This is a genomic window from Actinoplanes sp. G11-F43 (assembly GCF_050589265.1).
Classification (GTDB): domain Bacteria; phylum Actinomycetota; class Actinomycetes; order Mycobacteriales; family Micromonosporaceae; genus Actinoplanes.
Genome location: NZ_JBNZCE010000014.1, coordinates 57,672 through 114,009, shown reverse-complemented (window position 1 = coordinate 114,009; position 56,338 = coordinate 57,672). Strand labels below are relative to the sequence as shown.

Below are 56,338 nucleotides of genomic sequence, written 5' to 3'. Positions count from 1 at the left end.
ACGGTCCGCTGAGGAAGTCGGCGACGACCTCCTCGTCCGGTTCGGGCGCCACCGGGGCGAGCCGGCTCCCGGCCGGCCCGAACTGCAACGCCGAAAGGGACTTGTGCGGGGGACGTAGGCAACAGTCCGCCCGGGCCGGGCCGGCCAGGAACGTCGCCCCCGCGACCAGAACGGCGCCGGTCACCAGCAGCCGCACCTTCCTGTTCATCCCACCACTCCTTCCGCGATCGACCTCATCCCGCACAGGGGATCACGGGCGACCACGCGGGGGTGGGCGAATCCGCCGGACATCGGCCGTTCAGGCCCGCCGAACCAGCCACACGGCCGGTCAGGAGTCGCTGACGTGACTCCAGAACTCGTACTCGACGCCGATGCTCTTCAGGAAGCGGCTCTCGCCCAGCGTGATGATCGCCTGGGCGTTCGCCGTCATCAGATCGAGCACGTCGGCGCCCGGATCGCCGCCCAGCGCGGCGACGATCCGGGGCACGTCGGCCGGGCGGACGGTCATGGCGTACTCGTACTCGCCTTCGAACATGTTGCCCGGATCAAGGTCCTGGCCCTGGATGCGCAGCGTGCCGTCCGGCTCGTGGACGACGTCCACGAACAGCTTGTTCGCACTCCAGATGGTCACGCTGCGCCGTTCCATGGACCCCCGCTTACACCGGTGCCTTATCGATGGGGAACTGTACCTCGGTGATCAGTTCCTCGGGACCGGCGACGGCCCGCGGATCGTTCAGGTAGACCTCCCGCGGAGCCCCGTGCGTGCCGATCCCGTGCTCCTCGATCCAGCCGGTGACCACGTGATACGCCGGACCGATCTCCTGGTACGGACCCCGGTGCACGGTCGACGCCACCGTCCCGCCGGGCAGCTCCCGGTACTGCACCGGGCCGGCCGGCAGCACCGTCCCGGACGGCACCGGGAAGCAGACCTCCACCTCACCCTCGGCCCCCTCGTCGATGATGTCGTGGTAGACGACGAACGGCGCGCCCACCGGGGCGATCCGGGCCTGGCCGAGCGCGCCGGCGATGGTGCCGAACGCCTGCTCGACGACGCCACCGATGGTCCCCCGGCCGGCGTGCAGTCGCAGCGCGGCCACCGGACTGTCGGCGATCTCCTTGACCGTCACCTCGTACGGCATGATGTTTCCTCCTCGATCGATGAGACGTTCGAGGAACCGCAGCATCCGCTCCTGCTCGGCCAACCGCTCCCGCAACCGTTCCCGGTGCGCGGACAGCCGCTTCCCGGTCAGCTCCGGATCGTCGCCGGCCAGCAGGTCACGAATCTCCGCGACCGGCATGTCGATCAGGCGCAGTGCCCGGATCGCCTCGGCCCGGCCGGCCTGGCCCCGCCGGTAGTAGCGGTAGCCCGAGTCCGGGTCCACCCGGGCCGGCGCCAGCAGTCCCTGCTCGTCATAGAAGCGCAGGGCCTTGACCGACAGCCGGCTCATCCGGGAGAAGCGCCCGATCGGGATCAGGTCGTCCACGGTTCCTCCTTCACCAACGAGGTTCGGGTCTCCCCTGACAGGAGAGTCAAGTCATTCTCGGTGACACCTCCGCGGTCACCCCGTCCAGGCCGCCCGACGACACCGTGTGGTGGCGTACCAGCGGGGAATCCGGCACCGGCGTGATCTCCCGCCAGGCGGACCAGGACCGGATGGGCGCCGCGTCGGCGCCGCCGGTCAGCTCCCAGGCCGGCACGCGGCACGGCCCGCGGGGATCGCGTGGTACGCCGGGAAGTCCGGCGACAGGTCGCTCCCGGTGACCGCGAGCAGACGGCCCCGGTGGTCCCGCGCCGCCGGAAACCGAGAACCATCCGTCACGAACGCGGAACGCGGAACCCGGACGGTCGGGGGCAGTGGTTCGGCCGCCCGGGTCCCACGCAGCGCCAACGCTACAAAAAGGCCGCCGACACCGGCGGGTGAAAAACCGGGTCACCCGCCCGACGGCGTGATCCTCCCGTCGGCCAGCCGCAGCCGCCGGCCCACCCCGATCTCGGCCAGGAACCGTTCGTCGTGGCTGACCACCACGAACGCACCCTGGTACGCGGTCAGCGCGCTCTCCAGCTGCCCGGCACTGACCAGGTCCAGATTGTTCGTCGGCTCGTCCAGCAGCAGCAGCTGCGGAGCCGGCTCAGCGAACAGGACACACGCCAGAGTGGCCCGCAGCCGCTCGCCACCGGACAGCACCGACACCGGCAGATGCGCCCGCTGGCCCCGGAACAGGAACCGGGCCAGCAGATTCATCCGCTCGGCATCCGGCAGCGCCGGGGCGAACGACGCCAGATTGTCCGCCACACTCCGGGCCGGGTCGAGCAGATCGAGGCGCTGGGACAGATACGCGGTCCGGCCCACCGCCCTGGTCGCCACCCCGGAGTCCGGCGCCTGATCGCCGCTGAGCAGCCGCAGCAGCGTCGACTTGCCCGCCCCGTTCGGCCCGGTCAGCGCGATCCGCTCCGGCCCGCGGATGCTCAAGTCGACACCGTCCAGGATCACCCGGCCGCCGTAACCCGCGGTCAGCCCCTCCCCGTGGAAGACGGTCCGGCCCTGCGGGACATGGGTGCCCGGCAGCTCGATCACGATCCGGTCGTCCTGCCGGGCGGCCCGGCTGGCCTGGTCGTAGCGGGCCTGCGCCTGCCCGACCCGGTCACCGTGCACGTCGGCGGACCGGGCCGCGGACACCTCGGCGCCCCGTTTCAGGTTGCCGGCGTGGATCCGGGACAGGCCGGCGCTGGCCAGGTTGCGGGAGGCGGTCGAGGCGCGCCGGGCGGCCCGCTCGCGGGCCTGCTGGGCCTCCCGCTTCTGCCGTTTCAGGTCCTGTTCGGCGCTGCGGACCTGACGGTCCAGAGTCTCCCGGTCCGCCTCCACCGACTCCTCGTAGGCCGAGAAGTTCCCACCGAACCAGGTGATCTCACCGTGATCCAGCTCGGCGATCCGGTCCATCTCGTCGAGCAGCTCGCGGTCGTGACTGACGATCAGCAGCGTGCCCGGCCACGAACGGACCACGCCGGTCAGCCGCTCCCGGGCATCCCGGTCGAGGTTGTTGGTGGGCTCGTCGAGCAGCAGCACATCCGGCCGTTTCAGCAGCTCGGCAGCCAGTCCGAGGGAGATGACCTGGCCGCCGCTGAGGGTGCCGAGCCGCCGGTCGAGGGTCACCTCGGCCAGGCCCAGCCGGTCCAGTTCGGCGCGGGTGCGCTCCTCGATGTCCCAGTCGTTGCCGACGGTGGCGAAATGTTCCTCGGCCGGATCACCGGCCTCGATGGCGTGCAGGGCCGCGATCACCCGGTCGACCCCGAGGACTTCGGCGACCGTCCGGTCACCGGCGAACGGCAGATGCTGCGGCAGATAACCCGGGACACCCCGCACGGTGATCGTGCCCCCGGCCGGCGTCAGCACCCCGGCCACGAGTTTCAGCAGCGTCGACTTACCGGCGCCGTTGACGGCGACCAGCCCGGTGCGCCCCTCGGGCACGGTGAACGACAGCCGGTCGAAGACCGGGGTGTCATCCGGCCAGGAGAAGGAGAGCTCGGAAACGGAGAAAGACATGAAGACCCCAGGGAGCGAATCGGTCTCCGGGCTCACGCCGGCACAGCCGGCGGCTCATCGGAGACGACAACAGACGGACACGTTTCAGGGCACGACAAAGACAGCCGTCACGTGGACGGCCGGGGCGGGGTCTTCACCCTGCGATGTCGTCGTCCCCTGCCATGTCTCTCTCCGATCTGAGGATCACTGCGCGCCAACGATAGCCCACACCCCGCAGACGGCCGAACCGTTTTATCACCGGCAGTCCACCGCCGAACGGATTTCTCACCGGCAGTCCCGCCGCCGACCGTCAGACCGGGTCTCTCCCCAGCCACCGGTCTCACGCGGACACCCGCAGCCTCGATCTCGGCGGATTGACCACCGTTTCGAGTCCCGCTCTCGGCCGCCCGGCCCATTCTCAGTCAAATCCCCGCCGCGGGTGTCCACACCTCCGCCCCCGGCTGGCCGATCTTGGCGGATCCACCACCGTTTCGAGTCTTCTTCTGGGCCGCCGGCCCCTCCGCGGTCAATTCCCCGCGCGAATGTCCGCCTTCCAGCTCCACCCTGGCCGATCTTGGTGGATTTACCACCGTTTCGGGTGGTAAATCCACCAAGATTTCAGATGGGCGGATAGCCCGCACGAAGGATTGACCGCAACGATCAGACGGGAAGAAACAAGACTCTTTGGACGGCCGACCCTCCAGGTTCGCGCCCGAATAGTCCCCCGGCGAGGGATTGAACTCGCCCCGGCGAGGGACTGATGCAAGCGCGGCACAAAAGGCTTTTTGCACTGATAAATCATTCCAGGTCGGACGGAATCGAACACGCGCGCCTGATGGACATGTCTAGTTCGCCGGGCAACCCAGAACTCTCAGCAGTGAGCCGGTCAACTGGTCGGCGGCCTCCTCCACGGACCAGCCGAGAGTCCCGGACAAGTCGACCACCACCCGCTCGTCGAAGATCGTCACCCACATCAGCACCGCGAACCGGACATCCTGCTCCGGCACCGCCCCAGCGGCGATCGCCGCCTCCACCCGCCGGTCCAGCCGTTCGTAGAGGCCGCTGACGAACGAGTCCGAACGACGGGCCAGCACACCACGCGGTGATCGGACATGGACGGCGGCGGCGCCCCAACGGGAGGCCCGGTTCACCCACTCGCGGCAGACCGCGCGGATGTCCGCGATCGGATCCGGTCCTGGGGGCAGATCGTCGAACGCGTCGACGAGGTCGCCGATCATCCCGTTCAGGAAGGCGTCGACGGCGCTCGCGGTGTCGGAGAAGTTCCGGTAGGCGGTGGCCGTCGAGATGCCGGCCAATTCGGCCGCGTCGGCCAGGGCGAATCCGGGGCCCCGCTCGGCGAGCAGCTCACCCACCGCGGCCAGCAGTGCCGCCCGCCGCAGCCGCGCGTCCCCACGTCGCGGCCGTCCCTGATCCCGTGTCTCCGCCGCCGGCATGCCGCCATGCTAGAGCCCACGCCACCGTGCCGACTTCCGGTCCAATCCACGCCACAACTCACCACGCGCACCACAACCAACACCACCGTGCCGACTTCCGGCCCAAACCACGCCACAACTCGGCACGCGCACCACAACCAACACCACCGTGCCGACATGCGGTCCAAACCACGCCACAACTCGGCACGCGCACCACAACCCACACCACCGTGCCGACATGCGGTCTGAACCGCGCCACAACTTGGCACGCGGATCGGGAACGGCGCTGGCGTGCCGAGTTGTGGTCTGGAACGCGCCGGAAGACGGCACGCGATGGGCGGTGACCGGCGCATTCGCCCGGTGGTCGCGTCACGGTCGTGACAACGCGGTTTCTCGCGGGGACGAAGCGGGGCTTTTCACGACCGTACCCACAAAGGGGTTGAACTAGCAGTAACCCGACGGGCACTCGCCGCTGGCCAGCAACTCGTACTGCCGGCAGGAAGGGCAGATCTTGGGTTCGGGGCGGGCCGCGGGCTTCGCCTTCGCCGGCGCGGCGGCCTTGCGGGGGGCCGCCTGCCCGGTGCTGGTGGCGCGGGCCCGGGGAGCGGCGGCGGCCCGGGGTGCGGCCTGCACCTCGACGGCCTTGACCGCGGCGTCGAGCAGCGCGTCGTAGTTGATGTCGATCCAGTCGGCGTCGAGGGACACCAGGCCGGCGGGGTCGTCCGGATCCTTGAGGTAGGAGCCCTCGACCGTCTCCAGGAACGCCGCCGCGCTCGCCGGGTCCACCGCGACGTCGACACCGCCGGGATGGATGTTGACCGCGAGCCGTTTGCCGCCCTTAGGGCGGACCTGGAGGCTGCGGCCGACCGGCTTGACGTCGACGTTGGCCCGGCCACGAAGCTCCAGCAGGAGACGTGCCACTGCCGGGGCCGCCCCGACGGGATCCATCCCGTAGGTGTCCATCAATCCTCCACCGCGCATGAGTACCGCCGACGACGATACCGCTCCCGCCGGTCCCGCCGGACGGGGGCCGAGATCACCGGGAACTTTCCCCGTGCCGTAACGGGCCGGAAAACGAACTCCCGCAGACTGGGAACTGAGAAATCATTCTCAGTTACCTCGGGAGGCAGGTTCATGTCCACAAGACGAGCCCGCGTCGCGGTGATCGGAGCCGGCTCGGTCGGTACGGTGGTCGCGGCGGCTGCGGTCGATGCGGGGCACGACGTCGTGGTGTGTGCGCGGCGCCGGCTGGACAGGCTGGTCGTCGAGCGTGCCGGCAGCGTCCGGGAGATCGACGTGCCGGTGCTGACCGACCCCTCCGAGGCGACCGAGGCCGACTGGGTGCTGCTGGCCACCAAGGCGCAGGACGCGGCGGGTGCGGCCGCCTGGTTCGGGCCGCTGACCGGGCCGAACACCACGGTCGTGGTGCTGCAGAACGGTGTGGATCACGCCGAGCGCGTCGAGCCGCTGGTGCCACGTGGGACCCGGGTGCTGCCCGCGCTGGTCTACGTGGCGGCCGAGTCGCTGGGCCCGGGGCACGTGCTGCACCGGATGGGCGCCCGGATCACGGTGCCGGGCGGGTCGCCGTCGAGGGAGACGGCGCGGGCGGCCTTCACCGAGACGGTCGCCGCCTCCGGGGCCAAGGACGGCTTCGCCGCCCTGTTCAACGACTCCTGGCTGTCCGTCGAACGGGTCGCCGACTTCCCCACCGCCGCGTGGCGCAAGCTGCTCACCAACGTCGGCGCCAACCCGGTGACCTCGCTCACCATGAAGCGGATGTCGGTGATCCAGCACGACCCGGCGGTCCGGGACCTGACCCGCGCGCTGCTGGGCGAGGCGATCGCGGTCGGCCGGGCGGCCGGCGCGGCGCTCACCGAGGCCGACGTCGAACACACGCTGGAGATCTACGACGGGTTCGCCGGCGACGACGGGACCTCGATGTTGTACGACCGGCTGGCCGGCCGGGCCACCGAGCACGAGCTGATCACCGGGGCGGTGGTGCGCCTCGGTGAACAGCACGGTGTGCCGGTGCCGCTGAACCGGGCGATCCTCGCTCTGATGCACGGGGTCAATCACCAGTGACCGGTCCTACGCCAGGTTCACCGAGAGCCTGGCGGGGATCGGCCCGGCGGTGACCAGGTGGATCTCGCCGGTCCGGACGTTCCAGCTGATCAACCCCTCCAGATCGGTCTGGACCAGCACGGTCTGCTGGTCGATCCAGTACAGCGGGGTGCAGCACATCTTGACCCGCCGGCCGATCACCCCCATGTCGAGCAGCCGCCGGACCGAACCGGTCGCGGTGTCGACGACGACCACCATCTCGGCACCGCTCATCATCGACGAGCTGTCCCCCCACGCCGCCGAGACGGTCAGGCCGTCACCGTTGGGGATGCCCGCGCCGTACCACCCGGTGACGCGGAACTCCGGGGGCACGACACCGTCGACGGGCATCTCCACCAGCGGTCCCGGGGTGCCCAGCTCCCACGTCCGCAGGGTCAGCCGGCCCTCGTCGCCGAGCAGCTCCGGAATCGGGCCGGCCGCGACCCGGCTGCCGGTGCTGCGCCAGGCGGAGATCGAGGCCGGCTCGCGGCTGGTGGCGCCGGTCGCCCAGTTCACCCTGGTCAGCCCGGCGCCGCCGCCCTCGACCAGGACCACGTCGTCGCCCCACCACATCACCTGCTCGTTCAGGCCGGGCACGGCGATCCGGTGGGCCTTCGCGGTGGTCAGATCGATCACCACGACGGCCTCCGGCTGTGGCAGGGCGACGCGGCGCCCGTCCGGTGAGAGGGAGGCGGCGCGCAGCGGGTCCGCCTCGTTTCCCCCCACATCGTGGGTACGGGTGAGGTCCCCGATGTCGACCCGCACCCACTGACCGGTGACGTCGAGCACGTGCAGGGGCAGCATCGGGTTGCCCTCGGCCTCCCAGTCGTGCTCCTGGGCGACCATGACGGCCCGGCTCACCGGATGCCCGGACAGCACCGGCGCGTCCGCGGGGATCCGCCAGCTCTGCGGCAGCGGCGCGATCGCCCGTGGGACGAGCGATCGCGGCATCCCGTCGACGCCGGGCGCCACCGACTCGGCCGGGGGCACCGGGATGACATGGCGCTCGCCACCGCCACCGATGCTGAACGGCACCGTCACCGCCACCACGGCGACCACCGTGGTGAGCACCGCCGCCACGCGACGTCTCCGCCGGACCGCCGCGGCCCTGATCCAGGACGCCTCGGCCAGGGACGGCGGTGCGACGCTCGCGGCCGTCTCCTCCATCAGCTCGGTGAGCCGGTCGGTCGTCATCGTCAGCCCCTCTCCGCCATCTCGCCGATCTCCGGCATCAGCTCCCGCAGCTTGCGCAGACCGGCACTGGCCTGGCTCTTCACCGTCCCGACCGTGACACCGAGGATCTCCGCGGTACGCGCCTCGGTCAGGTCGTCGAAGTAGCGCAACACCAGCACCGCCCGCTGCCGTGGTGGCAGCCGGCGCAGGGCGTCCGCGAAGACCAGCCGGCTCGGCACGTCCTCTCGGCCCGCCGCCTCGGTCTCCGGCGGACTGCCCCGCGGGGTCTCCCGGTGGAACCGTCGCCACCAGGAGACCGCGTCGCGGTACATCACCGTCCGCAGGAACGCCTCGGGATCGCCCTCGCGCACCCGCTCCCAGCGCAGCGCGAGCTTGACCAGGGCACCCTGCAGCAGGTCCTCGGCCAGGTGGTGATCGCCGCAGACCAGGAACGCCGAACGCAGCAGCCGGTGCTGGCGGGCCTGCACGAAGGCGGCGAAGTCACTGTCCACGCTCTCTGAACGCATGGACACCCCGAAATGGTTGGGCGGTCACCAGGACATGTCGACCTGGCGTTCGAAGACGCGGAACCCGCCCCGGGCGAACGCCGCCGCCATCGGCGTGTTGCCGACGTCGGTGGACGCCCGGATGCGCGGCACGTCCGGGCCTGCCAGCACCCGGACGCCCTCGGCCAGGATGTCGTCGATGTGTCCGCGGCCACGATGGGCCGGAACCACCGCGAGGTAGGCGATGATCGGGTGGTAGCCGTTGTGTGCCGGGATGACGAAACCGGCCGCCTCACCGTCCGGCAGCACCGCGACCCGCCACCAGTCCCGTGGGCTGGCATAACGCTCCAGCTCCGAACGGTACTGCTCCTCGGCGGCCGCCCGTGGGCTCATCCGGGTCAGATCCTGGCGGCTGTACGCGTCCAGCGTGCCCTCCAGCACCTCCGCCATCAGGCCGATCAGCTCGCCGGCGTCGTGGGGTGGGCGGAAGGTGAGCCGGCCGGACGGCTCCGCGACCGGGGTGCCCGGCTCCCAGGTCAGGCGCAGGCGCTCGACGAACAGTTTCGCCCCGCACTGCTCCAGCACGGTCATCCAGGTGTCGGACTCGGAACGCCGCCAATCCGGTGGGAGGAACCGGGAGTACTCCGGGGCCGGTGCCGGCCGGGCCGCCTCGATCAGCCGGCGGCCGTCGTCGAGGTGATCGGGATCGACGTCGAACACGTCCATCACCATCGGATGCTCGTCGCCGGGGCGCGACCACCAGCCGGCCCGGGCGGTCACCCGGTCGCCGCGCTGGGCCAGCCAGAGCCACTCGGGGCGGCGGCGGCCGGCGGCCAGGTCGTCGAGGATCTGGGTGTTCAGGACATACGGGAAGGAGTTGAAGGCGTCCAGGTCGCCGGGCATGACGGCGGGACGGATGGTCAGGGCTGTCAAGGTCTCATCCCATCAGGTGCGGCCGTCGCCCGGCAACGGATTTTCCGGCCCGGTCATGTCGCCGCCCACCCGCTCCTCGGAACCGTCGTCGGTGACCTCGGCGGCCCACTTCTCCGCGTCGTCGGCCGGGTGGAACCCGATCGCCCGGCCGCCCGCATCCGACCACCAGCGCCGGGTGTTGGCGGACACCCCCCAGACCAGCCGGTGGCCGGTGGCCGTCAGCGACGCCTCGACCAGCCGGGCCATGTCGTCCGGGGACAGCCAGACGGACAGGTCGCGGACGGTGGCCGGGCGGTCGGCGCACCTGCCGATCCGCAGGCACACGACATGCGTGCCGTGGCGGTCGTGGTGGAGCCGGCCGAGTGCCTCCATCGCCGCCTTGCTCCAGCCGTAGTAGCTGTCCGGGCGGGCCGGCACGTCGTCCGGCAGATCCGGTTCCCTCCGGTACATCCCGGCGGCGTGGTTGCTGGAGGCCAGGATCACCCGGGGGACACCCGCCCGGTACGCGGCGGCCAGCACCTGCTCGGTTCCCCGGACGTTGGCGGTGAGAAGGCTCTCGAACGAGTCCTCACCCGCGATCCCGCCCAGGTGCAGGATCGCGTCGGCACCGCGGGCGGCCCGCTCGACCGCCGCACCGTCGGTGACGTCGAGCCGGTCGACGCCGTCGCCGCCGCGCAGATCGGAGAGCCGCAGATCGTGACCGCTCAGCCGGGTCCGCAGCATCCGCCCGATCCGGCCGTCAGCGCCTGTCATCAGAATCACCGCCATGTCCCGGGACTGCCCTCTTTCCCGCCGCTCACACCTCGCCAGGCCGTTCTCGCCCCGGCCCACCGGGGAGGACGAGCAGCCGCGAGGCGCCCGGCCGGCCCGGGAAACGGCAGCGGCCCGGCCATCCCATGGCCGGGCCGCTGTTCGTGCGTGGTGGGTCAGTTGCGCCAGGTGTCGTTCAGGGTCACCGAACCGCTCGCCGGGACGGTGGCCGTCCGGTTGGCGCCGGACTCCCAGGTCACGCTGCCGTCGGTGTTCTTGCGGAGGTACTTGTACTCGAAGGCGGTGCCGGCCGGCAGGGACACCGTGCCCTTCCACACCGGGTAGGACGCCGAGGACAGTGCCACCGCACCGGCCGGCGCCCAGTTGCCCAGGGCCGCCTGGTTGCCGATCACGAAGATGTTCTGGCCGAACGTGGTGGTCGCGGTGACGTTGAACCCGGCGCCGGCCGCGGCCGGGGTGGACGGCGACGGGGTCGGTGACGTGGTCGGCGTGGTGCCACTGGCGCCGGCGTAGATGGCGATCGCGTCCCCGGCCCCGATGGTCGCGGTGAACTGGCCGGACGCGTTGACCGTGTAGGTGGTGCCGGTGCAGCCGCCGGTGGCGGTCGGGTCACCGTGCTGGACGTCGCAGTACGTCCCGGCCGGCAGGGAGGTCTGGAACGTACGGGTCAGGCTGCTGCCCTCGTGGTTGATCGCCACATAGCCCTTGCTGCCGCGGCCGAACGCGATCTGGTCGCCCCCGTTGCTCCACCAGTTGGTGACGGCGGTGCCGGAGACCGCGTTACGGAACTTGACCATGTTGCCGATCTGCCGCCACGCGTGCTGGCACTTCCAGCCGTCGGTGTAGCAGGCGTTCACCGCGCCGTTGTTGGGCGGGCCCTGGTCGTGGTTGCTGAACTCGTAGCCGGAGTTGACGTCCGGCGCGCCGTACGGCCAGGCCAGGGTGAAGACCTGAGCGAGGGTGTACGCCGACCCGTTCTTGTAGCTGAGGGTGTCCCCGCCGCGCTCGGTGTCGTGGTTGTCGACGAACACCGACGCCTGGTTGCTGGGCAGGTAGCCCCAGGAGGTGCCGAAGTTGGACAGGTAGGCGAGGTTCTCGTTGAGGAACACCCGCTTGAGGTCACGGGCGAAGCGGAACTCCTGCACGTCGCCGGTTCCGGTGTACTCGGTCGGCTGGACGGCCTCCCCGGCGCCGAAGATCACCTCCTGCTTCCAGTAGGCGCCGGTGTTGGACAGCTTCGCCTTGATCCCGGCCAGGTCGGCGGCGGACATGTGCTTGGCGGCGTCGATGCGGAACCCGTCGACCCCCAGGGAGGCGAGGTCGTCGATGTATCCGGCGATCTTTCCCCGTACGTAATCGCTTCCGGTGTTGAGGTCGGAGAGATTGACGAGTTCACAATCCTGGACGTTGCCGCGGTTGGTGTAGTCGTTGATCGCGGTGCGGCAGCTGTGGAAGTCGGCGTTCGAGTACAGCCCGGGATAGTTGTACTTGGTGTACGAGGTGCCGCCGGTGCCCGTGCCGGATCCGGCGCTCATGTGGTTGATGACGGTGTCGGCGATGACCTTGACGCCGGCCCCGTGACACGTGTCGATCATGTTCTTGAACGCGGTCCGGTCACCCAGCCGGCTCGCGATCTTGTAGGACACCGGCTGGTACGAGGTCCACCACTGCGGGCCCTGGATGTGCTCCTGCGGCGGGGAGACCTGCACGTATCCGTATCCGAGCGGGCCCAGTGTGGTGGTGCACTCGCGGGCGATCGAGGCGAACGACCACTCGAACATGACGGCCGTGACGTCCTTACCACCGGGCGGGGCGGCGTACGCGTCGGGGCCGGTGGCGATCTGGGCGACTCCGAAGCCGCCGATGCCGAGGGCGAGAGTGGTGGCGGCCAGGATGCGGGTCAGGCGGTTGCGCCTGCGGGGACTGTCCACATCAACCTCCGAGAGGGGGAATGAAAGCGCTTGCAGCAACAGGCGTGAAACTTTCTGCAAATCTTTGCGGCAAAGATAGATAGTGACGACTTGCCCCGTCAAGACATCAGCCGGAAACAAAACAGCCGCCCCGTCCTGAGGACGGGGCGGCTGCCGGTGCGATACGTCAGAGACCGTTCTCCGACAGGAAGGCCTTCGCCACCACGGCGATGTCCTTCTTGTCCACCTGCACCTGGGCCAGGTAGGCGGTCAGGTTCTCGGTGGTCAGCTTGGCCGACACCGCGTCCAGCGCACCGGTGACGGTCGCGTTGTTGGCCTCGCTGCGGATCAGCGGGAGCACGTTCTGCGAGGAGTACAGGTTCTTCGGGTCCTCCAGGACCACGAACTTGTTGGTGACGATCGACGAGTCGGTGGAGTAGATGTTCGCCACCTGGATGTCACCGTCCTTGAGCGCGTTGATGGTCAGCGGGCCACCGGCGTCCAGGGCCTTGAACTCCTTGAACTTCACCCCGTACACCTCCTCCAGGCCCTTGAGACCCTGGTGGCGCTCGGCGAACTCGGGACCGGCGCCGACCACCAGCGTGGGCGCGACCGCCTTCAGGTCCTCGATGCTCTTCAGGTTGTTCTTGGCGGCGGTCTCCGCGGTCACCGACAGGGTGTCCTTGTCCTCCGCGGCCGACTGGGTCAGCACCTCGGTGCCGGCCGGCAGCACCTTCTTCAGCTCGGCGAGCACGTCCTCGGAGCTGCTCACGCTCTCCGGCACACCGCCCGGCGAGAGGGCGGCCAGCAGGGCGCCGTTGTACTCGGGCAGCAGCGAGATCGAGCCGTCCTGCAACGCCTTGAGGTAGATCTCCCGGGCGCCGATGTTGAACTTGCGGGTCACCGTGACACCCTTGGCCTCCAGGGCCTGCGAGTAGATCTCGGCGAGCAGCTGGTTCTCCGGGAAGTTCGCGGATCCGACAGTGATCGAGCCCCCGCCGCCGGGAGCCGCGGGCTCCTCGGCGAGCGGATCACTGTCGGCGCCGCAGGCGGTGAGCGACAGTGACAGGGCGAGACCGGCGAGCGCGGCGGTTATGCGTTTCATGACTGACCTTTCAGGCCTGGTGACACGATCCAGCGCTGGATCAGTGCGAGGAACAGATCGACGAGCACGGCCAGGACGGCGACGACGATGGCGCCGGCCAGTACGCGGGAGTAGTCGTTGACGGCCAGGCCGTCGATGAGCAGGCGGCCGAGTCCACTGAGACCGACCGCGGCGGCCACCGTGGCGGTGGCGACGACCTGGAGCGCGGCGTTGCGGAAGCCGCTCATCATCACCGGCAGCGCCATCGGCAGCTCGACCCGGGTGAGCACCTGCCACGGGCGCATGCCCATCCCCCGGGCGGCGTCGACGACGCGGTGGTCCAGGTTCCGCATGCCGGCGTACGACGATGTCAGGATCGGTGGGATGACCAGCACGGTCAGCGCGATCAGCACCGGCAGCAGCCCGAGTCCGAGCAGGGTGACCATCAGCATCAGCAGGCCCAGGGTGGGCAGTGAGCGTCCGGCGTTGCCGGCGTTGATGGCGATGAACGAGCCCTTGCCGGTGTGCCCGATGTACATCCCGACCGGCAGGGCGATCACCGCGCCGAACAGCAGGGCGAGCGCCACGTAGCCGAGGTGGGCCAGGACCAGCAGCGGGATGCTGCCGGTGGCGCTCAGATCCCAGTGGGCCGGGTCGAACAGGTAGGAGAGGTTCATGCGGCACGCGTCCACGGGGTGACGGCCCGCTGCACGAGCACGATGATCAGGTCGGCGATCCCGGCGAGCAGCACCGACAGGATGATCCCGATCAGGATCGGCTCCATGTAGAAGAGCTGGAACCCGCGGGTGAACAGCTGCCCGAGGCCGCCGATGCCGATCAGCGAGCCGACGCTGACCAGGCTGATGTTGGAGACGGTGGCGACCCGCAGCCCGGCCAGGATGACCGGCAGCGCGATCGGCAGCTCCACCTCGATCAGGCGGCGGGTCCGGCGATAGCCCATCGCGGTCGCGGCCTGCGCCACCACCGGGTCGACCGACCGCAGGCCGTCGGCGACGGTGCGGGCCAGCAGCGCGATCGTGTAGACGGTCAGCGCGACCACGATGTTGATCGGGGACAGCACCTTGGTGCCCAGGACGACCGGCAGGAACACGAACAGGGCCAGTGACGGGATCGAGTAGAGGATGCCGAACGTGTTGATCAGCGGGTGGTACAGCCGGGGGAACCGGACCGCCAGATAACCGAGCGGCAGCGCGATCGCGAACCCGAACAGGACCGGCAGCAGGGCGAGGTACAGGTGCTCCTGCAAGGCCGCCCAGACGATCGCGGAGTTGTTGTTCAGGTACTCGATCATGGGCGGCGGCTCGCCAGATAATCGGCCAGGTCGTGATGGCTGACCAGGCCGTCGGCGGCGCCGTCCGGGCCGACCCGCACCGCGATCCCGACCGGGGAGCTGATCACCAGGTCGGTGACGGTGCGCAGCGAGTCCTCCTTGGTGAAGACGCCGTTGGTGGGCCGCAGCCCGCCGTCCGACGGCCAGCCGAGCGGGTGGCCTTCCGCGGACAGCGAGAGCCCCTCCACCGGCTTGACCGGCAGTTCCGCGGCATCATCGAAGGACAGTCCCCGCAAACCACGATCTTTTCCGACAAATCCGGAAACGAAGTCGTCTGCCGGATTCGTCACCAGATCTCGGGGCGTGCCGAACTGCGCCAGATGACCGCCCTCCCGCAGCACCGCCACCCGGTCACCCAGCTTCAGCGCCTCGTCGATGTCGTGGGTGACCATCACGATCGTCTTGCCCAGCTCCTGCTGGAGCCGCAGGAACTCGTCGTGCAGCTGCAGTCGCACGACCGGGTCGACCGCACTGAACGGCTCGTCCATCAGCATGATCGGCGGATCGGCGGCCAGCGCCCGGGCCACCCCGACCCGCTGCTGCTGCCCACCGGAGAGCTGCGCCGGGTAGCGCTTGGCGAACTGCTCGGGCAGCCCCACCCGCTCCAGCAGCGCCAGGGCCTTCACCCGGGCCGCCCGCCGGGTCTCCCCCACCAGCACCGGCACGGTGGCCACGTTGTCCAGCACGGTCCGGTGCGGGAACAGGCCGGCATGCTGGATCACGTAGCCGATCCCGCGCCGCAGCAGCGCCTCGTCCTTGCTGGTGACGTCCTCACCGTCGATCAGGATGCGCCCCGAGGTCGGCTCGATCATCCGGTTGATCATCCGGAGGGACGTGGTCTTCCCACAGCCGGAGGGACCGACCAGAACCGTCATCTTCCCGGTGGGCAACTCCATGCTCAGACGGTCCACCGCAGTACTGCCGCCGGGATAGACCTTGACGACGTCCTCGAATGTGATCATGGTACTCCTGGTTGATCTTCCGAATACTACTATTCATACTCGCGAAGTAGTGAATAACATGTCAACAGCTCGATACATGTGGAGACTCGCATGCAGGTCCGGCTCGATGGCGCCTCTCTGACGATCCCAGACCTCGCCGCGATCGCATCCGGAGCAGCCGGCATCACCCTCGACCCGCTCGCCCTGATGCTCGTCGAGGAACGGCACGCCATCCTCGGCGAGGCCCGCGCCCGCGGCGCCGTCTACGGCGCCAACACCGGAGTCGGCGCCAACCGGCACGAGCAGGCCGACCCCGAAGAGCATGCCCTGCGACTGTTGCGCAGCCATTGCGCCGGAGTCGGCCCCGAAGAGGACGACGTCACCGCGCGAGCCACCATGGCCGTACGGCTCAATCAGATTCTGGCAGGTGGCTCCGGCATCTCGCGCAGCGTCGCGGAAGCCCTGGCCACCGCCCTGTCCGACGGCGCGGTGCCGACCATCCACCGGTGGGGCGGCATCGGCACCGCCGACCTCTCGCCGCTGGCCGAACTCGCGCTCACCCTGGCCGGCGTGCGCCCCTGGCGGCACGGCACCGGGCCGGACGTGGTGATCAGCCCCACCGACGCCCTCCCGATGATCAGCTCCAGCGCGCTCACCGTGGCCACGTCCGCGCTCGCCCTCGACCGGGTGCACCGCCACCTGCGCGCCTCGACCGTGGTCGCCGCGCTGTCGTTCCTGGCCCTGCGCGGCAACGCCGAGGCGTACGACCCGGCCAGTCACGCTGGGCGCGCCCACCCGCACCAGATCGCCGTGGCCGCCACCCTCTACGCCATGGTGTCCGATTCTGGTCCCTCGCCGCGGATCCAGGACCCGTTCGGCCTGCGGGTGGTTCCCCAGGTGACCGCGCCCGCCCTGCAAGCCGCCGAGACCCTCACCGCGATCGTCACCGCCGAGATCAACGCCGCCGCCGAGAACCCGCTGGTCACCGCGGACGGCGTCCGTCATCACGGCCAGTTCCACACGGCCACCCTGGCGGCCGGGCTGGACGCGGTCCGCAGCGCGCTCCTGCCGGTCCTGTCGCTGTCCGCGGCCCGCCTCGGCCTGCTGATGCGGCCCGACATGACCGGTCTGCGCGCGTTCCTGGCGGCCGGCCCGCCGGGCAGCTCCGGCCTGATGATCACCGAATACGTGGTCCAGGACCTGCTCGCCGAACTGCGCACCGCGGTCCAGCCCACCGTCTCCGGCACACTGTCGATCTCGCTGGGCATGGAGGAACACGCCAGCTTCGCCACCCAGGGCGCACGCTCGCTGCGGGTGATGACCGAATTCGCCCCCACGATGATCGCCGCCGAACTGCTCGCCGCGGTCCGCGCGCTGCGCCTGGCCCCGGACCGGCTCACCGGCGGCGTCGCCCGGGAGGCCTTCCGACTCGCCGACCGCACCCTCGAAGAGGACCTTTCGGACCGGCCACTGGACACCGACTTGCGGATCGCGGCCGGCCTGCTGCCGTCCCTGGCCGGCCTTCTCTGATCCGGTACGCCCCCGCGAAGCCCCGTGGCAGTCCCCGCGAGGCGCCGCCCGGTCCGGGCCCCGGCGCGACCGCCGGGCTGATGCGGCGCTCACCGGCACTCGTGCTCGGGTATCGACGTCAGATCCCCGCCGAGATGCCCGGCGTCGACATGTCCGGCACGGTCGACTCGTTCACCGTCGACACCGTCGATACCGTCGACATGTCGGCCACCGGCGACAGGCCGCGGAGCGAACCGTTCCCCGGGCGACACCGGCTCACGGGCATAGTCGGCCTTCATTCAGCTGATCTTTCAACAGGCCCGCAACCCTCGCAATCCGAATCACCGCGGCACAGCAGTGACATGTGACGATGATCGCGATCTCCGGCCGATCAGGAACCGGCCGGGTCACGCCCCAGGCGCAGCAGGATCTCGTCCAGCGGACCGGCCCCGGCCGGCACCGCCCGGCCCGGCCCGAACGGCGACCCCGGCGCGAGACGACCCGGCCCGTCCGGCACCGCCCGGACGATCTCCAGCGTGGCCGCGAGCACATCGTCATCCAGCCGGTAGGCCGCGCCGATGGTCCGCGCCACGTCCCACCCGTGCACGGCGTAGTCGACCAGATGCATCCCGATGGCCAGCCGGGCGGGCAGCGCACCGCCCGCTTCAGGCAGATGGAACGTTCGTTCCAGCACAGCCTCGCCCTCGCCGGCGAACGTCTCCAGCACCTCCCCGGCGGCCAGCACATACTCCCGCACCGCGTCCGCCCCGGCCCGCTCCTCCACCCAGGCGCCCGGATCATCACCATGCCCCCGGGCCGCCGCCGCGAACCCACGATGCTGCGCGGTCATGTGACCGAGCAGATCCCCCAGATCCCACCCGGCACACGGCGTCGCCAGCCCCAGATCAGCGACCGAAACCCGCTCGACGACGGCCACACCGGCCCGGACAGCGGCGGCGTCGGCCGCCCGAAGATCCTCGGTAACAATAAGCATCCGCCTACGATGTGCTCCCGCTTACGATATGTCAACCCACCACGAGGTGGTAGGAGTAACCGGGTGAACCGCGACGACCTGGCCGTGCTGACGTTCCGCCTGAGCAGGCGCCTGCTGGCCATCGAGCAGCCGATCCTGGACCGCCACGGCGTGCCGATGTGGTCGTATGCGGTCCTGACCGCCCTGAGCGAGGGCCCCACCCGCTCCCAGGCATCCCTGGCCACGGCCATCGGCGCCGACAAGACCCGCCTGATCCCGGTACTCGACGACCTCCAGCGACGCGGCCTGATCAGCCGCGAACCGGACCCCACCGACCGCCGGGTCCGCCTCCTGTCCTTGACCGAATCCGGTCAGCGAATCCACGGCACCATCCACACCGAGATCCGCGCCGCCGAGAACGCCCTGCTCAGCGACCTCCCCCAAGCCGACCGAGAGGCATTCGTCCGCTCCCTGATCCGCCTGTCCCCGCGTTAGAGAAACCTTCGGGGGCACGCCGAGCGCCCCCTCCCCCCCTCCCCCCTCCCCCCACCCCCTCCGCCTCCGCCTCCGCCTCCGCCATGATCATCTGATCGTTCGCGGTCATTCACCCCCAAAGGCCACCAACTCGCCCGAGATCTTGAAGGATTTACCACCCGAAAGAGCCTTGCCCCCGGCCGCCTGATCACTTGCGGTCAATCCCTCGCGCGGGCGACCCGCTCAGCAGAGACCTTGGCGGATTTACCACCGGAAACGGTGGCAAATCCTCCAAGATCGGCCGGGCTGGGGCAGAGGGCCGGACATTCGCACGAAAGTTTGACCGCGAGCGGAGCCGGCCACCGAGAAGAGAGCCCATAAAGGTATCGAGTCAGTCAATATCGGATATTCCGGGTTCCCGCTTGCATGATTGACCGCAAGAAGTCCGGCGGCCGAGAAGACGCGAAACGGTGGAAAACTACCAAGGCTGCGGCGGGAAGGGTGTCGGGCGAGACGAAGTCGATGCCGAGGTCGATGCCGAAGTGGAGGCCGAGGTCGAGAAGAGTTCCGTGTGCCGACTTCCGGTGCGTTCCGCACCGGAAGTCGGCACACGAGGTGACCGGGACCCGCCCTCGGCGGCCACCGAACGAACCGACGTCGCGCGACGGGGTCGCCGCACTCGCCCGTGGGTCGCCGCATCCGCCCGGCGGTCGCCGCATCCGCCCGGCGGTCGCCGGACTCGGCCGGGGGTCGCATCCGCCCGGCGGTCGCCGCACCCGACCGGGGGGCGCCGCACCCGACCGGGGGGCGCCGCACCCGACCGACGGTCACCGCACCCGACCGACGGTCACCGCACCCGACCGGGGGGCGCCGCACCCGACCGACGGTCACCGCATCCGGCCGGGAGCGCCGCATCCGGCCGGGAGCGCCGCATCCGGCCGGGAGCGCCGCATTCGCCCGGCGGGCGCCGGGCGGTCGGGAGTGGCGCCGGCGTCGCGTGGACGACGTCGAGCGGCCCGATTTCTGTGGAGCCGCCGGGCGTACATCCAAAAAGGCCTGGAACCGGACCGCTTATCCTGGGCGGATCCGACCGGAAGACCGGAGCCCGCGAGAATGAAGTACGCCAGGAAACCGCGCGCCGAGCAGGTGGAGAGCACGCGCGGACTGATTCTGGACACCGCCGAGCGCCTGTTCGCCGAGCACGGTGTGATCGCGGTGTCGAACCGGCAGATCAGTGAGGCCGCCGGCCAGGGCAACAACGCGGCGGTCGGCTACCACTTCGGGTCGAAGAACGATCTGGTGCGGGCGATCGTGCACCGGCATGCCGAGCCGATGACCGGGATTCGCAGGCGGCTGCTGGACGAGTTCGGTGGCAGTGAACGGGTGCGGGACTGGGTGGTGTGTGTGGTCCGGCCGATCACCGAGCATCTCGCCGATCTGGGGAATCCGAGCTGGTACGCCCGTTTCGCCGCGCAATTGCTGACCGAGCCGAATCTGCGGGATCTGACCGCGGCCGAGGTCGGTGACCTGCCGAGTCTGCATTCGGTGTTCGGTGGCCTGGCCCGGGTGTTGCCGGGGATCCCGCCGGAGGTGCGGGTCGAGCGCAACGACATGGCGCACACGCTGATTCTGCATTTCTGTGCGCGCCGTGAGCGGACGCTTCCGCTCGGTGTCGACGCCCGCCCGATGTGGAGAATGACCGAATCGAGCCTGATAGACGCATTGGAGGGGCTCTATCGCGCTCCGGTCGGAGGAAATCGGCTGAACACACCGGCTACTTAGGACCCCGGGGCCACCCATCGTTCAAGCAGTTGCTTTAAATTGGGCACTTGATCGCCGGACGTACCCCGCGAAAGGGCCCCATCATGTCCCCCTCCATCCCCCACACGCCCCATCGCTTCAGTGCGGCGGAGCTCGACGCCCTGCGCGCCCGGTACCGGACCGAACGTGATCGCCGGATCCGCCCGGACGGCGCCGCCCAGTACCGGAGGGCGGCCGGCGAGTTCGGGTATTACGCGACGGATCCGTACACCGAACGTCTCGAACGGGAGCCGGTCCGGGACCGGGTCGAGGCGACCGTGATCGGCGGCGGGTTCGGCGGCCTGCTGAGCGGGGCCAAGCTGCGCGACGCCGGGGTGACCAGCCTGCGGATGATCGACGAGGCGGGGGATTTCGGCGGCACCTGGTACTGGAACCGCTACCCGGGCATCCACTGCGACATCGAGGCGACCGTCTACATGCCGCTGCTGGAGGAGGTCGGATACGTCCCGAAGTGGCGGTATGCCCCGGGCGAGGAGATCCGGCAGCACTGCGTCAACATCGCCAAGCGGTACCAGCTCTACGACGACACCCTGTTCCACACCAAGGTCACCGGCCTGACCTGGGACGACGAGGCCGCCGAGTGGCACGTGACGACGGACCGGGGTGACGAGTTCACCTCCCGCTACGTGATCATCTCGTCGGGCACGCTGACCCAGCCGAAGCTGCCCGGCATCCCCGGTGTCGAGGGCTACCGGGGGCACACCTTCCATACCAGCCGCTGGGACTACGGCTACACCGGCGGTGACCAGTCCGGCAACCTGACCGGGCTGGCCGGCAAGAAGGTCGCCGTGGTCGGCACCGGCGCCACCGGCATCCAGGTGATCCCGCACGTGGCCGAGGCCGCCGAGCGGCTGTACGTCTTCCAGCGCACCCCGTCGTCGGTGGACGTGCGCGGCAACCGCCCGACCGACCAGTCGGTGCTGGACTCGGTGGGTCCGGGCTGGCAGCGGGAGCGGATGGAGAACTTCCTCAACCTGGTCACCGGCGGGCACGTGGACGTCGACATGATCGCCGACGGCTGGACCGGGACGGCGAAACTCCAGCGGCAGATGCTCACCGGCACGGTCGACCCGACGATCTCCGAGGAGGAGCGGGCGTACCACGACGAGATCGCCGACTTCCGCAAGATGGACGAGATCCGGGCCCGGGTCGCGTCGATCGTGGAGGATCCGGAGACGGCGGCGAGACTGCAGCCCTGGTACCGCTACATGTGCAAGCGCCCCACCTTCAGCGACTTCTACCTGCCGACCTTCAACCGGGACAACGTCACCCTGGTCGACACCGCCGACACCGGTGGCATCACCCGGATGACGGCCACCGGCATCGTGGTCGGCGAGCAGGAGTACGAGGTCGACTGCGTCATCTTCGCCACCGGGTTCGAGGTCGGCATCTCCGGGGTGCTGTCCGGGACGCTGCCGGTCACCGGGCGGGGCGGGCTGCCGCTGCTCGGCCACTGGGCGCGCGGCCCGCGCACCCTGCACGGCTTCTACTCGCACGGCTTCCCGAACCTGTTCCACCTGGGTTCGATGCAGAACGCGGCGGCCGTCAACTTCGTCCACGTGTTGCAGGAGCAGGCCACCCACATCGGCGCGGTGGTGGCCGAGGCGAACAGCCGCGGCGCCAAACGGATCGAGCCGACCGCCGAAGCCGAGCAGGCGTGGTGCGACACGATCTCGGAGACCGCGCCGAAACAGTTCGCGTTCCAGTCCGAGTGCACGCCCGGCTACTACAACGGCGAGGGCAATCCGCGCCAGGTGAGTTTCTCGTTCGGCCCCGGCCCGGTGGTCTTCCACGAGCTGCTGCGCAACTGGCGCGCCGACAGCATCGACGAGGTCCTGTCGTAACGGTGGGGCTCGACTACACCTGCACCGTCTTCGTGCCGCACGCCGAGACCGGCCGCTTCCTGTCGGAGGTGGCCGCCCTCGGCAAGCCGGATCCCCGCTCCACGACGACGGCCCGGCTGCCGGACGGCGGGTCCGCGCGGGTGGGGCGCCGCTGTGCCTGTTCGACGGCGAGGTCGGCGACCAGATCATCGTGACGGCGGGCGAGCGGCGGGTGTCGGCCGAGGTGCCCGGGCCGATCCTGCTGTGGCGCGGCGATGATCCGGGCCGGGAGGACCTGCGCGAGCCGGCCGCCCGGCTGACCGGCGTCCACACCGGGTCGCCCGGCGTGGTCATCGGCCCGAAGAGCCCGGACTTCGCCGTGTTCACCGCGGCGCTGGCCCGGGAATCCCGGATGCCGGCCGCCCTATGGCTGCGGGCTCCGGCGTAGCACCCGGCCGAGCAGCACGGCAGCGACGACAACGACGGCGAACGCGGCGGTGACCCAGCCGATGCCGGCCGTGTCCAGCCAGGTCGTCACGGTGCCCTGGAGGCCGGTGACCGCGCCGACGATCGGGTCCCGCGGGTTGCCGTCGCCGGACATCAGGCGCAGCTCGTACCAGCCGTAGTAGGTCACATACCCGCCCGCCACCAGCAGGAACACGCCGCTCAGGCGGGAGATCCAGGGCAGCACCGCACGCGCCCGCCGGACCGTCGCCTCCCGGGCCAGCGCCGCCGTCATCGCGAGAAGACCCACGATCAAACCCATGCCGATTGCGTACGCCAGGAAGGCCCCGATCCCGGTCAGCACCTCGCCCTCGCCGGAGACCAGGCCGGTCACCGCCAGGAACGGTGCGATCGTGCAGGACAGCGAGGCGACCGCGTACGAGGCGCCGTACCCGTACAACCCGAAGATCGACTGCGACGGTGACCCGGCGGCCAACCGGGGCAGCCGGACGGTCAGCTCCCGCCCGGACAGCAACCAGCCGCCCGACAGCACCAGCACCACCCCGATCACCACCGCCGACCAGGGCAGATAACGCTGGATCGGCGCGGTGGTGACACTCAGCACCAGGCCGATCGTCCCGAAGACGGTGACGAATCCGGCGGTCATCGCCGCCGACAGGCGCAGCGCCCGCCACACCCCGCCCGGCCCGGCGACCAGGATCGCCAGGAACGAGGGCAGCAGCGCGAAGCCGCACGGGTTGAACGCCGCCAGCAGGCCGGCCGCCAGCGCGAAGGTGATCGTGTCCATCGCCGGGGCATACGGTCCGGCCGTGCGGTCAGTTCAACGGCAGGCTCATGTGTACGCGGTATCCGCCGTCTTCGGTCGGCCCCGACTCGAGAGTCCCGTTCAGCAGGCAGGCCCGCTCGTGCAGCCCGACCAGTCCCTGACCGGCGCCCGGCAACGGCAGCGCGGGCCGCCCCGGCGGGGTGTTGGTGACGGTCACCCCCGCGTACGGCCCGTCCTGCCACAACTCGACGGCAGCCGACGCACCGGGGGCGTGTTTGCGCACGTTGGTGAGGGCCTCCTGCACCGTCCGGTAGATGGCCCGCTGGCCCGGCGTCCCCACCGGAAGCGCCGGAACCCCGGTCAGTTTCGCCTCGATCCCACTGGCGGCGACCAGTTGCTGCAGGTCGGCGAGGGTGGGCTGCGGGGTCGGCTCGGTGGGGCCGGACGCCCGCAGCAGGGTGACCATGGTCCGCAGCTCGTCCAGGGTGCCCACACTCAAGGTCCGGATGGTGCGCGCGGCCTCCCGGGTCGCCGGATCCGGCCCGGCCACCTGCAGCGCTCCGGCCTGCACCGCGATCAGGCTGACCTGGTGCGACACCACGTCGTGCATCTCCCGGGCGAGCTGGGCCCGCTCCCGGGCGAGCATGGCCTGGGCGTGCAGCACCCGCTCGTGCTCCTTGGCCTCCTGAATCTCCTCGATCCGCTGCGACAGCTCCCGGCGGGTCAGCACCAGTTGCCCGAGCAGCACCGGTACGGCCGCGGTGGCCAGCCCGTAGGCCAGATAGACAGCGGTGTCGGAGGGCTTCACGGCCTCGTCGTCGAACGGTGAGGGAGCGGCCGAGGCGAGCGCGAACAGCACCGCACACACTCCCAGCACCCGCCGGTCCCGAGACCGCGTGGCCAGCACGTAGAGCGCCACGAACGGAGCGACGAGCGCCGCTTCCAGCAGAGCGGCCGGCAGAGTCAACGCGAACACGGCACGGGGAAACCGATGCCGCAACGGCAGAACCACGCACCCGAGCACACCGAGCGCGATACTGACCGGCGCGTCACTCCACATGTGGACGAAGGTGTCGAGCGCAGCCGCCCCGATCAGCCCCGCCTCGACAAGAACCGTCCGATACCTCACCGGGCGATCGTCTCCCCGGCCGACGGCCCCGCCCCGGGAAATGCCTCACGAGCCGGGTCCGCCGCCGAAACCACGAAGTCCCCGCGCACCGGGCGCACCGCCGAAACACCGGAACGATCATCAGCCCGGTCCCCCGCCCGCACGGCTGAACCGTTGCGAACCGGACACACGGTTGAACCGTTGCGAACCGGACACACGGTTGAACCGTTGCGAACCGGACTCGCCGGGGCCAGCAGCGCGGCCTGGACCCGGGTGGAGACGCGCAGTGTGGCCAGCAGGGCGCTCACCTGTTCGCGCACCTCGGCGGCCGGGATCTCCCGGCGCTCGGCGATCTCGGCGTTGGTGAGGCCGGCCGCGATCAGGTCGAGCAGTTCCCGGTCCCGGTCGCCGAGCGCGCCGAGCCGGTCCGGATCGGTCCGGGGCAGGCTGCCCCGGAGCGTGCGGGCCGCGGTCGGCGACAGCACCACCCCACCCGCGGCCAGGGTGCGGACCAGCTGTGCCAGATGCTCCGGGTCGGTGTCCTTCAGCAGGAACCCGGCCGCCCCCGAATGCAGAGCGGTCAGCACATACTCATCGGCGTCGAACGTGGTCAGCATCGCCACCACCGGCCGCTCCGGCAGCCCCGCCGCAATCGGCGGTTCCGCCGCCACCGGCAGCCCCGGCAGTTCCGCCACCACCGGCAGTTCCGCCACCACCGGCGGTTCCGGCAGCGACCGGATCTGCCGGAGCACGGTGAGCCCGTCGACGTCCGGCATCCGGATGTCGAGCAGCACCACGTGCGGCCGCCGTGCCCGGATCACCGAGACCGCGTCCGTCCCACTGACGGCGGCGACGACCTCGATGTCCGGTGCCAGGTTCAGGATCAACGTGAACGCCGAACGCACCAGCGCCTCGTCGTCGACCACCACCACCCGGATCACGCTGGACCACCCTCGCCGAAGGATCACACTTCGTGATCGACCCTAGATCGCCGGGCGGGGCGTGCTCCTCCTCCTACCAGCGGGAGTGTCCCCGCCGACAGGCCTGATTCAGTTGCGGGGCTGGCTGGGCCAGCCCCGCTCGGGTGTCAGGTCGAACGGCCACGAACCATTACGTGGCTGCTCGACCTGGAGTCGCGCGCGACGGCTGACATACGTCCCGTTGATCGGCCCGTCGCTGACGCGACCACGGTGAACATTCGCTCGGTCCACGTTCGCCCCCCAGTCTCCGGTGACCGTACATCGAAGTCCGTTGACTCCATCGTGACGCGGCCGGAACAGGAGCGACAATCGGATCTCGGACTACGGACGCCCTAAACCCCCGAAAGTGGCACAAGCGGGATCGATCGTCAGTTGTCCTCGGTCTTGGTGACCACCTTGAACGCGGCGTCCAGGTCCACGTCCCACTCCTTGCCGGCCGAATCCCGAACCTCGGCCTCATAGGCGACACCCTGGTCGTCGGACGCCTCCAGGTCCAGAATCGTGCTGCCCGCGCCGACCGCGTCCAGCGCCGCCTTCTCCGCGGAGGCCCGCTCCTCCGCGCTCAGCACCCGGTCGTCGGCGTCCGGTCCGCCGGTGCCCGTGCCGGCGTCGCCCGCGGCGTTGTCGTCCGCGTCATCGTCATCCGGCCCGTCGCTGTCCGGCCCGTCGTTGTCGCGCTCCTGGGAGACGACCTTCAGGTCCTTGTCCAGGTGCACCGAAACCTCGCTGCCGTCGGCCTGGCGCACATCCACCTCGTACGCCTCGCCCGGATCGTCGCTCGTCTCCACGTCGGTCACGGTGCCGGGGACCACCTGGGTGGCCGCGTTGGCGATCCGGTCCCGATCACCACCGGTCACCTGGTCGGCGTAGGCCGCGGTCCCCCACACGGCGCCACCCACACCCAGGGCGGCCGCCACGGCCACACCGGCAACGATGACGCGCTTGCTGCGGAGCTTGGCGGTGTTCATGAGATGTCGCCTGCTTTCTGTATCAGCGGAACTTCGAGTACGACGACAGCTTGCGCCCCGCTCCCTGAACCTGACCTGAACGCCGCTGAAAGCCCGTTCAGAAACGAGGGAGCAACCGGGCCCGGGCCACACGGCGAGGCAGATCTCAGGCCCTCACCAAACGACTTCCAGGGCAGAACCGGCAGGTCTTGAGGGACTCACCACCGCGGAGGGTGCTTCTCCCCGGCCGCCCGATCACTCGCGGTCAATCCCCGGCGTGTGCAAGCCGAGGACTTGCGCGACACCCGGACCTCATTCAAGGCGAAGCCTCGCAACGGTGGAAATCGCCCGAGATCGACCAGGGCGAGGCGGAAGAGGCGCTCGCGCGGAAAACACGGAGCACCGAGGGCGGGCTATCCGGACGGTGGTGGGGAAGCGTGGTGGAAGGAGCCTGGGAAACGGATCTCGAAGCGGGCGCCGCCCAAGTGGGAGATGTCGAGCGTGACCGACCCGCCGTGCGCGACCACCGTCTCCTTGACGATCGCCAAGCCCAGACCGCTGCCGCCCTCATCGCGGGCCCGCGCCTCGTCGAGCCGCACGAAGCGCTCGAACACCCGGTCCCGTTCGCCCTCCGGCACCCCGCCCCCGTCGTCCTCGACGATCAGCTCGACGCCGTCGGCGCGGGTCAGGACCGAGACCCCCACTGTCGTACGGGCATGCCGGGCCGCATTGTCGGTCAGGTTGCGCACCACCTGGGTCAGCGCGGTCAGCTCGCCGCGCACCCGCCCGGCTCCGACTCCGGACGCGTCGACGGTGAGGCCGGATCGGCGCACCCGCCGGGCCTCGGCCAGGGCCAGATCGTCCAGGTCGACATCCTGCATGGGGCGCACCCCGCCGCCACCGGTGCGGGTGAGCAGCAGTAGCTGTTCGACGAGGCGTTCCATCCGGCCGGATTCCTCCAGCACCGCCTCGGCCAGTTCACCTTCGGGCAGCGCGCCGGGATGCGACCGGGCGACCTCGGCCGCCTGCCGGATGCTGGACAGGGGCGACCGCAGCTCGTGCGACGCGTCGGCGACGAACCGCTGCTGGCGCTGCCGGGCGTCGTCGAGGCGGGCCAGCATGTGGTTCATGGTGACGGCGAGGCGCTGGATCTCGTCGCGGGCGGCTGGTTCGGGCACCCGCCGGTCCAGCCGCTCGCCGGTGATCTCCTCGACCTCGCGACGGATCCGTTCGACCGGGGCGAGGGCCCGGGTGACCACCAGCCAGGTCACCCCGCCGACCACGATCAGCACCAGTGGCAGGCCGATCAGCAGCGGTGTGACCAGGGCGTCGGTCGACTCCTCGACCTCTTCGAGGGAGGCGGCGACGACCACCGTGAACGGGCCGGCGTCCTCGGTGACGATCAGGTACCGGTGGTCCAGCCCGGGGATCGTGACCTGATCGGCTTCCCCGGCCGGCAGTGGATCGCTGAGCTGGGGTGACGATCGCACGATGGTCCCGGCGGCGTCGCGGATCTGCCACAGGAAGTCGTCGTCGTCCTCCTCCAGCGGCGTCTGGACGGTGATCACCGATGCCCGCTCCTCGGCGGCCGTCTCGATGCCGTTGCGCAGTGACGCCCGGGACAGCACCAGCAGCGCCACCGAGCCGATCAGCAGGGCGATCGCCATCACCAGCACCGACAGGGCGGTGGTGCGGACCCGGACCGAGGCGCGGTCAACCACCGTCACTGCCCAGCCGGTATCCGGCGCCGCGCACGGTCTGGATCGCCTCCCGGCCGAACGGGCGGTCGATCTTGTTGCGCAGATGCCGCACGTAGACCTCCACGATGTTGGGGTCGCCGTCGAAGTCGCCGTCCCACACGGCCTCCAGGATCTGCCGTTTCGACATCACGTCGCCGGCGTTGCGGGCCAGGAACTCCAGCAGCGAGAACTCCCGCGCGGTCAGCTCGACGCCGGTGTCGCCGCGCCACACCCGCCGGGCCGCCGGGTCGAGCCGCAGATCGCCGGCGACCAGCTGGACCGGGCGCTCGCGGGCGCCGCGCCGGGCCACCGCGCGCAGCCGGGCCACCAGGACCGGGAACGAGAACGGCTTGGTCATGTAGTCGTCGGCGCCGGTGTCCAGCCCCTCGACCTGATCCCACTCGCCGTCCTTGGCGGTGAGCATCAGGATCGGGGTCCAGTCGCCGTCGTCGCGCAGGGTGGAGCACACCTTGTAGCCGTTGATGCCCGGCAGCATCAGGTCGAGGACGATCGCGTCGTACTCGTTCTCCCGGGCCATCCACAGGCCGTCGACACCGTCGCCGGCGACATCGACGGCGAACCCCTCCGCTTCGAGACCGACCCGCAACGACCAGGCGAGCCGCTTCTCGTCCTCGACGACGAGTACACGCATGCCTCATCTTTACCCATCCCACCTGAAGCCCCGCTGAACGCGGGCCGGGTCGTTACGATCGGGGGGAACGGGAGGACGTTTGTGGCTACTCTTCTCAAACCCGCGATTTCGGGAGCTCTGCTCCGATTCTTCGCTCCGGACGGTGTGCTGGCCACCGTCGACCTGGAGTCCGGCGCCTACCGCGAGGACGAGGTGGGAGCCACTCCGGACGACGTGCTCTGGAGGCGTACCGACGAGGTGGTCCCGGCGACCCTCGCCGCCGTCGCCGCCGAGACGGTCTTCGAGGACGCCTCGATGCTGATCAACCTGGCCACCATCACCGCGGTGCACCACGCGCACGGCCACCACACCCACCGGGCGGCGGTGGCCGACCCGGATCCGCGGGCGTTCCGGCGCCGGGCCGCCGACTCGTACGCCGAGCTCATCCAGTACCTGAGCCGCTGCGACATCCGGATCCTGGAGGCCCCGCCGGATCGCGACTTCGTCATCGGTGACACCCCGGTGGCCGCCGCCGGCCGGGACCCGCACGACCTGCCCGACCTGCCGCGGGCGGACGCCGTCCACTTCCCGGTGCACCCGCGGTTCTGTGTCCGGTTCCCGGCCGCGCAGCCGGGTTACACCGACATCGGCGCCCGTGAGGTGGACCGGATCAACCTGATGCAGATCACCCACGCCGACCGGGAGGTGCACTTCCGCCCGGATCCGCGGACCCGCCGGCTGGTCGAGGAACGGATCCGGGCCCGGACTCCGCGGCACTGACCGACAGCAGGCGGGCCGGGTTGGTGGTGAAGAACTCCGCCGGGAAGAGCTTCCGGTCGAGAGGCTGCGCGTAGGGCAGGTCGGAGCCGTGCACGATCGCGTCCCGGCCCACCACCCCGGTCAGCGCGCTGATCGCCTCCGGACCGTAGGACGAGGTCTCGTAGAAGACGTGTGGGTCCGGTGTACCGAGGTCGCCGCCCCGCGCGGCCATCCGCTCGTGGTGCAGCGGGGCCAGCCCGGCGAGGGCGACGAACCCGACGCGGAGGTTCGCGTGCCACTTGCGGCCGGCGACGTGCCAGGCCGCCCAGGACCGATGCAACTGATTGACGTACGGGACCACGGCCGCCCACCAGTCCGGCAACTCCCCGTCCTCCACCGTGGCCGGGCCTGGGTGCACCAGCAGCGGCTTACCGGCCCGTTCCAGCTCGGCCAGCAGCGGGGACATCCGCTCGATCGCCGCCGGGTCACCGAGGGCGGTGGCCGGCAGTTGCAGCCCGGCGATCCGCGGTTCGCGCAGCACTTCGGCCAGCGCGCCCGGATCCGGGGCGGTCACCGGGGCGGCCGCCCAGACGTGGAAGAAGCCCGGGAGCCGCAGGGCACTCTCGTGCCAGACGTCGATCAGCCCGGCCGCGTCGTGGCCCGGCAGGTGCTCGATCCCGAGCGGACTGGACAGCGACAGCAGCACCCGGTCGCTGTTCTCCCGCCCCATCCGCCCGGCCACGTCATGGGCGGCCGGATCCACCCGGTAGGGGTTCTCCCCCGGCAGGAACAGCGTCCAGTCCCGCAGGTAGGGATGGTGCTGCCGCGCCCGGAGCGCCGCCACGAACTCCCCCGGCCACAGATGCTGATGGCAGTCGAACCGCGTCATGCCCCCATCCTCGCGGTCGTCACCGGATTCGTGTCAACATGTCCGCCACCGTGCCGCGGCGAACCAGCGTCCGGGCCAGCCCCTCCGCGACGGCGATCAGGGCGGGCCGGCCGACGATCCGAGGACTCCGCTGGTCGGCGCCGGTCCCGGCGAGCACGAGCAGGTCTCCGGGCACGAGATCCCCGGGCACTGCGATGACCCGGGCCGTGCCCTTCCCCACCGTGCCGGCCCGGGACGTCTCCTCCAGTGTGGCGGGTTCCGGGGCCGCGCCGGAGATCCGGCCCAGCAGGGCGGCGTGGCCGTTGCCGGCGGGCGGGTCCCCGTCGAGGAGTACCACCAGACGGCCGCCGGTACGGGTGACCCGCTCGACCCGGCAGACCGTCACTCCGGCGCGGGCGATGAGAGCGTGGCCGGGTGACACCCGGACCAGCGGGACCGGAATCCCGTAGCGCTCGGCGTTGACCCGGGCCACCCCGCGCATCCGGGACGCGAACACGTCGGCCGGCAACTCGCCGGCCTGTCCACCACCGAGGTTGATCAGATCGATGCCGGCACGGTGACGGGCACGGATCACGGCGCTGAATCCGATCGCCTCCCGCAGACAGCGCTCGAACGTGCCGAACCTGGCCAGATCGTGACCGAGGGAGCAGTCCAGCCCGCTGAGCCGCAGATTCGGGGAGGCCAGGATCAGCCCGACGACGTCGAGGGCCGGGGTGCCGCCGAGGCGTACCCCGTACCGGCGCGGGCATCGGTGTCCGGACGGGATCACCCGGACCAGTACGCGCTGCCCGGCCGGCGCCCGCCGGATCAGTGTCATCACCTCCGCCGCCGACCCGGCCACCACGGCCGCCCCGCGCTCGAAGGCGGCGTCGAGAGCGGCGATCGACTTCCCCCCGCCGCTGAGCACCAGCCGCTGCGCCGGGAACCCGGCCGCCAGCGCGATCCGCAGCTGTTCCGCCGACCCGGTGTAACAGCCCAGCCCGGCGTCCGCGATCCACTTCCCGCTGACCCGGCTCAGCCCGGCCTTGGCGCTGTACGCGCATCCGGTCCCGCCGCCGAAAGCCTCGGCGTATCCGGCCGCGGCGGACCGTACCGAGGTCTCGTCCAGCACGTGGACCGGTGTTCCGTGCTCGGCGGCCAGCCGGGACAGGCGCAGCCCGCCGACCGACAGTTCGCCATCACCGGTCCACCGGACGGTGGACGGCCAGTGCCGGGGGTCGAGGTGCCGCGTCATCATCGAGGTGCGCAACGTGGGCAGAAGGTCAGCGAGTGTCATCAGACGCCTTTCGAAGTCGTGGACGACTCCAGTCGACGCCACGTTCCGGCCCTGGTCGACGGCGTGTACGGCGTTGATACAGCCGCCGGCGCCGAATTGACGCGCTGATGACGCGGGACCGAGGTTAACCGGTTGAGTTGCGTCTGCCAGGATGCCGGTCATGACGAGTATCGACAGCACACCGTTCGGGGCCCTGGCCGACGGCACGAGCATCGAGAAATGGACGTTGACCAATGCGAGCGGGGTGTCCGCGTCGATCCTCACCTGGGGCGCGACCATCCAGTCGGTGTACGTGCCGGACCGCGCCGGCGCCCTCGCCAACGTGACGCTCGGGTTCGCCGATCTGGCCGGTTACACCGATCCCGCCTACCTGGCCGGCAACCCGTTCCTGGGTTCGACGGTCGGCCGCTACGCCAACCGGATCGCCGGCGGCGCCTTCACCCTGGACGGCGAGACCTACAAACTGTCGCAGAACGAGGGCCAGACCACCCTGCACGGCGGATCGCACGGCTTCGACCAGCGCGTCTGGTCGGCCACCGCGGTCGAGAACGGGGTGCGGATGTCGTATCTGTCGGCCGACGGCGAGCAGGGTTTCCCCGGCACCCTGACGGTGTCCGTCACGTTCACCCTGGACGACGACAACGGCCTGCGCCTCGACTACACCGCGACCACCGACCGGGCGACGGTGGTGGCGCTGACCAATCACGCCTACTGGAACCTGTCCGGCGAGGGCAGCGGCTCGGTGGAGAACCACCTGCTGCGGATCGACGCCGGCCATTTCACCCCGGTCGACTCCACGTTGATCCCGACCGGTGTGCTGGAGCCGGTCGACGGCACCCCGTTCGACTTCCGCAGCCCGCACCCGATCGGCGCGCGGATCCGCGACGAGCACCCGCAGCTCACCACCGGCCGCGGCTACGACCACAACTACGTGCTGACCGACGGTTCCGGCGCGCTGTCGACGGCCGCGGTGGTGGACGACCCGGCCAGTGGCCGGCGCCTGACCATCACCACCACCGAACCGGGCCTGCAGTTCTACGCCGGCAACTTCCTGGACGGCAAGATCCGCGGCACGAGCGGCCGCCAGTACCGGCAGGGCGACGCGTTCGCCCTGGAGACCCAGCACTTCCCGGACAGCCCGAACCAGCCGGACTTCCCGTCCACGGTCCTGCGCCCGGGCGAGACCTGGACGTCGACCACCGTGCACACCTTCTCGGTGATCGGGTAACACCGCCGGGTGGGCCGTCGTCCGGGCGGCCCACCGGACCCGCCGAAGCATGCCTTGACATTCATATGAAGCTTGAGGCATGTTTTCGAGGTGGACGGTTTCACGCTGATCGCCGACCCGACGCGCCGCCGGATCCTGGACGCGCTGCGCGTCGCCGAGCACGACGTCTCCACGCTGACCGGGCTGCTCGGCATCCCCCAGCCGCTGATGTCCAAGCATCTGCGGGTGCTGCGGGAGGCCGGCGCGGTCACCGCCGCCACGGACGGCCGCCGCCGGGTCTACCGGCTGGCCGCCGATCCACTGCCCGACGTGCTGGGCTGGGTCAGCCCGTACCACCGCCGCTGGTCCGATGGTTTCGACCGTCTGGCCGAGGCCCTCGACGACGAGCGAAGGAGTGAACGCTGATGAGCGACGCCGTACGCAAGGAGATCGGCCGGCAACCGGCCGAGGCGGAGCTGGCCGCCACCACCGACGGCCGCTGGGTGCTGGCGATGAGCCGGGAGCTGCCGCACCCGCCGGAGCGGGTGTGGCCGCGCCTGACCGAGCCGGCGCTGCTGCACACCTGGTCGCCGGTGGTTCCGGACCGCCCGCTGGACTCCCCCGGCCCGGCCCGGAGCAGGGAGAACCCGGAGGATCCGTGGCTGGACGCGGAGGTCCTGATCGCCGACGCCCCGCTGGAGCTGGTCCACCGGTGGGGCGACGACCTGCTCCGCTGGACGCTGACCCCGACCGCGGCCGGATGCCGTCTGACTCTGGAGCACACGTTCGCCGACCGGGACGGGTCAGCGATGTACGCGGCCGGCTGGCACATCTGCCAGGCCTCGCTGGCGGCCCGGCTGGACGGCGACGACTCGCCGCGGGTGGCCGGGGCTGCGGCCCGCGATCACGGCTGGGCCGAGTTGCGCGACGCGTACGCCACCGGCGGGCTGATCAGCCAGGACGGCGTCTGAGCGTCAGGCCTGCGCGCGGGGGCGCCTGATCAGGCCGAACGCGCCCAGCCCGACACCGACCACCGCCGGGATCCCGATCATGGCCGCGGCGTCCCACTGCGCGTTCACGTCCTCGGCGATGAAGGGCTCCTCCAACACCAGCGTCCACAGCAGAAAGCCGCTGACGACCAGCAGCAGCGCCCCGAAGCCGACCGACGCCGCCCGCGGTGACGCGCGGAAGGCGAGCACCAGGACGGCCACGAACACCAGTGCAGCGACCACCTGGCCGAATCCGATCTCCATGGACCGCACGGTAACACCGCCGTGCACCCGGCCATGCCCCGGCAGAGGCATGGCCGGGCGGCGTCACCTCAGAAGTCGTCGTCGAAGGAGACGGTTCCGGTCACACCCACCTGGTAGGCCGACACCCGGCGCTCGAAGAAGTTCGACAGCTCCTGGACGTCCTGCAGCTCCATGAACGCGAACGGGTTCTTGCTGCCGTACATCGGGGCGATGCCCAGGGCCTGCAGCCGCCGGTCGGCGACGTGCTGCAGGTATTCCCGCATGTCGCCCAGCGACATCCCGGAGACGCCCTGTTCGAGCAGGTCCTCGGCGAACTGGACCTCACACTCGACGGCCTCGGCCAGCATGTCGCGGACCTCCTGCTCCATCTTGTCGTCGAACAGGTCCGGCTCCTCGGCCCGGACCTGGTCGACCACGTCGAAGGCGAACGCCATGTGCATGCTCTCGTCGCGGAACACCCAGTTCGTGCCGGACGCCAGGCCCTGGAGCACACCACGGGAGCGCAGGAAGTAGACGTACGCGAAGGCGCCGTAGAAGAACAGGCCCTCGATGCACGCCGCGAAGCAGATCACGTTGAGCAGGAACGCCCGGCGGTGTTCCCTGGTCTCCAGCCGGCGCAGGTCGAAGACCGAGTCGATCCACTTGAAGCAGAAGTCGGCCTTGCGGGCGATCGACGGGATGTTCTCGACGGCCGCGAACGCCTCGAAACGCTCCTGCTCGTCGGGCACGTAGGTGTCGAGCAGGTTCAGGTAGAACTGAACGTGCACGGCCTCCTCGAACAGCTGCCGGGACAGGTAGAGCCGGCCCTCCGGCGAGTTGACGTGCTGGTACAGGTTGAGGACCAGGTTGTTCGCCACGATGGTGTCACCGGTGGCGAAGAACGCGACCAGCCGCGACACCAGGTGCTGCTCGGCGGGGCTGAGCTTGGCCAGGTCGGCGAGGTCGGAGTGCAGGTCGACCTCCTCCACCGTCCAGGTGTTCTTGATCGCGTCCTTGAAACGGTCGAAGAAGTGCGGGTACTTCATCGGCCGCAGGGTCAGGTCCATACCGGGGTCGAGCAGCATTACTGGCAAGCCTCACAGATGTCGGGGTTCTCAAGGGACGAGGCGAGTGCGCCGCCGCCCAGGTCGCCGAGCAGGTTCACGCCGGGCACGACGGCCGGCTTGGCAACGGTGGCCTGGGCGGGGACCACCACAGCGGCGGGAGCCACGGCGACGGTCGCCTGCTGGATGCGCGTCGCCGGGCGCGAACGCAGGTAGTACGAGGTCTTCAGGCCGGCCTTCCACGCGTACAGGTACATCGAGGAGACCTTGTTGATGGTCGGCGCGGCCATGAACAGGTTGAGCGACTGCGACTGGTCGATGTACGGGGCACGGGCCGCCGCCAGGTCGATCAGCGCCTTCTGCGGCAGTTCCCACGCGGTCCGGAACAGCTCGCGCACGTCCGCGGGCAGCTCGGCGATGCCCTGCACGGAACCCTCGGCCCGCTTGATCGCCTCACGGATCTCGGCGGTCCACAGTCCACGGGCCTTGAGTTCGCGTACCAGATAGGTGTTGATCTGGAGGAACTCGCCGGACATCGTCTCACGCTTGAACAGGTTGGACACCTGCGGCTCGATGCACTCGTAGGCGCCGGCGATCGACGCGATGGTGGCGGTCGGCGCGATCGCGATCATCAGCGAGTTGCGCAGGCCGTGCTCGGCGATCGACGCCTTGACGGCCGCCCACCGCTCGGGCTGCCCCAGGTCGGCGCCCCACAGCTCGGGGTGCAGGTCACCCTTGGCCGCGCGGGTCTCGGCGAACGCCGGGTGCGGGCCGAAGCGCTGGGACAGCTCGACCGACGACTCCAGGGCGGTCAGGAAGATCTCCTCCTGGACCCGGGTGGACAGCTGCTTGGCCTCGGCCGAGTCGAACGGCAGGCCGAGCATGAAGAACGCGTCCTGCAGGCCCATCAGCCCCAGGCCGACCGGGCGCCAGCGCGGGTTGGACGCGGCCGCCTGCTGCGACGGGTAGTAGTTGATGTCGATGACGCGGTCCAGGTAGACCACGGCGGTACGCACGGTCGCGCGCAGCTTGTCCCAGTCGACACCGCCGGCGTTGACGTGTGCGCCCAGGTTGATCGACCCGAGGTTGCACACCGCGGTCTCGTCGTCGTTGTTGACCTCGAGGATCTCGGTGCACAGGTTCGACAGGTGGATCACGTTCTGCGGCTCGCCGGTCTGGTTCGACAGCGCGTTCGAGCGGTCCTTGAACGTCATCCAGCCGTTGCCGGTCTGGGCCAGGGTGCGCATCATCCGGCCGTACAGATCGCGGGCCTTGACGGTCTTGACCGCCTTCTTCTCCGCCGCGCGGTAGGCCTCGTCGAACTCGGCACCGTAGAGGTCGGGCAGCTCGGGCGCCTCGGACGGGTCGATCAGCGACCAGTCGCCGTCCGCCTCGACGCGGCGCATGAACTCGTCCGGGATCCAGTTGGCCAGGTTCAGGTTGTGGGTGCGGCGCGACTCCTCACCGGTGTTGTCGCGCAGCTCCAGGAACTCCTCGATGTCCGGGTGCCACGGCTCCAGGTAGACGCAGGCCGCGCCCTTGCGGCGGCCGCCCTGGTTGACGGCGGCGACCCCGGCGTCGAGGGTCTTCAGGAACGGGACGATGCCGTTGGACTTGCCGTTCGTGCCCCGGATCAGGGCGCCCCGGCCCCGGATCCGCGACCAGGCGATGCCGATGCCACCGGAGAACTTCGACAGCTTCGCCACCTGGTGGTAGCGCTCGTAGATCGAGTCCAGCTCGTCCTTCGGCGAGTCGACCAGGAAGCACGACGACATCTGGGTGTGCCGGGTGCCGGAGTTGAACAGGGTCGGCGAGCTCGGCAGGTACGCCAGCGACGACATCAGCCGGTAGAAGCTGATCGCCTCCCGGGCGTCCTTCGACAGGCCACAGGCGACCCGCAGCAGCCAGTACTGCGGGGTCTCCACCACCAGCCGCGAGGTCGGGTGGCGCAGCAGGTAGCGGTCCGCGACGGTGCGCAGCCCGAAGTACTCGAAACGCAGGTCACCGGCCAGGTCGATGGCGTCGTCCAGCTTGCGGGCGTTGGCCGCCACGAACGCGGCGGTCTCGTCACCGATCAGGCCCTCGGTGTGCGCGTACCGGATCGACTGACTGAAACTGGCCACGCCCTGGAGGCGGACCTCCTTGTCGACGTACGCCGCCAGCAGCCGGGCGGCCAGCCGCGAGTACTGCGGCTCCTCACCGATCAGCTCGGCAGCCGTCTGGATCGAGAGCTTGTCCAGTTCCGCGGTGGTGGCCCCGTCGTACAGGCCGCTGATCGTCTTGGTCGCCACCCGCAGCGGATCGACCTCGTCCAGGTCGGCGACCCACAGCTCGACCGCCTTGACGATCTTGTTGACGTCGACCGGTTCCAGGTCGCCGTTTCTCTTGCGCACCTGCATCGCATGCCGTCGCTGTTCCGGCACACCGGCGGTCCTGGTGGTGAGCGTCATGCCCTCTCCTCGCGAGCCCGACGCGTGGAAGGCAGACACCAGCGGCCCGCGGGCACACGGCCGCGCGGACGTTCGGCGTCGGCCGTCCCACGCGGCCTTCAACCGCCGCGCACCAGGCCGGTGCACGGCGCGCTGGCAGGTCTTCGGACTCGTGGGCACGGCTCTCGCAAGCCATCTACTGGCCGTCGCTTCCCAGGCTCGGTGACGAGCCCAGTGCTTGACTGACGGCGGTCGTTCCCACTCACCGCTGCGGGGCAGTCCCGGCCTCGCACCGGGTTCCCTGTTGCCTCGGGCAGGTCTCATCGACCCATCCGAACCAGCTGCGGGAGACACCATATATGGGTGGGGCCGGAAATTCATAACCCAACATGGTGTGTTCAAGACGTCACCCGAGAGAGATCAACAACACCCCTTCCCGCAGGTACGCCACCAGATCCCGCCCGGCCGGTTCCCCTCGGCAGCCCACGGCGAGAGGATGGGAGTCCCCCGACGGAAAGGGATCACCGGTTGAACACGCCGCCCGCACTCACCTCGATCTCCGGACATCTCGGACAACCATCTGGCCCTGACCGGCGCCACGATCGGAGCCGGCGGCGCGATCATGGTGGGGCTGGCCGACCGGCACGTGCCGGCGGAGCGGCTACCGTCCTTGATCGAGGGTTTGAGCAGCGGCGATGCCGGTCCCGCGGTGGCCGCGGTGACCACCGCACCGCCCGCGGACGACCTCGGCGACCACCGCGCCTGGATCGACGCCTGCTATGCCGGCACCGACCTCGGCGTGATCATCGGCCGTCTCACCGCGCATCCCGCACCGGAGGCGCGGGCCGCCGCCGAGGAGATCGCCGGCAAGTCGCCGACCTCCCTGGCGGTCACGTTGCGTTCGCTGCGAACGGCGGCCCGGTTGAGCGGTCTACGGGCGGCGCTCGCCCAGGAGTACCGGCTGTCGGCGGCGCTGCTGCGGCTGCCCGACCTGGCCGAGGGCATCCGCGCGCAGATCATCGACAAGGACCGGCGGCCGCGCTGGTCGCCGGTCCCGCCGAACCTCGTCGACGATCTGTTCAGGAGGTCGTGACCGATTCCTTCGCCGCGGCGTCCGCCACCGTGCCCGGCATGTCCCCGGCCGGTCCGCGACCGCTCCGGTTCCCCGGCGACCGTCCACGGATCGCCCCCACCGTGATGTCCGCGAGGAGGAACACCAGCAGCGGAATCCCGAACAGCGGGAGGAACCAGGCCACCGCGAACACCGCCGGAACACCGACGGCGATCAGCCACGCCGGCAGCCGCAGCCACGCCCCACGGGCCGGAGCCGGGCCGGCGAGCCGGCGGCGGTCACCCCGCGTCGGACGGCGCTGCCACCACATCCGGTAACCGAGGACGATCATCGTGACCAGCCCGAGAGCCAGCAGCGCGAGGGCGATCTGGTTCACCAGCCCGAACATCGTCCCCATGTGCAGGTCGACACCCCAGCGGGCCATCTTGGCCATGAACGGGTAGTCGGAGAATCGCACCACGTCGGTGACCCGCAAGGTCGCCGGGTCGACGGCGGCCACGTCGACCGAGGTCGGGTACTCCCGGTGCACCTCGGTCACGGTCCACGTGCGGCCCTCGCCCTTCGGCAGACCGATCTCGACCTGATCGGAGTCCACCTCGGCGGCCCGGGCCGCGTCCCACACGGCGCCGATCGTGGTGACGTCGACCGCCCCGGTGTCGGCGGGCGCCCCGCCACCGTGCGCCGAGTGCTCACCCCCGGTGACGACCGGGGCCGCCGTGACGGTGGTGCTCACCGAGGGTGTCGACCAGTTCAGCTGGGATCGCAGCTCGGTGACGTTCTCCCCGGCGAACGTCGACCAGGTCAGCCCGGTCGCGGAGAGCGCCAGAAAACCGACGGCCATCCACATTCCGAGAACGCCGTGCCAGGCCCGGGTCCGGGCCCGCCCGGTCGCCCCGCGGGTACGCCGCACCCGGCCCAGCCACATCCACAGCCCACCGAGGGTGACCACCCACAGCCAGGAGGCCGCGAGTTCGCTGTAGTACCGGCCGATGTCGCCGAGGTGCAGTGACCGGTGCAGTTCGTCGATCCAGGACCGGACCGGAAGCGCGCCGGTGGTGCCGTAGACGGTCTCCTGCCCCAGCACCGCCCCGGTGCCCGGGTCGATGAAGACCGCGTGCCGGTACGACTCGGCGAACCGCCCGTCGTCGAAGATCACCCGGGTGGTGCCGCCCTCCGGAGCCGGCCGGACCGCGACCAGATTGGGAACGGTGGTGACCTGCTCGGCGGCGGCCACCTGCCGGGCCAGCGGAACAGTCGACGTGGTGGCGGCCGGTGGCTTCAACAGGTCGGCGTGGACGGCCTTCTCCAGCTGCGGACTGAGCGCGTACAGGCCTCCACTGATCGCCGCGATCAACAGAAACGGCCCGATCAGGATGCCCGCGTAGAAATGCAGCCGCAGCAGCAGGGGCCTGATCTCGCTGTTGGTAATCAGGGCAGAACTCCTCGGTCCGGATCAACGACGTGTCGCTGGGAAGTCGTCGTTCCGGGCCCTGTGGTTCCCGCCGTTTCGAATCCCCGGTCGTTTCCCGGTACGGGCGTATCGACCGGTCTGCCGGCCGGCTCCGGCGGCCGGGCCGGGCCGCCGGAGCCGGTGAGTGCCGGAGCGTCAGTCGCCGTAGCGGTCGAAGGAGACCGTCCAGTCGCCGAGGCCGTTCCAGATCGGCAGTTCGCGCGGGGTGTTCTTCACGTCGACGATGTCGCCGAGCAGGAAGTTCTCGTAGCACCACTTGGCGTCGGCGGTGCTCAGGTTGATGCAGCCGTGCGACAGGTTGGCCCGGCCCAGCGAGCCGTTCCACGGCGCGGCGTGCAGGAACTCGCCCGAGTACGAGATGCGGGTGCAGTAGTCGACGACCATCGGCGCGTAGTAGTTCGGGTCGTTCGGGTCGCTGACACCGTAGCTGCCCGAGCTCATCGAGTGTTTGCGCTGCTTGGAGAGCACCACGTGCGGGCCGCCGGCGGTCCAGTAGCTGATCTTCTCGCCGTTCGAGCCGGTGGTCCCGCCGCCCTTGCCGAGGCTGCTCTTCATGGTGCGGACGAGCTTGCCGTCGATGTAGACCTTCGTCATGTGCGTCCGGTTGTCACTGACCGCGATCAGCGAGCGCCCGATCTTGAAGTCGGTCGACACGTTGCGGGCGCCGTACGTCGTCTTGCCGAGCTTGACGCCGTACATGTTGACGGCGACCTTGATCTTCGTGCCGGACTCCCAGTACTTCGCCGGCCGCCAGTGCACGGTCTGGTTGTTCTTCCAGTAGAACTTGCCCTCGACCGACGGCGAGGTGGTGATCTCGATGGCCTTCTCCGCGGCGGCCTTGTTGACCGGGCGGCTGAACGCGACGATGACCGGCTGCCCGACGCCGTACGTCTTGCCCTCCCGCAGGGACGCCATCGCGTTCGCCTGGAAGGTGACCTTCGCGACGTTCTCCGGCTTGAGGGTGGTGAAGGTGACGTCCTCGGTGGTCTCGGTGCCGACGCTGTTGGCGGCGGTGACACTGACCGTGTACTTCTTGCCGTACGCGAGGTCCTCGGTCGACTTCCAGGTCCCGTCGTCCTGCATCTCGCCGTCGATCTTCGCCTTGCCGGCGGTGACGGTGACGGTCTTCAGGGTGCCGTCGGCGACACCCACGGTGATCGGCTTGACCGGCGACACCCCGGTCGCACCGGACTCGGGGGTCACGGTCACCCGGGCCGGCGCCGCACTCTCGATGTTCGCGACCGGGTCGACCCACGCGGTGGTGTCGGTGCCGGCCTTGCCACCGGTCGCGGTACACCCGGCAGCCGCGGCAGTGGCGGTGACCGCGGCCACACCAGCCGCCCCGATGATCACCTTACGTCGTTGAATCATGACTCTCACAATCGAGGGGTCCCGGTCGGCGCCATCCATGGCCGTACCAGACAAGACGTACGGGGATCCCGGAATCGTTGCCTGTCGAGTCGATCAAAGGATGGAGGATCGTCATCCTGACAGATCTGGATCCGATCCGGTACACCACAACAGCGGAAACAGCAGACCTTCTACCATCCGTACGTGAGAATCGTCGCGATGACCGACGAGCACGCGGCACGGGTGCTCGACATCTACCGGCTCGGCATCGAGAGCGGGGACGCCACGTTCGAGACGGAGCCGCCGGCCTGGGAGCGGTTCACCACCGGCCGGCTGCCCGGCCACCGGTTCGTGGCGATCGGCGACGGCACGGTGCTCGGCTGGGTGGCGTGCAGTGCCGTCTCCGACCGATGTGTGTACGCCGGGGTCGTCGAGCATTCCGTCTATGTCGATCCGCACGCCCAGGGCCGTGGGGTCGGCCGGGCGCTCCTCGACACGTTGATCGCGTCGACCGAGGCGGCCGGGGTGTGGACGGTGCAGTCCGGGGTCTTCCCGGAGAACACCGCGAGCCTGGCCCTGCACGCCGCCTGCGGTTTCCGCACGGTGGGCACCCGCGAACGGGTCGGCCGGCAGCACGGCCGGTGGCGTGACGTCGTGCTGCTGGAGCGCCGCAGCCCGCACATCACCTGACCGGCCGCGAACGGGTCTCGTGGTGCCGGACCCGGCCCACGATCACCGCGCCCGGGCCGTGCACCAGCACACTGGCGATCACCGTCAGGGTCATCGTGGTCAGGGCGGTGTCGGCCAGCACCCCGTCCGGCAGGTCGTTGAACGCCAGCAGGCCGAACACGATCGAGGTGGTTCCGCGGGGGCCGATCACGCCGATGGTGAGCCGTTCCCGCAGGGTGGTCCCGGAGCCGGCCAGTGCCAGCAGCATCGGCCCGATCCGGATCACGGTGAGGACGGCCAGGCAGTACAGCACGACCGTCCACCCGACCCCGCCCCGTACCGTCATCACCGCGGCGTTGCCCAGGTAGAACCACATGCCGATGGTGAGCAGCGCGGCCACGTCCTCCAGCAGCTGCAGTTCCGGGGTCTGCACCGGCTTCTTGATCCGCCGGCGGGGCGCCACCTGCCGCAGGAACCGGAACGCGATCCCGCACACGAACGCGGCCACGAACCCGTTGCCGCCGAGTTCGGCGGTGGCCGTGTAGGTGAACAGTGGCAGCGCCACCACCAGCACCCGCCGGGACTGCCCGGTGACCCGTTCCCGGCGTTCGGCCAGGTTCATCAGCCAGGCGACGGCCAGCCCGAAGGCGAGCCCGCAGGCGATCGCCTTGAGCGCGGCCGGCACCGCGGTGGCCAGGGCCTCCAGCGGGGTGTCGGCGGGTGACGAGGTGCCGGCCAGGATCAGCGCGAACGCGAAGATCGGTGACATGATCCCGTCGTTGTATCCGCCTTCGACGTTCAGCACGTCCCGGACCCGGGCGGGCACCAGACGGTCCCGGACCAGGGACTCGGCGGGCGCCAGGTCGATCGGCACGAGCACGCACCCGATCACCAGCAGCGCCGCCCAGGACAGCCCGGCGGGCAGCAGCAGCCACCCGAGCAGCACCGCGGCGATCAGGCTCAACGGCATGGCGACCAGCAGCGTACGGACGGCCATGCCGGGTTCGGCCCCGAACAGCCGCCCGCCGCGCACCTCGTTGGCGTCGACGAACAGCAGCACGGCCAGGATGACCTCGGCGACGTGCTGGGCCACCCCCTCGTCCAGGGTGCCGGCGATCGCGTCGGTGAACAGGCCGGTGACGATCCCGGCGAGGACCATCACCAGGGGCGCCCGCACGTTCCACTGCTCGAGGCGGCGGGCGACCAGCGCCCAGGCCCCGGTGACGGCCGCGATCACCACCAGGCAGAGGATCATGCACCACGGTAGGACGCCGGCCGGGCCTCCGGGGCCGGAACGACGTCGAAGCGCACCCGGGACGACCCGATGTCAGAGCGGAGGACTGCCCGCGCAGTGGTGGCATCGGGCCGGGCAGGGCGTCTGTGGCGGCGCGGCGGACAGGCCGCTGTCACGCAGGACGGTGGTCACGGTCTGCTCGAAGGTCGCGGTCTCCGGCACGACGACCTCACCGGGTACGCCGAGCAGGTCCCGTTCGGTGTACCAGCCGCGCATCGTCTCGGCGGTGACCGGGATCGGTTCCTCGCGGCGGAAGTGCCGGCGCACCGTCTCGTCGAACGACACGTCCATGTAGAAGCAGGCCGCCGCGGTGTCCCCGGCCAGCCGGCGCAGCGGCTCCCCGTACTGGCCGGTGTGCAGGATGCCCTCCAGCACCACGTGGTAACCGGCGTCCAGGGCGGCCCGCACCGTCGCCACGATGAAGCCGGGCGCCACCGCGTCGTCGCCGTTGCCACCGTGCTCGCGCAGGATCACCCGGCGCAGATGGTCCTGTTCGATCAGCGCGCAGCCCCGGCCGTACCTCCGGCGCACCTCCCGGGCGGTGGTGGTCTTGCCGCTGCCCGAGTTGCCACGAATGATCACCAGCACCGTCACGTCTTCTGTCATACCCCGGCGGTAGGTTCGCCGGCATGACAGACACGGGGGCTCTCGTCCTGCCGGAGTCGTGGCACGAACACGTGCATCCACGGCGCGGCGGCACCGTCACACGGCCGTTCACACCCGATCCGGAGGCGCGGGACCGGACCGGGCGGATCACGGCCGAGTCGCGGGGGCGGCTGACCGCCCTGCTGGCCGCGGTGTCCACTCCGGAGCCGATCCGGGCGGCGGCGGCCCGCTGGCTGGCCGGGGAGCCCGATCCGCTCGGGGCGGGCACGGTCGCGGCGATCCTGGACGGGCCGGAGGCCGCCGCCTGGGCCGACGTGTGGATCCAGGAGCACGGTCTGCGGTTCGCCACGCTGGCCGCGGTAGAGACGGTCGCGCTGATGATCGTCAACGACATGGCGCTCGGCTGGCGGTACTACCCGGAGGCCGACTCCGGGATCCGGCACCGGCTGCCGGACGATCCGGTCGACGGTTCCCCGCTGGGCCTGCGCGCGCTGCTGCGGGTCCGGGCGGCACTGGCGGTCGCGCCGGACGACGAGTTCACCCGGGTGGCCGCCGCGCTGGAGCCGTACCGTGCCGGCGAGCGGTATGCCCGCGCCGCCTGCGCGGTGGTCACCGCCCGGCCGGACTGGGTGGCCGAGGACATGACCGGCGCCGAGTGCCCGATGCTGCTCTACGCGGCGAGCACCCCGGAGCAGGTGGCCGCGCTCACCCCGACGGTCGACCTGGTGCACGGCGACGTGGGCCGGGATCTCTTCGTCACCATCGCCGACGGGGTCGGCGCCGCCGCCGGCCCGGCCCTGCTGGAGTGGTTCGACGAGGGCTCCTGGGAGTACACCGCACGCGGCACCGACCAGCGGCTGCTCGCCGTGCTGGCCGCGATGCCCGATGACGAGGTGATGGGCGGGCTGCTGGCCCGGTCCGGCCGCCGGATCGTGCGCACGGCCCTGCTGGCGGCGGCCGAGCGGTTCCCCGCCCGGGCCCTGCGACTCCTCGCCGAGGCCGGCGACGACCTGCTGCGCGCGCACGTGGTGAAGCATGCCGGCCTGGTCGGCCGGGTGCTGCCGCTGCTGAGCCCGGCGGCCGCCGCCCGGGTCCGCGCCATCACGGCGGCCTGGGACGACGTGGTGCTCGCGCCACTGACCGCGCTGCCCCCGGTGCTGGCCGACCCACCGTGGCGGCATCGCCGCACCGCGGCCGAACCACCGGTGATCACCGGTCTGCGCTGCACCGACGCGCCGGCGGTGAGCTGGCTGCCGGGCGAGCGGCAGGAGTGGGCGCAGACCTGGCTGACGTTCCACAACAAGCCCGGCACCGACTGGGCCGCCCTGGCCGCGTCGGTGCTGAGCGGCGGTGACGGCGGCAGATGGTCGGACCCGGCCCGGCTGTTCCTCACCGGCCCGGAGGAGGTGGCCCGGCCGGCGATCATCCGGTGGCTGCCGAAGACCGATCTGGACTCGGCCGAGTGGCTGCGGGTCGCCGCGGCCCGGTTCGAGACCGACGCGCTGCCCGCACTGTTGTCGCTGGCCAGGGCGACCCCTCCAGAGTTCGGTCCGCACCTGCTCCCGTTCACGTCACCACCGGTGGCGACGGTGATGGCGGACTGGTCGGCGCGGCTCAAATCGATGCGCCGGACCGCCCGGAAGTGGCTGCTGCGGCATCCCGAGGCGGCCGCACGGGCACTGATCCCGGCCGCCCTCGGCAAGATCGGGACCACCCCGCGACGGCAGGCCGAGCGCGCCCTGCTCCTGCTGCACACCAACGGCCGGACCGACCAGATCAACACCGCCGCCATCACGTACGGCCCGGAAGCCGCCGCCGCGGTGACAGCCCTGCTCACCGCCGATCCGTTGCGGGCCCTGCCGGCGCGGATGCCGTCGGCGCCCGGCTGGGCCGCTCCCGGGGTGCTGCCACCGGTGCGACTGCGCGACGGCTCCGGGGCCCTGCCCGCCGAGGCGGTCGGCACCCTGATCCTGATGCTGATCCTCTCCCGGCCCGACGAGCCGTACGCCGGTCTGGACCTCGTCCGGGAGGCGGTCGAACCGGCCGATCTCGCCGAGTTCGGCTGGGCGCTGTTCGAGCAGTGGCAGACCGCCGGGGCGTCCGGCAAGGACGGCTGGGCGTACGACACCCTCGCCCTGACCGGCGACGACGAGACGGTGCGGCGGCTCACCCCGCTGATCCTGACCTGGCCGACCGTGGGCCTGCACGCCCGGGCCCTCGCCGGGCTGTCCGTGCTGACCGGCATCGGCACCGATCAGGCGCTGCTGCACCTGCACCGGGTGTCACAGCGGGCCAGGTCCACGCCGTTGCGCAAGGCCGCCACCGCCCGGATCACCGAGATCGCCGACGGGCTCGGCCTGACCGCCGAGCAGCTCGCCGACCGGCTGCTCCCGGACTTCGGGCTGGACGCCGCGGGCGGCATGCGCCTGGACTACGGGCCACGCCAGTTCGTGGTCGGATTCGACGAGCAGCTGCGGCCGTTCGTCACCGACGCCGACGGCAAGCGGCTGAAAACCCTGCCCAAGCCGGGGGCCCGCGATGACACGGCGCTGTCCGAGGCCGCCTACCGGCGGTTCGGCGTCCTGAAACGGGAGGTCCGCAAGATCTCGGCCGAGCAGGTGCACCGGCTGGAACGCGCCATGGCCGACGGCCGGCAGTGGACCGGCGCCGAGTTCCGCCGCCTGTTCGCCGACCATCCGCTGCTGTGGCACATCGGCCGCCGCCTGGTCTGGTTCTCGGCCGGCTCCGGCACCGCCCTGCGGATCGCCGAGGACCGCACCTTCGCCGGTGCCGACGACGATCCGGTCCCTGTCACCGACGGCGAGATGATCGGTGTCGCCCACCCGGTGCGGCTGGGCGCGGAGACGGCCCGCTGGGCGGAGGTGTTCGCCGACTACGAGATCCTGCAGCCGTTCCCGCAGCTGGGGCGGCCGGTGTTCACCCTCACCGACGCCGAGCGGTCAGCCGGGCGGCTGACCCGGTTCGAGGGGATCACCGTGCCCACCACGAAGGTGCTCACCCTGGACCGGCGCGGCTGGTCCCGCCACGAGGCCGACGACAACGGGGCGCAGCGGGCCTTCGACAGGCTGGCCGGCCCCGGCCGGGTCCTCACCGTGCATCTCGATCCGGGCATCGTCGGGCAGGCGGGCTTCGACGCCGAGCAGAAGCTGCTGGCGGTCTATCTGCACGACGGCACCGTGGACCCGTGGTATCTGGACGACGAGAAGACGCTGCCCCTGGGCGACCTCGACCCGGTGTCGGCCTCCGAGATCCTCCGCGACCTGACCGACGTCACTACCTGAGACGTCCGTGTGCCGATTTGCGGCTCGATTCGAGCCGCAAATCGGCACACGGTCTGACCTCGGCCACGGAAACTCCGCACCGGCGCGCCGAACCGCCCGGCCAGCCGCCATGCCCGACCGACGCCAACCGCACGGCCCGCACCCGACCCGCCGCCGCACCCGACCCGCCGCCGCGCCCGACCCGCCGCCGCGCCCGACCCGCCGCCGTAACCGGCCCGCGCCCGACCCGCCGCCGCACCCAACCCGCCGCCGCACCCGGCCCGCCGCCGCGCCCGACCCGCCGTCGTAACCGGCCCGCCGCCGCAGCCGGCCCGCGCCCGGCCCGCGGGCGCGCGCGAGCGCGGGCGGTGGTCAGGCGGTGGGGGTTCGGTCGCGGAGGCGCTGCTGGAGTAGCTGGACCAGGTGGATTCCGGAGACGCCGGCCAGGTCGTCGGCCTGGGTGCGGCAGGAGAAACCGTCGGCCAGGAAGACGTCGCCCTCCTCGGCCTTCTCCAGCGCCGGCAGCAGCTGCTGCTCCGCCACCTGCACCGACACCTCGTAGTGACCGCGCTCGACACCGAAGTTGCCGGCCAGACCGCAACAACCGCCGAGCCGCTTGACCGTGGCGCCGGCCTGTTTCAGCAGCTTGGCGTCGGCGTCCCAGCCCATCACCGCGTGATGGTGGCAGTGTGGCTGGGCGATCACCCGCACCCCCTCCAGCGAGGGCGGCGTGTATCCGGGAGTGGCCGCGAGCAGCTCGGCCACCGTCATCGTCGCCGCCGCGACCGCTTTGGCCGCCTCGTTGTCGACGAGTTCGACGGCGTCCTGCCGGAGCACACCGGTGCAGGACGGTTCCAGGCCGACGATCGGGATCCCCTGCTTGACCGATTCGTGCAGTTCGGCGACGGTGCCGCCGAGGATGCGCCGGGCCGCGTCGAGCTGCCCGGTGGAGATCCAGGTGAGCCCGCAGCAGGCTTTCCGGCTGGTGACCCGGGGCGCGTACCCGGCGTCGACAAGCACCTCCACGGCGGCCCGCGCGACGTCCGGCGAGAAGTGATCGGTGAAGCTGTCCACGAACAGCACCACCGGCTTGCCGGTTTTCACACCCTGGAAGGTTGACCTGAAGGTCTTCGGCGCGAAATGGGGGATGTTGCGCCGGGAATCGACTCCGGCGAACCACAGTGCGACGTTCTTGACCCCGGGCAGACCCGTGGCCAGGTTGGCCAGCGCCGGAATCCGCGACGCCAGACGCGACCACCGCGGCAACCACCCCAGCGTGTAGTGCGACCGGGGCCGCACCCGCCCCTTGTAGCTCTGGTGGATCACCTCGGACTTGTAGGCCGCCATGTCGATCCCGGTCGGACAGTCCGACGCACACCCCTTGCAGGACAGACAGAGATCAAGCGCATCGTGTACGGCCGGCGACCGCCAGTCCGGCACGAGGTCGCCGTCCATCATCTCCTGCAGGACCCGGGCCCGGCCCCGGGTGGAGTCCTTCTCGTCCTTGGTGGCCAGGAACGACGGGCACATCACCCCGCCGAGCACCCGGGTGTCGACCCGGCACTTGCCCACACCCGTACACCGGTGAACCGCCTGGTTGAAGTCCCCACCATCGGCGTGGTAGGCGAGAGCGAGCGGCACGGTGACCTTGCGCCCCTGCGACACGCGGATGTTGGCGTCGACCGGGTCGGGGTCGACCAGGTTGCCGGGGTTGAGCAGGTTGCGCGGGTCGAAGACGCCTTTGATCCGCCGGAACAGGTCCATGGCCTCCGGCGAATACATCCGGCTGAGCATCTCGGACCGGGCGCGCCCGTCGCCGTGCTCCCCGGACAGCGACCCGCCGTAGCTGACGACCAGGTCGGCAGCGTCCTCGAGGAAGGCCCGGAACAGCGCGGGGCCGTCCGGCTTGTCGAGCGGGAAGTCGAGGCGCACGTGCACGCAGCCGTCGCCGAGGTGCCCGTACGGCATGACCGACAGCCCGTGCCGGGCGGTGAGCGCGTCGAAGTCGCGCAGGTAGGCGCCGATCCGCGCGGGCGGCACGGCGGCGTCCTCCCAGCCGGCGTGGGCGGGCAGCCCGCTGGGGGCGCGGCCGGCGAGCCCGGCGCCGTCCTCACGGATCTTCCACAGCGGGGCGGCTTCGGCGGCGTCCTCGACGATCCGGTGGTCGAGCGCCTCGGACGCGGCCACCAGTCGCCGCGTGCGGTCCCGGACGTCGTCGAGGTCGTCACCGGCGATCTCGATCATCAGCCAGGCGGTTCCGGCGGGCAGCGGTGGCACCGCGTCCGGGCCGCGCCGGGATCGGACCACGTCGCAGATCCGGTGGTCGAGGCCCTCGCAGGCGGTCGGCTGGAATTCGAGGATCGCCGGGATGACGTCGCCGGCCGTCCCGAAGTCGGGGTAGCCGAGCACGATCATCGTCCGGTGCACCGGGTCGGCGACCAGCCGGACCGTCGCCTCGGTGATGACCGCGAGGGTGCCCTCGCTGCCGACCAGGAACTCGGTGAGGTTGAACCCGTTCTCCGGCAGCAGGTGCTCGACGGCGTATCCGGACACCTGCCGGCCGAAGGTGGCGAACTCGGTGCGGCCGATCGCCAGGTTCTCGCCCACCAGCGAGCGCAGCGCGTTGACCACCGAGTCGGCGCCCTTGAGCGGATCGGTGACCAGCTCCTCACCGTTGATCGTGTAGGCCCGCAGCCCGAGAGTGTTGTCCGAGGTCCGTCCATACCCCAGGGTCCGCGCCCCGCACGAGTTGTTGCCGATCATGCCGCCGATGGTGCAGCGGGTGTGCGTCGACGGGTCGGGCCCGAAGCGCAGCCCGAACGGTTTGGCGGCGGCCTGCAGCACCGACTGCACGGTGCCGGCCTGCACCCGCGCGGTCCGCGCCTCGCCGTCGACGTCGAGCACCTTGTTCATGTGCTTGCTGAAGTCGAGGATCAGGCCGGGCCCGATCGCGTTGCCGGCGACCGACGTGCCGGCGCCCCGGGCGGTGATCGGCACACCCGTCTCCCGGCTCACCGCCAGGGTGGCGAGGACGTCGTCGTCGTGCCGGGGGCGCACGATGGCCTGCGGGACCACCCGGTAGAGCGAGGCGTCGCTGGCGTACGCCGCCCGGTGCGCGGTGTCGGTGAGGATGTCGGTGACACCGGCCCGACGCAGGCGGGCGGTCAGATCGGCACTGGTCACGCGCTTCTCCAAGGCTGTCTACGTGCTGTTCCGCCTTGGGCAGCGTGCGGCGGTGAACATGCTCAGGACGTCGCGCACATCGTAGTCGCCACCCGGACACGGTCCGCACACCGGCGGAGGCTTGTGAGATCACTCGCCGATTCCCAACAGGTGGGGATCACGACGGCAGGCGGCGGTGCCCTCGCGGCCCGGCGGCCCGCCGATGATCGCCCCGGTCGCCGGATCGATCATCGGCCCGGCTCCGGGAGGATGTCGGCGGGGCGGACCAGATCGTTCTGGTAGGCGATCACCACCAGCTGGGCCCGGTCCCGCGCGTCGAGTTTGACCATCGTCCGGTTGACGTGGGTCTTGACCGTCAACGGCGACACGTGCAGCCGCTGGGCGATCTCGCCGTTGGACAGCCCGTGCGCCACCAGCACCATGATCTCGGTCTCCCGCTCGGTGACCAGGTCCAGCGCGGGCAGCCGCGGGCCGGTGACCGGCCGGACGTGCTCGACGAACCGCCGGATCAGCCCCCGGGTGGCCTTCGGCGAGAGCAGCGCCTCCCCCTCGGCCACCACCCGCACCGCGGTGACCAGCTCGGCGGGCGCCACGTTCTTGCCGAGGAAGCCGCTCGCCCCGGCCCGCAGCGCGAGCGCCACGTTGTCGTCGTCGTCGAACGTGGTGAGCACCAGCACCCGGACCCCGGCCAGCTGCTCCTCGGCGCAGATCCGCCGGGTCGCCTCGATGCCGTCCATGTGGGGCATCCGGATGTCCATCAGCACGACGTCGACCCGGGCGGTGCGGGCGAGCTGGACCGCCTCCCGCCCGTCGGCGGCCTCGGCGACCACCTCCATCCCGGCCTCGGCGTCCACGATCATCCGGAAGCCGGCCCGGATCAGGGCCTGGTCGTCGGCGAGCATCACTCTGATCATCGGAACGTCCCCACCGTCTCGGTCTCAGCGGTCCAGCGGACGGCGTGCTCGTCCGCGGGTAGTACGGCATGCACCCGGAAGGACCCGCCCGCGATCGGCCCGGCACTGATCCGGCCGTGCACGGCGGTGGCCCGCTCCCGCATCCCCAGCAGCCCGAACCCGGTGCCGGAGCCGGCACCGGAGCCGACCGGACGGTCCAGGCCACCGGCGCCGCCGGCGGCCGGGCGGTTCGGGCCGGCGCCGGCCGGGCCGTCCCGGAGTCCGCCGCCGATCCGGTTGGTGACCTCGACCAGCACCTCACCCGGCAGGTAGGCGATCCGCAGCGCGGCGCTGCCGTCGCCATACCGGTGGGCGTTGGTCAGGGCCTCCTGCACGATCCGGTACGCCGCCAGATCGGCGACCGCGGGCAGCGGCCGGGCCGTCCCCTCCTGCCGCTGCCGCACCTCGAACCCGGCGGCCCGCAGCCCGTCCAGCAGATCGGGCAGCCGGTCCAGCCCGGGGGTCGGCTCGGTGCTGGGCACCTCGGACGGGTCGCGGAGCACGCTGATCACCGACTTGATCTCGTCGAGCACGGTGTCCGCGGCGTCCCGGATGTGCCCGAGCACCGGCCACACCTTCTCCGGCTGGTCGCGCAGCGCGTGCCCGGCCGCCCCGGCGTGCACGCTGATCACCGCGATGTGGTGGGCGACCACGTCGTGCAGCTCCCGGGCGATGCGCAGCCGCTCGTCGATGACCCGGCGGCGGGCCTCCTCCTCGCGGGTCTGCTCGGCCTGCCGGGCCCGCTCCATGACCTCGGCGATGTAGGCCCGCCGCATCCGGATCGAGTCGCCGGCCCCGGCCCCGCCGAGGATCCACGCGAACAGGCCGAACTGGTCCGGGCTCCACCACGCCGAGAAGTCCAGGATCGAGCCGGTGAGCGACAGCGCCGCCCAGCAGAGCAGCGCATAGAGCCAGGGGCGGCGTCGCTCGCTGTAGAGGGCGGCGGAGTAGGTGAGGGCGCCCAGTGCGAGATAGGGGCCGCCCATCATCGGCATCCCGAGGAGCAGGGCGGTCACCACCACCGTGGTCATCACCGCCAGCACCCACACCGGCCGGCGGCGCCGCAGCAGCATCGCGGCGGCCACCAGCGGGGCCGTCCAGGCCGCCTGCCACGATGTGGTCGCCGGGTCGAAGACGACCAGCGAGGCCAGGATCGCGGCCAGCAGGACGTCGGCCGCCAGAGCCCGCCCGCCGGACGTGAGGATCTCGCGCATGGCAACGACGTTAGGCGGCCCGGAACCCGCTGACATCGTGCACCGGGAGTATCCGGCGGGCGTCACATACGACGCCCGTCGTACGCCGGTACCGGTCAATTGATCAAAACCCGCCGTACCCGTACGCTCCTCGGGAATCGTCGTCAATGAACCGTTATCGGCTTCCCCGCGCCCCGAGGAGACGTCAGGTGGAGAAGGGCCAGCAGCCCACCCCGCTGAGGATCGCCGGTTACGTCGGCTCGGTGCCGAAGCACGCGAAACGGGAGGACGACCAGCCCCGGACCGCGCTGCCGAACATCGCCGACTACTGGCCGGACGTCCCGGAGTCCGCCGGCGCCACCTGGCACGAGTTGCTTCCCGACTCGGCCCGGCAGAGCGTCCCCGGCGAGCCGGGCACCGGTGGCCGTTCGTGGATTCAGCGCCCGGTGATCCTCACCGGGATGACCGCGCTGCTGGTGGTCTTCGGGACGGTGCTGCTGGCCCGTCCCCTCGCGACCTCGGAGATCACCGAGCGCCCGGCCGCCGTACCCACCGGGGTCATCCCTCTGGAACCGATGCCGGCCGCATCGCCGTCACCGTCGTTCTCGTTCGCCCTGCCGCCGACCACGCCGGCCGCGGCGTCGTCGCCGTCACCGTCGCGGCCGGCTCCGGTCAAGCGCACCGCCCGCCTGGAGTTCGTCACCGGCGTCACCACCCTGACGGTGCGGATCACGGATCTGGGCGACGACGACTTCCGGGTGTCCGGCCCGTCGCAGACCACGTTCAGCGGCGGAGTGTTGCGGGTGGACGCCGGCCCGGCCGGTGGCGGTGACGTGGAGATCCGTCTGAGCAGCCGGATCACCTGGCATCTGCGTCTCGGCGCCGGGGTGAAGACCATGGACTTCGACGCCACCGCGGGCACGGTCAGCCGGATCGACCTGGACGGTGGCGCCGAGACGATGAACCTGCGCCTGGGCCGCCTGGCCGGCGTGGTCCCGGTCCGGATGACCGGCGGCGTGGGCGCCTGGTTCATCCACACCAGGAACCAGATTCCGGTACGCGTGAGGGTGGGTTCCGGAGCCGGCAACGTGACCCTGTACGGCCGGGCCAGCGGGGGCGTCGGCGGCGGCACGGCTCTCGGGGCGGACGACCTCGGCCGGGGCCCGGCCCTGGACATCGACGCTCCCGGCGGCATCGGCTCCCTGGAGGTGAAACGCCGTCAGCGGTAGTGCCTGCTGTACCACGACGGTAGGGCTGGCCCCTCGATCAACCGGGTAGCTGGTGGCAATGACCGGGCCGCCGGTTCCCGACAGGATCGATACATGGACATCGAGACCGGAACCCCCCGAACCTTCCGCCGGACCGCGCTCGTGCTGACCGCGGCGGTCGCCCTGACCGGCACCGGAGTGGCGGCCGCGGCCGGCACCCGGGACGCGCACCGGGTGAACGACACGCTGCAACGTGAGGTCGCCGAGCGGGTGATCGCGGCCGGCCCGCCCGGGTACCTGGCACGCATCGACGACGGTCGCCGGGTCCACACCCTGGCCGAGGGTGTCGCCGACCGGCGGACCGGCCGCCCGATCAAGGCCGGTGACCAGTTCGAGGCCGGCAGCAACACCAAGACCTTCACCGCGGTGCTGGTCCTGCAGCAGGTCGACCGCGGCCGGCTGAAGCTGGACGCGCCGGTGGAGCGGTACCTGCCGGGTGTGGTGCCGAACGGCCGGAACATCACCGTGCGGATGCTGCTCAATCACACCAGTGGGCTGTTCAGTTACACCGGCGCCCCGGACTTCTTCACCGACATGGAGAACGATCCGCAGCACGTGCACACCGACGCGGAACTCCTCGGCATCGCCTTCGCCCAGGAGCCGTACTTCGCACCGGGCGCGGGCTGGAAGTACTCGAACACCAACTACACCCTCCTCGGCATGATCCTGCGGAAGCAGACCGGCAAGAGCATGCCCGCGCTGGTGCGGGAACGCATCACCGGCCCGCTCGGGCTCCGGCACACCTACTACGCCGACCCCAGGGCGACCGGCACCGGGCCCGGGTACGCCCGGGGCTACGCCATCAAGTACGGGTCCGGCACCCCGGAGTACACCGACACCTCGGACTGGCCCATCGGCGGGTGGGGCGGAGCCGCCGGCGCGATGATCACGACCGCGAGTGACCTGTCCCGCTTCTTCTCGGCCGTCATGCGGGCCGAGCTGTTCTCCCCGGCCCAGCTCGCGCAGATGAAGACCACCGTCGGGCTGCCGGCGGACTTCCCGCTCCGGGGCGGGTACGGGCTGGGCCTGTTCCGCACCGACTCGCCGTGCGGCTCGGTGTGGGGCCACGGCGGCGACACGATGGGCCACCACAGCACCGCGGTGGCCAGCGAGGACGGCCGCCGGACCGCGGTCACCGACGCCACCGGCGAGCCCAACGACCGGGACGAGAACCCGGGTGTGGAGCGTTACTACCAGACCATCGTGTTCGGCGCGGACACCGTGAACATCTGCCAGATGTTCGGCAAGCCGGTCCCCGCCGAGGTGCTCGCCAACCTGCGCGGAACCACTCCCGGCACGGGTGCGAGGTAGCAGATCGCCCGGCCCGCCGACGATCCCGGCGGGCCGGGCGCATCGGTGCGACGGCGCCGGCCCGGACGAAGGGCGGCACCGAGCGGACGGGACGGGCGATCTCGGGAGTGGTCAGTCCGTATGGGCCTCCTTCCGGATACCGGCCTCCTGCCGGATCGCTTCGGCGATGGAGCGGATCCGCGCCAGCCGGGCGTCCCAGGCCGCGCCGACCGACGACAGCTGGGCCACCGCGCGGGCCAGCTGGTCGTCGTCGACGCGGTACCGTTTCTCCCGCCCCGCGGGCACGGCCAGCACCAGACCGGCGCGCTCCAGGACGGCGAGATGTTTGGCCACTCCCTGCCGGGTCACCGACAGACGGTGACCCAGCGTGGTGGCGGTGCCGCTGCCGTTGTCGGCGAGCAGCAGGTCAAGCATCCGGCGCCGGGTGGGGTCCCCGATCGCCTGCCAGAGATCGTCGTCGACGATCACGGCGTGACGTGCAGGGACGCGGCATACGGGGACAGGCGTGGCAGGAAGTGGTCCCAGCCGGCCTCGTGGTCCCGGTAGTTCTGCTGGACCAGTGCCTCGCCCCAGCCACGCTCCCGGAAGCCGCTCTCGGTCATCCGCAGCAGCGTCCCGTCACCCTCCGGTGTGAGGTCGAAGGTGACCAGGTAGGAGTTGCCCGGAGCGGCACTCTCCCCCTCCGCGTGGTTCCACCGGAACGAGAACGACCGGGGCGGCCGGGCCTCCACCACGGTGAACTGCTCGACCTTGGCATCCGGGCCGTAGACGCCGGACCCGCCGGTGGCCCCGAAGACGATGTATCCGGGCTTGCCCGGCTCCATCGGATAGGCGGCCTCGTCCGGCCACCACTTCTTGACGTGCTCGGGCTT

At 70.9% G+C, this 56,338-nt stretch carries 54 protein-coding genes and 1 riboswitch (2 of these 55 only partly in view); of the genes, 16 read left to right on the top strand and 38 right to left on the bottom strand.

Annotation, left to right across the window (positions count from 1 at the left end):
* The 7 genes from ACQ0O7_RS15810 to ACQ0O7_RS15780 form a co-directional block, all read right to left on the bottom strand.
* On the bottom strand, positions 1–208 hold the 5' portion of the coding sequence (locus ACQ0O7_RS15810; protein ID WP_430782812.1) for a hypothetical protein. The gene continues 29 nt to the left of window position 1, outside the view; 208 of the gene's 237 nt are visible here — the first part of the coding sequence; its start codon is at positions 206–208; its stop codon lies beyond the left edge, outside the window.
* A gap of 120 nt (positions 209–328) precedes the next feature.
* Positions 329–631 (bottom strand): hypothetical protein, encoded by a 303-nt coding sequence (locus ACQ0O7_RS15805; protein WP_430782811.1) that lies wholly within the window; start codon positions 629–631, stop codon positions 329–331.
* Between the two features lie 25 nt (positions 632–656).
* The gene (locus ACQ0O7_RS15800; protein WP_430782810.1) at positions 657–1,484 is read right to left on the bottom strand and encodes a MerR family transcriptional regulator; all 828 of its coding nucleotides are present in this window, start codon (positions 1,482–1,484) and stop codon (positions 657–659) included.
* A 46-nt stretch (positions 1,485–1,530) separates the two neighbouring features.
* Positions 1,531–1,698 (bottom strand): hypothetical protein, encoded by a 168-nt coding sequence (locus tag ACQ0O7_RS15795; protein ID WP_430782809.1) that lies wholly within the window; start codon positions 1,696–1,698, stop codon positions 1,531–1,533.
* 233 nt (positions 1,699–1,931) lie between these two features.
* Positions 1,932–3,542 (bottom strand): ribosomal protection-like ABC-F family protein, encoded by a 1,611-nt coding sequence (gene abc-f / locus ACQ0O7_RS15790; protein WP_430782808.1) that lies wholly within the window; start codon positions 3,540–3,542, stop codon positions 1,932–1,934.
* Between the two features lie 824 nt (positions 3,543–4,366).
* Entirely contained in the window at positions 4,367–4,975 is a 609-nt protein-coding gene (locus ACQ0O7_RS15785; RefSeq protein WP_430782807.1) for a TetR/AcrR family transcriptional regulator, read from the bottom strand.
* A 423-nt stretch (positions 4,976–5,398) separates the two neighbouring features.
* Positions 5,399–5,917 (bottom strand): hypothetical protein, encoded by a 519-nt coding sequence (locus tag ACQ0O7_RS15780; protein WP_430782806.1) that lies wholly within the window; start codon positions 5,915–5,917, stop codon positions 5,399–5,401.
* Between the two features lie 171 nt (positions 5,918–6,088).
* On the opposite strand from ACQ0O7_RS15780, the gene ACQ0O7_RS15775 reads away from it, so the two are divergent.
* Positions 6,089–7,036, top strand: a complete 948-nt coding sequence (locus ACQ0O7_RS15775) for a 2-dehydropantoate 2-reductase (RefSeq protein ID WP_430782805.1) — start codon at positions 6,089–6,091, stop codon at positions 7,034–7,036.
* A gap of 6 nt (positions 7,037–7,042) precedes the next feature.
* On the opposite strand, the gene ACQ0O7_RS15770 is transcribed toward ACQ0O7_RS15775, so the two are convergent.
* The 9 genes from ACQ0O7_RS15770 to ACQ0O7_RS15730 all read right to left on the bottom strand — a co-directional run bounded on the left by ACQ0O7_RS15770 (position 7,043) and on the right by ACQ0O7_RS15730 (position 15,744).
* Entirely contained in the window at positions 7,043–8,248 is a 1,206-nt protein-coding gene (locus ACQ0O7_RS15770; protein WP_430782804.1) for a hypothetical protein, read from the bottom strand.
* A gap of 2 nt (positions 8,249–8,250) precedes the next feature.
* Complete coding sequence (locus tag ACQ0O7_RS15765; RefSeq protein WP_430782950.1) at positions 8,251–8,754, bottom strand: SigE family RNA polymerase sigma factor; 504 nt, start codon at positions 8,752–8,754, stop codon at positions 8,251–8,253.
* A gap of 24 nt (positions 8,755–8,778) precedes the next feature.
* Positions 8,779–9,666 carry a GNAT family N-acetyltransferase gene (locus ACQ0O7_RS15760; protein ID WP_430782803.1) on the bottom strand — a complete coding sequence of 296 codons (888 nt, stop codon included), beginning with the start codon at positions 9,664–9,666 and terminating at the stop codon, positions 8,779–8,781.
* Positions 9,667–9,678: 12 nt separating this feature from the next.
* Complete coding sequence (locus tag ACQ0O7_RS15755; RefSeq protein WP_430782802.1) at positions 9,679–10,419, bottom strand: NAD-dependent epimerase/dehydratase family protein; 741 nt, start codon at positions 10,417–10,419, stop codon at positions 9,679–9,681.
* Positions 10,420–10,592: 173 nt separating this feature from the next.
* Entirely contained in the window at positions 10,593–12,368 is a 1,776-nt protein-coding gene (locus ACQ0O7_RS15750) for a carbohydrate-binding module family 20 domain-containing protein (protein ID WP_430782801.1), read from the bottom strand.
* 166 nt (positions 12,369–12,534) lie between these two features.
* Complete coding sequence (locus tag ACQ0O7_RS15745) at positions 12,535–13,452, bottom strand: ABC transporter substrate-binding protein (protein ID WP_430782800.1); 918 nt, start codon at positions 13,450–13,452, stop codon at positions 12,535–12,537.
* Positions 13,449–14,108 (bottom strand): ABC transporter permease, encoded by a 660-nt coding sequence (locus tag ACQ0O7_RS15740; protein ID WP_430782799.1) that lies wholly within the window; start codon positions 14,106–14,108, stop codon positions 13,449–13,451. Before ACQ0O7_RS15740 ends, ACQ0O7_RS15745 begins: the two co-directional genes overlap by 4 nt.
* Positions 14,105–14,743: an ABC transporter permease gene (locus ACQ0O7_RS15735; protein WP_430782798.1), complete on the bottom strand. Its 639-nt coding sequence runs from the start codon at positions 14,741–14,743 to the stop codon at positions 14,105–14,107. Before ACQ0O7_RS15735 ends, ACQ0O7_RS15740 begins: the two co-directional genes overlap by 4 nt.
* Positions 14,740–15,744, bottom strand: coding sequence for an ABC transporter ATP-binding protein (locus ACQ0O7_RS15730; protein WP_430782797.1), 1,005 nt, complete (start codon positions 15,742–15,744; stop codon positions 14,740–14,742). The genes ACQ0O7_RS15735 and ACQ0O7_RS15730 overlap by 4 nt, the downstream gene beginning before the upstream one ends.
* 90 nt (positions 15,745–15,834) lie before the next feature.
* Here ACQ0O7_RS15730 and ACQ0O7_RS15725 point away from each other — a divergent pair, with 90 nt between their 5' ends.
* Positions 15,835–17,253 (top strand): aromatic amino acid ammonia-lyase, encoded by a 1,419-nt coding sequence (locus ACQ0O7_RS15725; protein WP_430782796.1) that lies wholly within the window; start codon positions 15,835–15,837, stop codon positions 17,251–17,253.
* 89 nt (positions 17,254–17,342) lie between these two features.
* Here the strand turns inward: ACQ0O7_RS15725 and ACQ0O7_RS15720 are convergent, their stop codons facing one another.
* Together ACQ0O7_RS15720 and ACQ0O7_RS15715 are read right to left on the bottom strand one after the other, a co-directional pair.
* Positions 17,343–17,531, bottom strand: coding sequence for a hypothetical protein (locus tag ACQ0O7_RS15720; protein ID WP_430782795.1), 189 nt, complete (start codon positions 17,529–17,531; stop codon positions 17,343–17,345).
* 92 nt (positions 17,532–17,623) lie between these two features.
* Positions 17,624–18,226 carry a TIGR03086 family metal-binding protein gene (locus tag ACQ0O7_RS15715; RefSeq protein WP_430782794.1) on the bottom strand — a complete coding sequence of 201 codons (603 nt, stop codon included), beginning with the start codon at positions 18,224–18,226 and terminating at the stop codon, positions 17,624–17,626.
* Positions 18,227–18,289: 63 nt separating this feature from the next.
* On the opposite strand from ACQ0O7_RS15715, the gene ACQ0O7_RS15710 reads away from it, so the two are divergent.
* The 5 genes from ACQ0O7_RS15710 to ACQ0O7_RS15690 all read left to right on the top strand — a co-directional run bounded on the left by ACQ0O7_RS15710 (position 18,290) and on the right by ACQ0O7_RS15690 (position 22,771).
* The gene (locus tag ACQ0O7_RS15710; protein ID WP_430782793.1) at positions 18,290–18,700 is read left to right on the top strand and encodes a MarR family winged helix-turn-helix transcriptional regulator; all 411 of its coding nucleotides are present in this window, start codon (positions 18,290–18,292) and stop codon (positions 18,698–18,700) included.
* A 1,092-nt stretch (positions 18,701–19,792) separates the two neighbouring features.
* Complete coding sequence (locus tag ACQ0O7_RS15705) at positions 19,793–20,461, top strand: TetR/AcrR family transcriptional regulator (RefSeq protein ID WP_430782792.1); 669 nt, start codon at positions 19,793–19,795, stop codon at positions 20,459–20,461.
* 83 nt (positions 20,462–20,544) lie between these two features.
* Positions 20,545–22,344, top strand: coding sequence for a flavin-containing monooxygenase (locus tag ACQ0O7_RS15700; RefSeq protein WP_430782791.1), 1,800 nt, complete (start codon positions 20,545–20,547; stop codon positions 22,342–22,344).
* Between the two features lie 2 nt (positions 22,345–22,346).
* Positions 22,347–22,538: a hypothetical protein gene (locus tag ACQ0O7_RS15695; RefSeq protein WP_430782790.1), complete on the top strand. Its 192-nt coding sequence runs from the start codon at positions 22,347–22,349 to the stop codon at positions 22,536–22,538.
* Positions 22,535–22,771 (top strand): hypothetical protein, encoded by a 237-nt coding sequence (locus tag ACQ0O7_RS15690; protein WP_430782789.1) that lies wholly within the window; start codon positions 22,535–22,537, stop codon positions 22,769–22,771. Before ACQ0O7_RS15695 ends, ACQ0O7_RS15690 begins: the two co-directional genes overlap by 4 nt.
* Here ACQ0O7_RS15690 and ACQ0O7_RS15685 read toward each other — a convergent pair.
* From ACQ0O7_RS15685 to ACQ0O7_RS15660, 6 genes are all read right to left on the bottom strand, one after another.
* On the bottom strand, positions 22,748–23,575 hold the full coding sequence (locus ACQ0O7_RS15685) for a cytochrome c biogenesis CcdA family protein (RefSeq protein ID WP_430782788.1): 828 nt from the start codon (positions 23,573–23,575) through the stop codon (positions 22,748–22,750). The genes ACQ0O7_RS15690 and ACQ0O7_RS15685 overlap by 24 nt on opposite strands.
* Before the next feature lie 28 nt (positions 23,576–23,603).
* Complete coding sequence (locus ACQ0O7_RS15680; protein ID WP_430782787.1) at positions 23,604–24,683, bottom strand: sensor histidine kinase; 1,080 nt, start codon at positions 24,681–24,683, stop codon at positions 23,604–23,606.
* A complete protein-coding gene (locus ACQ0O7_RS15675; RefSeq protein WP_430782786.1) occupies positions 24,680–25,603 on the bottom strand; it encodes a response regulator in 924 nt (307 codons plus the stop codon). Before ACQ0O7_RS15675 ends, ACQ0O7_RS15680 begins: the two co-directional genes overlap by 4 nt.
* Before the next feature lie 407 nt (positions 25,604–26,010).
* Positions 26,011–26,610 (bottom strand): PepSY domain-containing protein, encoded by a 600-nt coding sequence (locus ACQ0O7_RS15670; protein ID WP_430782785.1) that lies wholly within the window; start codon positions 26,608–26,610, stop codon positions 26,011–26,013.
* 392 nt (positions 26,611–27,002) lie between these two features.
* Entirely contained in the window at positions 27,003–28,316 is a 1,314-nt protein-coding gene (locus ACQ0O7_RS15665; protein ID WP_430782784.1) for an ATP-binding protein, read from the bottom strand.
* Positions 28,303–28,980, bottom strand: coding sequence for a response regulator transcription factor (locus ACQ0O7_RS15660; RefSeq protein ID WP_430782783.1), 678 nt, complete (start codon positions 28,978–28,980; stop codon positions 28,303–28,305). Before ACQ0O7_RS15660 ends, ACQ0O7_RS15665 begins: the two co-directional genes overlap by 14 nt.
* 81 nt (positions 28,981–29,061) lie before the next feature.
* On the opposite strand from ACQ0O7_RS15660, the gene ACQ0O7_RS15655 reads away from it, so the two are divergent.
* The gene (locus tag ACQ0O7_RS15655; protein WP_430782782.1) at positions 29,062–29,739 is read left to right on the top strand and encodes a DUF4238 domain-containing protein; all 678 of its coding nucleotides are present in this window, start codon (positions 29,062–29,064) and stop codon (positions 29,737–29,739) included.
* On the opposite strand, the gene ACQ0O7_RS15650 is transcribed toward ACQ0O7_RS15655, so the two are convergent.
* Positions 29,645–30,607, bottom strand: coding sequence for an amidohydrolase (locus tag ACQ0O7_RS15650; protein ID WP_430782781.1), 963 nt, complete (start codon positions 30,605–30,607; stop codon positions 29,645–29,647). The genes ACQ0O7_RS15655 and ACQ0O7_RS15650 overlap by 95 nt on opposite strands.
* A gap of 19 nt (positions 30,608–30,626) precedes the next feature.
* Positions 30,627–31,883 (bottom strand): diaminopimelate decarboxylase family protein, encoded by a 1,257-nt coding sequence (locus tag ACQ0O7_RS15645; protein WP_430782780.1) that lies wholly within the window; start codon positions 31,881–31,883, stop codon positions 30,627–30,629.
* Between the two features lie 160 nt (positions 31,884–32,043).
* Between ACQ0O7_RS15645 and ACQ0O7_RS15640 the strand changes: the two genes are divergently transcribed.
* The 3 genes from ACQ0O7_RS15640 (at position 32,044) to ACQ0O7_RS15630 (ending at position 34,061) form a co-directional block, all read left to right on the top strand.
* Entirely contained in the window at positions 32,044–33,111 is a 1,068-nt protein-coding gene (locus ACQ0O7_RS15640; RefSeq protein WP_430782779.1) for an aldose epimerase family protein, read from the top strand.
* 90 nt (positions 33,112–33,201) lie between these two features.
* On the top strand, positions 33,202–33,516 hold the full coding sequence (locus tag ACQ0O7_RS15635) for an ArsR/SmtB family transcription factor (protein ID WP_430782778.1): 315 nt from the start codon (positions 33,202–33,204) through the stop codon (positions 33,514–33,516).
* Entirely contained in the window at positions 33,516–34,061 is a 546-nt protein-coding gene (locus ACQ0O7_RS15630) for an SRPBCC family protein (protein ID WP_430782777.1), read from the top strand. Before ACQ0O7_RS15635 ends, ACQ0O7_RS15630 begins: the two co-directional genes overlap by 1 nt.
* A gap of 3 nt (positions 34,062–34,064) precedes the next feature.
* Here the strand turns inward: ACQ0O7_RS15630 and ACQ0O7_RS15625 are convergent, their stop codons facing one another.
* The 3 genes from ACQ0O7_RS15625 to ACQ0O7_RS15615 all read right to left on the bottom strand — a co-directional run bounded on the left by ACQ0O7_RS15625 (position 34,065) and on the right by ACQ0O7_RS15615 (position 37,836).
* A complete protein-coding gene (locus ACQ0O7_RS15625; RefSeq protein WP_430782776.1) occupies positions 34,065–34,343 on the bottom strand; it encodes a hypothetical protein in 279 nt (92 codons plus the stop codon).
* Between the two features lie 68 nt (positions 34,344–34,411).
* Positions 34,412–35,407 carry a ribonucleotide-diphosphate reductase subunit beta gene (locus ACQ0O7_RS15620; protein ID WP_430782775.1) on the bottom strand — a complete coding sequence of 332 codons (996 nt, stop codon included), beginning with the start codon at positions 35,405–35,407 and terminating at the stop codon, positions 34,412–34,414.
* Positions 35,407–37,836, bottom strand: a complete 2,430-nt coding sequence (locus ACQ0O7_RS15615; RefSeq protein WP_430782774.1) for a ribonucleoside-diphosphate reductase subunit alpha — start codon at positions 37,834–37,836, stop codon at positions 35,407–35,409. Before ACQ0O7_RS15615 ends, ACQ0O7_RS15620 begins: the two co-directional genes overlap by 1 nt.
* Before the next feature lie 117 nt (positions 37,837–37,953).
* A riboswitch (cobalamin riboswitch) is annotated at positions 37,954–38,172 on the bottom strand.
* A gap of 208 nt (positions 38,173–38,380) precedes the next feature.
* Here ACQ0O7_RS15615 and ACQ0O7_RS15610 point away from each other — a divergent pair.
* Positions 38,381–38,908 carry an enoyl-CoA hydratase/isomerase family protein gene (locus tag ACQ0O7_RS15610; protein WP_430782948.1) on the top strand — a complete coding sequence of 176 codons (528 nt, stop codon included), beginning with the start codon at positions 38,381–38,383 and terminating at the stop codon, positions 38,906–38,908.
* On the opposite strand, the gene ACQ0O7_RS15605 is transcribed toward ACQ0O7_RS15610, so the two are convergent.
* Together ACQ0O7_RS15605 and ACQ0O7_RS15600 are read right to left on the bottom strand one after the other, a co-directional pair.
* Positions 38,895–40,280: a PepSY-associated TM helix domain-containing protein gene (locus ACQ0O7_RS15605; RefSeq protein WP_430782947.1), complete on the bottom strand. Its 1,386-nt coding sequence runs from the start codon at positions 40,278–40,280 to the stop codon at positions 38,895–38,897. The genes ACQ0O7_RS15610 and ACQ0O7_RS15605 overlap by 14 nt on opposite strands.
* 213 nt (positions 40,281–40,493) lie before the next feature.
* Positions 40,494–41,729, bottom strand: coding sequence for a L,D-transpeptidase (locus tag ACQ0O7_RS15600; RefSeq protein WP_430782773.1), 1,236 nt, complete (start codon positions 41,727–41,729; stop codon positions 40,494–40,496).
* A 198-nt stretch (positions 41,730–41,927) separates the two neighbouring features.
* Between ACQ0O7_RS15600 and ACQ0O7_RS15595 the strand changes: the two genes are divergently transcribed.
* Complete coding sequence (locus tag ACQ0O7_RS15595; protein WP_430782945.1) at positions 41,928–42,398, top strand: GNAT family N-acetyltransferase; 471 nt, start codon at positions 41,928–41,930, stop codon at positions 42,396–42,398.
* Here ACQ0O7_RS15595 and ACQ0O7_RS15590 read toward each other — a convergent pair.
* The gene (locus ACQ0O7_RS15590; RefSeq protein ID WP_430782772.1) at positions 42,391–43,632 is read right to left on the bottom strand and encodes a cation:proton antiporter; all 1,242 of its coding nucleotides are present in this window, start codon (positions 43,630–43,632) and stop codon (positions 42,391–42,393) included. The genes ACQ0O7_RS15595 and ACQ0O7_RS15590 overlap by 8 nt on opposite strands.
* Positions 43,633–43,704: 72 nt before the next feature.
* Entirely contained in the window at positions 43,705–44,277 is a 573-nt protein-coding gene (locus tag ACQ0O7_RS15585) for an AAA family ATPase (protein WP_430782771.1), read from the bottom strand.
* A gap of 23 nt (positions 44,278–44,300) precedes the next feature.
* Between ACQ0O7_RS15585 and ACQ0O7_RS15580 the strand changes: the two genes are divergently transcribed.
* On the top strand, positions 44,301–47,579 hold the full coding sequence (locus tag ACQ0O7_RS15580; RefSeq protein WP_430782770.1) for a DUF4132 domain-containing protein: 3,279 nt from the start codon (positions 44,301–44,303) through the stop codon (positions 47,577–47,579).
* A 351-nt stretch (positions 47,580–47,930) separates the two neighbouring features.
* Here the strand turns inward: ACQ0O7_RS15580 and ACQ0O7_RS15575 are convergent, their stop codons facing one another.
* The 3 genes from ACQ0O7_RS15575 to ACQ0O7_RS15565 all read right to left on the bottom strand — a co-directional run bounded on the left by ACQ0O7_RS15575 (position 47,931) and on the right by ACQ0O7_RS15565 (position 52,908).
* Positions 47,931–50,741 carry an FAD-binding and (Fe-S)-binding domain-containing protein gene (locus tag ACQ0O7_RS15575; RefSeq protein ID WP_430782769.1) on the bottom strand — a complete coding sequence of 937 codons (2,811 nt, stop codon included), beginning with the start codon at positions 50,739–50,741 and terminating at the stop codon, positions 47,931–47,933.
* Positions 50,742–50,968: 227 nt separating this feature from the next.
* Entirely contained in the window at positions 50,969–51,655 is a 687-nt protein-coding gene (locus ACQ0O7_RS15570) for a response regulator transcription factor (RefSeq protein WP_430782768.1), read from the bottom strand.
* On the bottom strand, positions 51,652–52,908 hold the full coding sequence (locus ACQ0O7_RS15565) for a sensor histidine kinase (protein WP_430782767.1): 1,257 nt from the start codon (positions 52,906–52,908) through the stop codon (positions 51,652–51,654). Before ACQ0O7_RS15565 ends, ACQ0O7_RS15570 begins: the two co-directional genes overlap by 4 nt.
* A 188-nt stretch (positions 52,909–53,096) precedes the next feature.
* Here ACQ0O7_RS15565 and ACQ0O7_RS15560 point away from each other — a divergent pair, with 188 nt between their 5' ends.
* Complete coding sequence (locus ACQ0O7_RS15560; protein ID WP_430782766.1) at positions 53,097–54,116, top strand: hypothetical protein; 1,020 nt, start codon at positions 53,097–53,099, stop codon at positions 54,114–54,116.
* A gap of 93 nt (positions 54,117–54,209) precedes the next feature.
* On the top strand, positions 54,210–55,466 hold the full coding sequence (locus ACQ0O7_RS15555; RefSeq protein ID WP_430782765.1) for a serine hydrolase domain-containing protein: 1,257 nt from the start codon (positions 54,210–54,212) through the stop codon (positions 55,464–55,466).
* Between the two features lie 111 nt (positions 55,467–55,577).
* Here ACQ0O7_RS15555 and ACQ0O7_RS15550 read toward each other — a convergent pair whose 3' ends face one another.
* Both ACQ0O7_RS15550 and ACQ0O7_RS15545 read right to left on the bottom strand, forming a co-directional pair.
* On the bottom strand, positions 55,578–55,934 hold the full coding sequence (locus ACQ0O7_RS15550) for an ArsR/SmtB family transcription factor (protein WP_430782764.1): 357 nt from the start codon (positions 55,932–55,934) through the stop codon (positions 55,578–55,580).
* On the bottom strand, positions 55,931–56,338 hold the 3' portion of the coding sequence (locus tag ACQ0O7_RS15545) for an SRPBCC family protein (RefSeq protein ID WP_430782763.1). Its footprint extends 72 nt past the window's final position; 408 of the gene's 480 nt are visible here — the last part of the coding sequence; its start codon lies beyond the right edge, outside the window; the stop codon is at positions 55,931–55,933. The genes ACQ0O7_RS15550 and ACQ0O7_RS15545 overlap by 4 nt, the downstream gene beginning before the upstream one ends.

Bases quoted from the DNA above. Each gene is read 5' to 3' on its own strand.
- abc-f (WP_430782808.1), bottom strand. From the start codon at position 3,542: ATGTCTTTCTCCGTTTCCGAGCTCTCCTTCTCCTGGCCGGATGACACC.
- ACQ0O7_RS15615 (WP_430782774.1), bottom strand. From the start codon at position 37,836: ATGACGCTCACCACCAGGACCGCCGGTGTGCCGGAACAGCGACGGCAT.
- ACQ0O7_RS15720 (WP_430782795.1), bottom strand. From the start codon at position 17,531: ATGAAGGCCGACTATGCCCGTGAGCCGGTGTCGCCCGGGGAACGGTTC.
- ACQ0O7_RS15650 (WP_430782781.1), bottom strand. From the start codon at position 30,607: ATGACGCGGTTCGACTGCCATCAGCATCTGTGGCCGGGGGAGTTCGTG.
- ACQ0O7_RS15725 (WP_430782796.1), top strand. From the start codon at position 15,835: ATGCAGGTCCGGCTCGATGGCGCCTCTCTGACGATCCCAGACCTCGCC.
- ACQ0O7_RS15620 (WP_430782775.1), bottom strand. From the start codon at position 35,407: ATGCTGCTCGACCCCGGTATGGACCTGACCCTGCGGCCGATGAAGTAC.
- ACQ0O7_RS15660 (WP_430782783.1), bottom strand. From the start codon at position 28,980: ATGCGTGTACTCGTCGTCGAGGACGAGAAGCGGCTCGCCTGGTCGTTG.
- ACQ0O7_RS15780 (WP_430782806.1), bottom strand. From the start codon at position 5,917: ATGGACACCTACGGGATGGATCCCGTCGGGGCGGCCCCGGCAGTGGCA.
- ACQ0O7_RS15580 (WP_430782770.1), top strand. From the start codon at position 44,301: ATGACAGACACGGGGGCTCTCGTCCTGCCGGAGTCGTGGCACGAACAC.
- ACQ0O7_RS15570 (WP_430782768.1), bottom strand. From the start codon at position 51,655: ATGATCAGAGTGATGCTCGCCGACGACCAGGCCCTGATCCGGGCCGGC.
- ACQ0O7_RS15640 (WP_430782779.1), top strand. From the start codon at position 32,044: ATGACGAGTATCGACAGCACACCGTTCGGGGCCCTGGCCGACGGCACG.
- ACQ0O7_RS15770 (WP_430782804.1), bottom strand. From the start codon at position 8,248: ATGACGACCGACCGGCTCACCGAGCTGATGGAGGAGACGGCCGCGAGC.
- ACQ0O7_RS15705 (WP_430782792.1), top strand. From the start codon at position 19,793: ATGAAGTACGCCAGGAAACCGCGCGCCGAGCAGGTGGAGAGCACGCGC.
- ACQ0O7_RS15590 (WP_430782772.1), bottom strand. From the start codon at position 43,632: ATGATCCTCTGCCTGGTGGTGATCGCGGCCGTCACCGGGGCCTGGGCG.
- ACQ0O7_RS15625 (WP_430782776.1), bottom strand. From the start codon at position 34,343: ATGGAGATCGGATTCGGCCAGGTGGTCGCTGCACTGGTGTTCGTGGCC.
- ACQ0O7_RS15595 (WP_430782945.1), top strand. From the start codon at position 41,928: ATGACCGACGAGCACGCGGCACGGGTGCTCGACATCTACCGGCTCGGC.
- ACQ0O7_RS15730 (WP_430782797.1), bottom strand. From the start codon at position 15,744: ATGATCACATTCGAGGACGTCGTCAAGGTCTATCCCGGCGGCAGTACT.
- ACQ0O7_RS15555 (WP_430782765.1), top strand. From the start codon at position 54,210: ATGGACATCGAGACCGGAACCCCCCGAACCTTCCGCCGGACCGCGCTC.
- ACQ0O7_RS15785 (WP_430782807.1), bottom strand. From the start codon at position 4,975: ATGCCGGCGGCGGAGACACGGGATCAGGGACGGCCGCGACGTGGGGAC.
- ACQ0O7_RS15670 (WP_430782785.1), bottom strand. From the start codon at position 26,610: ATGAACACCGCCAAGCTCCGCAGCAAGCGCGTCATCGTTGCCGGTGTG.
- ACQ0O7_RS15630 (WP_430782777.1), top strand. From the start codon at position 33,516: ATGAGCGACGCCGTACGCAAGGAGATCGGCCGGCAACCGGCCGAGGCG.
- ACQ0O7_RS15755 (WP_430782802.1), bottom strand. From the start codon at position 10,419: ATGACAGGCGCTGACGGCCGGATCGGGCGGATGCTGCGGACCCGGCTG.
- ACQ0O7_RS15685 (WP_430782788.1), bottom strand. From the start codon at position 23,575: ATGGACACGATCACCTTCGCGCTGGCGGCCGGCCTGCTGGCGGCGTTC.
- ACQ0O7_RS15765 (WP_430782950.1), bottom strand. From the start codon at position 8,754: ATGCGTTCAGAGAGCGTGGACAGTGACTTCGCCGCCTTCGTGCAGGCC.
- ACQ0O7_RS15565 (WP_430782767.1), bottom strand. From the start codon at position 52,908: ATGCGCGAGATCCTCACGTCCGGCGGGCGGGCTCTGGCGGCCGACGTC.
- ACQ0O7_RS15700 (WP_430782791.1), top strand. From the start codon at position 20,545: ATGTCCCCCTCCATCCCCCACACGCCCCATCGCTTCAGTGCGGCGGAG.
- ACQ0O7_RS15735 (WP_430782798.1), bottom strand. From the start codon at position 14,743: ATGATCGAGTACCTGAACAACAACTCCGCGATCGTCTGGGCGGCCTTG.
- ACQ0O7_RS15775 (WP_430782805.1), top strand. From the start codon at position 6,089: ATGTCCACAAGACGAGCCCGCGTCGCGGTGATCGGAGCCGGCTCGGTC.
- ACQ0O7_RS15645 (WP_430782780.1), bottom strand. From the start codon at position 31,883: ATGACACTCGCTGACCTTCTGCCCACGTTGCGCACCTCGATGATGACG.
- ACQ0O7_RS15585 (WP_430782771.1), bottom strand. From the start codon at position 44,277: ATGACAGAAGACGTGACGGTGCTGGTGATCATTCGTGGCAACTCGGGC.
- ACQ0O7_RS15740 (WP_430782799.1), bottom strand. From the start codon at position 14,108: ATGAACCTCTCCTACCTGTTCGACCCGGCCCACTGGGATCTGAGCGCC.
- ACQ0O7_RS15715 (WP_430782794.1), bottom strand. From the start codon at position 18,226: ATGCTTATTGTTACCGAGGATCTTCGGGCGGCCGACGCCGCCGCTGTC.
- ACQ0O7_RS15600 (WP_430782773.1), bottom strand. From the start codon at position 41,729: ATGATTCAACGACGTAAGGTGATCATCGGGGCGGCTGGTGTGGCCGCG.
- ACQ0O7_RS15745 (WP_430782800.1), bottom strand. From the start codon at position 13,452: ATGAAACGCATAACCGCCGCGCTCGCCGGTCTCGCCCTGTCACTGTCG.